The organism is Vitiosangium sp. GDMCC 1.1324 (genome assembly GCF_003044305.1).
Classification (GTDB): domain Bacteria; phylum Myxococcota; class Myxococcia; order Myxococcales; family Myxococcaceae; genus Archangium.
Map to the genome: position 1 here is coordinate 1 of NZ_PZOX01000030.1, position 57,375 is coordinate 57,375.

General features: G+C 68.7%; 47 protein-coding genes and 1 rRNA gene (1 of these 48 only partly in view). 30 read left to right on the forward strand and 18 right to left on the reverse strand.

The features are described from left to right. The 4 genes from rrf to DAT35_RS50810 form a co-directional block, all read left to right on the forward strand. A 5S ribosomal RNA gene (rrf, locus tag DAT35_RS50795) occupies window positions 1-99 on the forward strand; the annotation flags it as partial. A gap of 349 nt (window positions 100-448) precedes the next feature. Then, window positions 449-3,259: a serine/threonine-protein kinase gene (locus DAT35_RS50800; protein WP_108076717.1), complete on the forward strand. Its 2,811-nt coding sequence runs from the start codon at window positions 449-451 to the stop codon at window positions 3,257-3,259. A 96-nt stretch (window positions 3,260-3,355) separates the two neighbouring features. Next, complete coding sequence (locus DAT35_RS50805) at window positions 3,356-4,729, forward strand: KamA family radical SAM protein (protein WP_108076718.1); 1,374 nt, start codon at window positions 3,356-3,358, stop codon at window positions 4,727-4,729. Then, entirely contained in the window at window positions 4,729-5,940 is a 1,212-nt protein-coding gene (locus DAT35_RS50810; protein WP_108076719.1) for a KamA family radical SAM protein, read from the forward strand. Before DAT35_RS50805 ends, DAT35_RS50810 begins: the two co-directional genes overlap by 1 nt. Window positions 5,941-5,950: 10 nt before the next feature. On the opposite strand, the gene DAT35_RS50815 is transcribed toward DAT35_RS50810, so the two are convergent. The 3 genes from DAT35_RS50815 to DAT35_RS50825 are packed head-to-tail and all read right to left on the reverse strand — an operon-like array spanning window position 5,951 to window position 7,423. Then, window positions 5,951-6,454, reverse strand: coding sequence for a hypothetical protein (locus DAT35_RS50815; protein ID WP_108076720.1), 504 nt, complete (start codon window positions 6,452-6,454; stop codon window positions 5,951-5,953). Window positions 6,455-6,514: 60 nt separating this feature from the next. Then, entirely contained in the window at window positions 6,515-6,838 is a 324-nt protein-coding gene (locus tag DAT35_RS50820; protein WP_108076721.1) for a hypothetical protein, read from the reverse strand. A 42-nt stretch (window positions 6,839-6,880) separates the two neighbouring features. Then, a complete protein-coding gene (locus tag DAT35_RS50825; protein ID WP_233262194.1) occupies window positions 6,881-7,423 on the reverse strand; it encodes a hypothetical protein in 543 nt (180 codons plus the stop codon). Window positions 7,424-7,494: 71 nt separating this feature from the next. Here DAT35_RS50825 and DAT35_RS50830 point away from each other — a divergent pair, with 71 nt between their 5' ends. The 6 genes from DAT35_RS50830 (at window position 7,495) to secF (ending at window position 14,516) form a co-directional block, all read left to right on the forward strand. Next, window positions 7,495-8,601: a SpoIID/LytB domain-containing protein gene (locus tag DAT35_RS50830; RefSeq protein WP_108076723.1), complete on the forward strand. Its 1,107-nt coding sequence runs from the start codon at window positions 7,495-7,497 to the stop codon at window positions 8,599-8,601. 49 nt (window positions 8,602-8,650) lie between these two features. Next, window positions 8,651-9,736, forward strand: a complete 1,086-nt coding sequence (gene queA, locus DAT35_RS50835; RefSeq protein ID WP_108076724.1) for a tRNA preQ1(34) S-adenosylmethionine ribosyltransferase-isomerase QueA — start codon at window positions 8,651-8,653, stop codon at window positions 9,734-9,736. Window positions 9,737-9,749: 13 nt separating this feature from the next. After that, entirely contained in the window at window positions 9,750-10,934 is a 1,185-nt protein-coding gene (gene tgt / locus DAT35_RS50840; RefSeq protein WP_108076725.1) for a tRNA guanosine(34) transglycosylase Tgt, read from the forward strand. Between the two features lie 272 nt (window positions 10,935-11,206). Next, the gene (gene yajC / locus DAT35_RS50845; protein ID WP_199243251.1) at window positions 11,207-11,560 is read left to right on the forward strand and encodes a preprotein translocase subunit YajC; all 354 of its coding nucleotides are present in this window, start codon (window positions 11,207-11,209) and stop codon (window positions 11,558-11,560) included. Beyond that, window positions 11,560-13,329, forward strand: a complete 1,770-nt coding sequence (gene secD / locus DAT35_RS50850) for a protein translocase subunit SecD (RefSeq protein ID WP_108076727.1) — start codon at window positions 11,560-11,562, stop codon at window positions 13,327-13,329. Before yajC ends, secD begins: the two co-directional genes overlap by 1 nt. 20 nt (window positions 13,330-13,349) lie before the next feature. Beyond that, on the forward strand, window positions 13,350-14,516 hold the full coding sequence (gene secF, locus DAT35_RS50855) for a protein translocase subunit SecF (protein WP_108076728.1): 1,167 nt from the start codon (window positions 13,350-13,352) through the stop codon (window positions 14,514-14,516). 87 nt (window positions 14,517-14,603) lie between these two features. On the opposite strand, the gene DAT35_RS50860 is transcribed toward secF, so the two are convergent. Next, window positions 14,604-15,191 (reverse strand): acyloxyacyl hydrolase, encoded by a 588-nt coding sequence (locus tag DAT35_RS50860; RefSeq protein ID WP_108076729.1) that lies wholly within the window; start codon window positions 15,189-15,191, stop codon window positions 14,604-14,606. Between the two features lie 219 nt (window positions 15,192-15,410). Here DAT35_RS50860 and recJ point away from each other — a divergent pair, with 219 nt between their 5' ends. Next, window positions 15,411-17,126 carry a single-stranded-DNA-specific exonuclease RecJ gene (gene recJ / locus DAT35_RS50865; protein WP_108076830.1) on the forward strand — a complete coding sequence of 572 codons (1,716 nt, stop codon included), beginning with the start codon at window positions 15,411-15,413 and terminating at the stop codon, window positions 17,124-17,126. Window positions 17,127-17,132: 6 nt separating this feature from the next. Here the strand turns inward: recJ and DAT35_RS50870 are convergent, their stop codons facing one another. Then, window positions 17,133-17,354, reverse strand: a complete 222-nt coding sequence (locus DAT35_RS50870; protein WP_108076730.1) for a YHS domain-containing protein — start codon at window positions 17,352-17,354, stop codon at window positions 17,133-17,135. A gap of 275 nt (window positions 17,355-17,629) precedes the next feature. Between DAT35_RS50870 and DAT35_RS50875 the strand changes: the two genes are divergently transcribed. Further along, on the forward strand, window positions 17,630-18,955 hold the full coding sequence (locus tag DAT35_RS50875) for an MFS transporter (RefSeq protein WP_233262195.1): 1,326 nt from the start codon (window positions 17,630-17,632) through the stop codon (window positions 18,953-18,955). A 128-nt stretch (window positions 18,956-19,083) separates the two neighbouring features. Here DAT35_RS50875 and DAT35_RS50880 read toward each other — a convergent pair whose 3' ends face one another. Continuing rightward, entirely contained in the window at window positions 19,084-20,712 is a 1,629-nt protein-coding gene (locus DAT35_RS50880) for a peptide-N4-asparagine amidase (RefSeq protein ID WP_108076731.1), read from the reverse strand. 378 nt (window positions 20,713-21,090) lie between these two features. Here DAT35_RS50880 and DAT35_RS50885 point away from each other — a divergent pair, with 378 nt between their 5' ends. Then, complete coding sequence (locus DAT35_RS50885) at window positions 21,091-22,416, forward strand: hypothetical protein (RefSeq protein ID WP_108076732.1); 1,326 nt, start codon at window positions 21,091-21,093, stop codon at window positions 22,414-22,416. A gap of 69 nt (window positions 22,417-22,485) precedes the next feature. Here DAT35_RS50885 and DAT35_RS50890 read toward each other — a convergent pair whose 3' ends face one another. From DAT35_RS50890 to DAT35_RS50900, 3 genes are read right to left on the reverse strand one after another with little or no spacing between them, the layout of a single operon-like run. After that, on the reverse strand, window positions 22,486-23,325 hold the full coding sequence (locus DAT35_RS50890; RefSeq protein ID WP_199243252.1) for a hypothetical protein: 840 nt from the start codon (window positions 23,323-23,325) through the stop codon (window positions 22,486-22,488). Window positions 23,326-23,336: 11 nt separating this feature from the next. Beyond that, a complete protein-coding gene (locus tag DAT35_RS50895; RefSeq protein WP_108076734.1) occupies window positions 23,337-24,611 on the reverse strand; it encodes a hypothetical protein in 1,275 nt (424 codons plus the stop codon). A 43-nt stretch (window positions 24,612-24,654) separates the two neighbouring features. Further along, a complete protein-coding gene (locus tag DAT35_RS50900) occupies window positions 24,655-25,710 on the reverse strand; it encodes a hypothetical protein (RefSeq protein WP_108076735.1) in 1,056 nt (351 codons plus the stop codon). 96 nt (window positions 25,711-25,806) lie between these two features. Between DAT35_RS50900 and aspS the strand changes: the two genes are divergently transcribed. Together aspS and DAT35_RS50910 are read left to right on the forward strand one after the other, a co-directional pair. Beyond that, window positions 25,807-27,627: an aspartate--tRNA ligase gene (aspS, locus tag DAT35_RS50905; protein WP_108076736.1), complete on the forward strand. Its 1,821-nt coding sequence runs from the start codon at window positions 25,807-25,809 to the stop codon at window positions 27,625-27,627. A 101-nt stretch (window positions 27,628-27,728) separates the two neighbouring features. After that, complete coding sequence (locus tag DAT35_RS50910; RefSeq protein WP_108076737.1) at window positions 27,729-28,646, forward strand: diacylglycerol kinase family protein; 918 nt, start codon at window positions 27,729-27,731, stop codon at window positions 28,644-28,646. On the opposite strand, the gene DAT35_RS50915 is transcribed toward DAT35_RS50910, so the two are convergent. Then, window positions 28,636-29,352 (reverse strand): DUF2306 domain-containing protein, encoded by a 717-nt coding sequence (locus DAT35_RS50915; RefSeq protein ID WP_108076738.1) that lies wholly within the window; start codon window positions 29,350-29,352, stop codon window positions 28,636-28,638. The genes DAT35_RS50910 and DAT35_RS50915 overlap by 11 nt on opposite strands. 133 nt (window positions 29,353-29,485) lie before the next feature. Here DAT35_RS50915 and DAT35_RS50920 point away from each other — a divergent pair, with 133 nt between their 5' ends. The 6 genes from DAT35_RS50920 to DAT35_RS50945 all read left to right on the forward strand — a co-directional run bounded on the left by DAT35_RS50920 (window position 29,486) and on the right by DAT35_RS50945 (window position 33,537). Continuing rightward, window positions 29,486-30,610, forward strand: coding sequence for a sensor histidine kinase (locus tag DAT35_RS50920; RefSeq protein ID WP_108076739.1), 1,125 nt, complete (start codon window positions 29,486-29,488; stop codon window positions 30,608-30,610). Beyond that, the gene (locus DAT35_RS50925; RefSeq protein ID WP_108076740.1) at window positions 30,607-31,248 is read left to right on the forward strand and encodes a response regulator transcription factor; all 642 of its coding nucleotides are present in this window, start codon (window positions 30,607-30,609) and stop codon (window positions 31,246-31,248) included. Before DAT35_RS50920 ends, DAT35_RS50925 begins: the two co-directional genes overlap by 4 nt. 86 nt (window positions 31,249-31,334) lie before the next feature. Next, window positions 31,335-32,390, forward strand: coding sequence for a DUF72 domain-containing protein (locus DAT35_RS50930; RefSeq protein ID WP_108076741.1), 1,056 nt, complete (start codon window positions 31,335-31,337; stop codon window positions 32,388-32,390). A gap of 86 nt (window positions 32,391-32,476) precedes the next feature. Then, the gene (locus tag DAT35_RS50935) at window positions 32,477-32,728 is read left to right on the forward strand and encodes a hypothetical protein (protein WP_108076742.1); all 252 of its coding nucleotides are present in this window, start codon (window positions 32,477-32,479) and stop codon (window positions 32,726-32,728) included. Then, a complete protein-coding gene (locus tag DAT35_RS50940; protein ID WP_108076743.1) occupies window positions 32,715-33,050 on the forward strand; it encodes a Smr/MutS family protein in 336 nt (111 codons plus the stop codon). Before DAT35_RS50935 ends, DAT35_RS50940 begins: the two co-directional genes overlap by 14 nt. A 10-nt stretch (window positions 33,051-33,060) precedes the next feature. Continuing rightward, window positions 33,061-33,537, forward strand: a complete 477-nt coding sequence (locus DAT35_RS50945; protein WP_108076744.1) for a hypothetical protein — start codon at window positions 33,061-33,063, stop codon at window positions 33,535-33,537. A gap of 64 nt (window positions 33,538-33,601) precedes the next feature. On the opposite strand, the gene DAT35_RS50950 is transcribed toward DAT35_RS50945, so the two are convergent. From DAT35_RS50950 to DAT35_RS50965, 4 genes are all read right to left on the reverse strand, one after another. Further along, the gene (locus tag DAT35_RS50950) at window positions 33,602-36,373 is read right to left on the reverse strand and encodes an SNF2-related protein (protein WP_108076745.1); all 2,772 of its coding nucleotides are present in this window, start codon (window positions 36,371-36,373) and stop codon (window positions 33,602-33,604) included. A 209-nt stretch (window positions 36,374-36,582) separates the two neighbouring features. Beyond that, window positions 36,583-37,908, reverse strand: coding sequence for a DUF58 domain-containing protein (locus DAT35_RS50955; protein WP_108076746.1), 1,326 nt, complete (start codon window positions 37,906-37,908; stop codon window positions 36,583-36,585). Next, the gene (locus tag DAT35_RS50960; protein WP_108076747.1) at window positions 37,905-38,876 is read right to left on the reverse strand and encodes a MoxR family ATPase; all 972 of its coding nucleotides are present in this window, start codon (window positions 38,874-38,876) and stop codon (window positions 37,905-37,907) included. Before DAT35_RS50960 ends, DAT35_RS50955 begins: the two co-directional genes overlap by 4 nt. Next, window positions 38,873-39,919: a hypothetical protein gene (locus DAT35_RS50965; RefSeq protein ID WP_108076748.1), complete on the reverse strand. Its 1,047-nt coding sequence runs from the start codon at window positions 39,917-39,919 to the stop codon at window positions 38,873-38,875. Before DAT35_RS50965 ends, DAT35_RS50960 begins: the two co-directional genes overlap by 4 nt. An 85-nt stretch (window positions 39,920-40,004) precedes the next feature. Between DAT35_RS50965 and DAT35_RS50970 the strand changes: the two genes are divergently transcribed. Then, on the forward strand, window positions 40,005-42,056 hold the full coding sequence (locus DAT35_RS50970) for a peptidylprolyl isomerase (protein WP_108076749.1): 2,052 nt from the start codon (window positions 40,005-40,007) through the stop codon (window positions 42,054-42,056). On the opposite strand, the gene DAT35_RS58550 is transcribed toward DAT35_RS50970, so the two are convergent. Further along, complete coding sequence (locus DAT35_RS58550; protein ID WP_146210216.1) at window positions 41,963-42,562, reverse strand: hypothetical protein; 600 nt, start codon at window positions 42,560-42,562, stop codon at window positions 41,963-41,965. The two genes, DAT35_RS50970 and DAT35_RS58550, sit on opposite strands and share 94 nt — an antisense overlap. A 487-nt stretch (window positions 42,563-43,049) precedes the next feature. On the opposite strand from DAT35_RS58550, the gene DAT35_RS50980 reads away from it, so the two are divergent. Further along, window positions 43,050-44,381: a tetratricopeptide repeat protein gene (locus DAT35_RS50980; protein ID WP_108076751.1), complete on the forward strand. Its 1,332-nt coding sequence runs from the start codon at window positions 43,050-43,052 to the stop codon at window positions 44,379-44,381. Between the two features lie 9 nt (window positions 44,382-44,390). On the opposite strand, the gene DAT35_RS50985 is transcribed toward DAT35_RS50980, so the two are convergent. Beyond that, on the reverse strand, window positions 44,391-45,497 hold the full coding sequence (locus DAT35_RS50985) for an HD domain-containing phosphohydrolase (protein WP_108076752.1): 1,107 nt from the start codon (window positions 45,495-45,497) through the stop codon (window positions 44,391-44,393). 258 nt (window positions 45,498-45,755) lie between these two features. On the opposite strand from DAT35_RS50985, the gene DAT35_RS50990 reads away from it, so the two are divergent. The 7 genes from DAT35_RS50990 (at window position 45,756) to DAT35_RS51015 (ending at window position 56,154) form a co-directional block, all read left to right on the forward strand. Continuing rightward, window positions 45,756-46,757, forward strand: coding sequence for a dihydrodipicolinate reductase (locus tag DAT35_RS50990; protein WP_108076753.1), 1,002 nt, complete (start codon window positions 45,756-45,758; stop codon window positions 46,755-46,757). 15 nt (window positions 46,758-46,772) lie between these two features. After that, window positions 46,773-47,222 (forward strand): MaoC family dehydratase N-terminal domain-containing protein, encoded by a 450-nt coding sequence (locus tag DAT35_RS50995; RefSeq protein WP_108076754.1) that lies wholly within the window; start codon window positions 46,773-46,775, stop codon window positions 47,220-47,222. Further along, window positions 47,222-47,869 (forward strand): MaoC family dehydratase, encoded by a 648-nt coding sequence (locus DAT35_RS51000; protein WP_108076755.1) that lies wholly within the window; start codon window positions 47,222-47,224, stop codon window positions 47,867-47,869. The genes DAT35_RS50995 and DAT35_RS51000 overlap by 1 nt, the downstream gene beginning before the upstream one ends. 170 nt (window positions 47,870-48,039) lie before the next feature. Next, window positions 48,040-49,878, forward strand: coding sequence for an acyl-CoA dehydrogenase (locus tag DAT35_RS51005; RefSeq protein ID WP_108076756.1), 1,839 nt, complete (start codon window positions 48,040-48,042; stop codon window positions 49,876-49,878). A gap of 359 nt (window positions 49,879-50,237) precedes the next feature. Beyond that, a complete protein-coding gene (locus DAT35_RS51010) occupies window positions 50,238-55,511 on the forward strand; it encodes an AAA family ATPase (protein WP_108076757.1) in 5,274 nt (1,757 codons plus the stop codon). Window positions 55,512-55,552: 41 nt separating this feature from the next. Further along, window positions 55,553-55,699, forward strand: a complete 147-nt coding sequence (locus DAT35_RS59555) for a hypothetical protein (RefSeq protein ID WP_158502224.1) — start codon at window positions 55,553-55,555, stop codon at window positions 55,697-55,699. Window positions 55,700-55,773: 74 nt separating this feature from the next. Continuing rightward, window positions 55,774-56,154 (forward strand): hypothetical protein, encoded by a 381-nt coding sequence (locus tag DAT35_RS51015; RefSeq protein ID WP_108076758.1) that lies wholly within the window; start codon window positions 55,774-55,776, stop codon window positions 56,152-56,154. Between the two features lie 39 nt (window positions 56,155-56,193). On the opposite strand, the gene DAT35_RS51020 is transcribed toward DAT35_RS51015, so the two are convergent. Beyond that, on the reverse strand, window positions 56,194-56,649 hold the full coding sequence (locus DAT35_RS51020; RefSeq protein WP_108076759.1) for a biopolymer transporter ExbD: 456 nt from the start codon (window positions 56,647-56,649) through the stop codon (window positions 56,194-56,196). Window positions 56,650-56,660: 11 nt separating this feature from the next. Continuing rightward, window positions 56,661-57,375, reverse strand: partial view of a MotA/TolQ/ExbB proton channel family protein gene (locus DAT35_RS51025; protein ID WP_233262196.1) — the 3' portion only. It continues 2 nt past the right edge of the window; the window shows 715 of its 717 coding nt (coding positions 3-717); only part of the start codon is in view: it crosses the right edge, with 1 base visible at window position 57,375; it ends in the stop codon at window positions 56,661-56,663.

Here is a 57,375-nt window from a genome sequence, read left to right on the forward strand (position 1 = left end):
GGGGTCCCACCCGTTCCCATCCCGAACACGGAAGTTAAGCCCTCCAGAGCCGATGGTACTCCGCGGGAAACCGCGCGGGAGAGTAGGTCGCTGCCGGATTTTTTTTGAAGGCCCCGAGTCCTCACACGCAAGTGTGGACTCGGGGCCTTCGCCTTTGCGGGCTCCGGGCACCAGATGGTCCCACGAGGCTTGGACCTCGAGCTTATGGGGCTCGCCGGACCTGGCTTGAGCGGGCTCGGGCCTCGAGGGGGCGTCTCATGATCGCGGGGCCGGTTTCCAGAAGCGGATTGCATGGCCCAAGTGGCTGGAACTCTTGGGGAATCCGCCACCTGAGGTGGTTTGACTCCCCGTCCGTGCTCCGTCTAAAGTCCCGGGTCCGTCCGGTTTTCCACCCACCGTTCCACACCGAGCGGCGCTGTGGCCTTCCCGGGGCGGGCGGATCCACGCAATGAAGAAGCCGACTTTATTTGGCAAGTACCTCCTCCTCGAGCGCATCAACGTTGGCGGCATGGCGGAGGTCTTCACGGCCAAGGCCTTCGGCGTCGAAGGGTTCGAACGGATCCTCGCCATCAAGAAGATCCTCCCGACGATGGCGGAGGACGAAGAGTTCATCACGATGTTCATCGACGAGGCGCGGATCAGCGTTCAGCTGAACCACGCCAACATCGTGCACATCCACGAGCTCGGGAAGCACGAGGACACCTACTTCATCGCCATGGAGTACGTGTCCGGGCGAGATCTGCGCACGCTCCTGGAGCGCTACCGGCGGCGCAAGGAGATCATGCCCACGGCTCAGGCCGTCTTCGTCGCCTCGAAGATCTGCGAGGGCCTCGACTACGCACACCGGAAGAAGGACGCGCGCGGGCAGGACCTGAACATCATCCACCGCGACATCTCTCCGCAGAACATCCTCATCTCGTACGAAGGCGAGGTGAAGCTCATCGACTTCGGTATCGCCAAGGCGGCGAACCGCTCGCAGAAGACCCAGGCCGGTATCCTCAAGGGCAAGTTCGGTTACATGAGCCCGGAGCAGGTCCGCGGCCTGCCCATCGACCGCCGCAGCGACGTCTTCGCCGTGGGCGTCATCCTCTACGAGATGTTGACGGGTGAGCGGCTCTTCGTCGGCGAGTCGGACTTCTCCACCCTCGAGAAGGTCCGCAGCGCGGACGTGCCCATGCCTCGGCAGTTCAATCCGAACATTCCGGCGGGGCTCGAGAAGGTGTTGATGAAGGCCCTCGCCCGCGATGCGGAGGACCGCTATCAGTGGGGCTCTGATCTCCAGGAGGACCTCATGCGGTTCCTCCTGGCCGGCGACGCCATCTACTCGTCCAAGCATCTCTCGGGCTTCATGAAGGAGGCCTTCGCGGAGGACATCGTCCGCGAGGCCGAGAAGATGGAGCGCTACGCCTCCGTCGAGCGCCCGGAGCAGATCGAGACCTCGGGCGTCACGGGAGACATCTCCCGCGCGCCTCGCCGGCAACAGGCCGTCCCCTCGACCCCCGTCGCCAGTCGCTCCCCCACCTCCGCCCAGCCCGCCGTGAGCAGCGGCTACATCCCGCCTCCCACTGAGGATGAGTTGGCCGAGCTCGATGGGGCGGGAGACAAGACGCAGATCGTCGATTCGTCCATTGCCCTGTCAGGTGCCTCCAGTCAGGGGCCCTCGGCCAGTGTGCTGGTCGACGACAGCCTCACCGGAGAGACGAGCTACCCTCCCGAGACGGACGAGACCCTTCCTCCTACTCCCCGCGACAGGTTCCGCGGCGGCGGCAAGCCGCAGGTGGTCATCGGAGAAGGTGAGGGGTACTCGGGCGCCACCGTCATCGGTCCCGCTCCCACGGCTCGCCCGTCTCAGGAGGAGCCGGCGGACGCCAATGCCACCCGCGTCGGTCAGATCGAATCGGGTAGCACCATGCTCAGCCCGATGCCCACGGGCCAGCGGATGCGTCTGCAGATGGATGAGGAGCAGGACTCCTCTCCGCCTCACGAGGACGAGCAGGACGAACAGCAGCTGTCCGAGGATGAGTCTCAAGACGAGTACGGCGATCCTGGTGCGGATCAGCAGGAGGATCCCCAGGAAGAGGAGACGACCGGACCCGTCGACGTCCCGTCCGCGGCGGCCCAGAAGCCCACTCCCGAGAAGTCGAAGCCCACCAAGGCGCCGCGCGCCGTTGGGGCCGCCAAGAAGCTGCCTCCGAAGGCCATCATCGGGATTGCCGCGGGCGCCGCGCTGCTCGTGATCGTGGTCCTGGCCGCCGTGATCTTCTCCGGGCCTCGCACCGGCAGTTTGATGATCTCCGTCCAGCCCGCCGAGGGCTCAGAGGTCCGGATCGACGGGAAGATCGTCGCGCAGAACCAGGTCATCCAGCTCCCCGAGGGCGCTCACAAGCTGACCGCCACCGCCCCGGGTCATCTGCCCGCGGAGCAGTCGGTCACCGTCACCAAGGGACAGCGTCCCCAGGTGGTGTCCATCGCGCTGGATGCAGAACCGCCGCCCGACAAGCCCGCGGCGACCGACACCCATGTCGCCAGCGCCACTGGGACGGGCACGGGTACGGCGACTGGTACAGGTACCGGTACCGGCGATGCTCCCCCGAATGGCACCCAGCCCACGGAGACCCCTCCCAAGCAGGAGCCCGCGTCGCAGACCGCCTCGGCGACGGGGACGGGGACGGGGACTGGTACGGACACTCCGCCCGCGGCCGTGGAGCCCCCCAAGCCGACCACGTTCGCGGCGGTGTTCGTGGGCGATTCCGGCGCGGAGGTCGAGGTGGCCGGCAAGCGCGTGGGCCGGACGCCCGACGCGAAGCTCGCCAATCTCACCATCGGCAAGAGCTACTCCTTCACGGTCTCTCGCGCTGGCTACAAGAGCTACTCCGGGAAGTTCCGCTCCGATGGGGAGACCGAGGTGCAGGTGCCCTTCGAACTCGAAAAGGAGGAGCCGCCTCCCACCCCCGAGCGCCAGGCCACCAAGCCGCCTTCCACGCCAAAGAACTCCGGCAGTAGCAAGGCCCCCGCTCCTCCCCCCGCTCGTGCGGCCAAGGGCAAGCTCGCCTGCAGCTCTCGTCCCGCCGGTGCGCAGATCTGGGTTGATGGCAAGAACACCGGCCGTGAAACGCCCGTGGCGCTCGGCAACCCGCTGATCCTCCCAGTGGGGAGCCGCACCGTCGTCTTCAAGCTCGGCGGCAAGCAGAGCAAGCCCCAGAAGGTGAACATCACCGAGGGGGATGTAGCCAAGCTCATCAACATCCCGGTCGAGTAGTCACGCATTCGTTGCCCTCTTTCCAATGTTGGGTAAAGAGGGAGCTCTCCCTGGGGCTCCTGTTCCCGGGCCCTGGTTTCATTAAGGTTGATCGCCATGACGACGACACCCCTCCGCGGCAAGGCCTCCTCGGCCGGCCCCGCGCAGCAGCCTTTCTCCTACCCGCTCCGCCGTGAGTTCGTGGAGCCCGATTGGAGACGCCTGCCCGGCTACAAGGACGTGACCCAGGCCGAGTGGGAAAGCTCCGTCTGGCAGCGCAAGCACACCGTCAAGAACCTCAAGGAGCTCCAGGCCGTCCTCGGCCACCTCCTGCCGGCGGATCTCCTCGCCAGCATGGAGCGGGACCAGCGCGAGCGGGCGACCATGTCCATCCTCGTCCCGCCCCAGATGCTCAACACCATGGACGAGACGGACCTGTGGAACGACCCCGTCCGCCGTTACATGCTGCCCGCCTTCGACGACCGGCACCCCGAGTGGCCCAACCACCCCAAGGCCAGCCGCGACAGTCTCCACGAGGCGGAGATGTGGGCCGTGGAAGGTCTCACCCACCGTTACCCCACCAAGGTCCTGGCGGAGATGCTCCCCACCTGTCCCCAGTACTGCGGCCACTGCACCCGCATGGACCTGGTGGGCAACGACGTCCCCCAGGTCCAGAAGCACCGCTTCAACATCCCCCAGAAGGAGCGCTACGAGCAGATGCTCGACTACCTGCGCCGGACGCCCACCGTCCGCGACGTGGTGGTCAGCGGCGGTGACATCGCCAACCTGCCCATCCAGTCGCTCGAGCCCTTCGTCAGCGCACTGCTCGACATCCCCAACATCCGGGACATCCGCCTGGCCTCCAAGGGCCTCATGGCCATCCCCCAGCACTTCCTCCAGGACCAGGTCCTGGCCGGGCTGGATCGTCTGGCCAAGAAGGCCGTCGAGCGCGGCGTGGACCTCGCGCTCCACACCCACGTCAACAACGCCCGTCAGCTCACCCCGCTCGTGGGCAAGGCCGTGCGCAAGCTGCTCGACATGGGCTTCCGCGATGTGCGCAACCAGGGCGTGCTCCTGCGCGGCGTCAACAGCACTCCCAAGGATCTGCTCGAGCTGTGCTTCACCCTGCTCGATCACGCGAAGATCCTCCCGTACTACTTCTACATGTGCGACATGATCCCCAACTCGGAGCACTGGCGGCTGAGCGTGGCCGAGGCCCAGCAGCTCCAGCACGACATCATGGGGTACATGCCCGGCTTCGCCACCCCGCGCATCGTCTGTGACGTGCCCTTCGTGGGGAAGCGGTGGATCCACCAGGTCTCCGAGTACAACCACGAGCGCGGCATCTCGTACTGGACCAAGAACTACCGCACCGGCATCGAGGGCAACGACCCCGACGCCCTCACGCGCAAGTACGAGTACTTCGACCCCATCTACACGCTGCCCGAGTCCGGTCAGCAGTGGTGGCGTGAGCAGGCCAAGGCGGCGTGATGTCCCCCTCAGTGCCGCCCTCCAAGGGCGCTCCCGTGCGTCCGGCTTCCGAAGCCGGGCGCCGGGTGCTCTTCCCCGAGGCCACTGACGCCGAGTGGTCCGACTGGCGCTGGCACCAGCGCCATGCCGTGCGCAACCTCGCGCAGCTGGAGAAGTACGTCCCGCTCTCTCCCGACGAGCGCGCCGGCGTGCAGGAGACCTCCTCGCTCTTCCGCATCGGCATCAGCCCGTACTACCTGTCGCTCATCGACAGGGACCACCCGCTCTGCCCCATCCGGATGCAGTCCATCCCCGTGCGCGCCGAGGCCCGCATCCGTCCCGGTGAGCTCGCGGACCCGCTCGGCGAGGACAAGACCCGGCCCGAGGAGGCCATCGTCCACAAGTACCCGGATCGCGTGCTCTTCCTCGCGCTCGATACGTGCTCCGTCTACTGCCGCCACTGCACCCGCCGCCGCATCACCAAGGGCGGTGAGGCCGAGCTCACCAAGGAGCAGATGCGCCGCGGCATCGAGTACATCCGCCGCCACCCCGAGGTGCGCGATGTGCTCATCTCCGGGGGAGATCCGTTCCTCCTCACCGAGGAGCGGCTGGAGGAACTGCTCGCCCCCCTGCACGAGATTCCCCACGTGGAGATGGTGCGCATCGGCACGCGCGTGCCCGTGTGTCTGCCCATGCGCGTCACCGACTCGCTGGCCCGGCTCCTGCGCCGCTACGCCCCCGTCTACGTCGTCACCCACTTCAACCATCCGAAGGAGGTGACCCCCGAGGCCCGTGAGGCCTGCGAGCGGCTCGTGGACCATGGCGTCCCCGTGGAGAACCAGGCCGTGCTCATGCGCCGGCTCAACTCGGACGCACGCATCATCCAGGAGCTCTCCCACGCGCTCCTGCGCATCCGCGTCCGCCCGTATTACCTCCACCAGATGGATGTGGCCGAGGGCTGCGAGCACCTGCGCACCCCCATCTCCAAGGGCGTGGAGATCCTCCAGCAGCTCCGTGGATACACCACCGGGCTCGCCGTGCCCCACCTCGCCGTGGACCTGCCCGGCGGTGGGGGCAAGGTGACCCTCCAGCCCGATTACGTGCTCGAGCGCGGTGCGCAGCAGACCGTGTTCCGCAACTACAAGGGCGAGCGCTACGTCTACCCCGAGCCCGAGGAGACCGACTGCTCCTGCCCCTACGACGCCGTGTGGCGGGAGAAGCGCTGGGGGTAGGGGAGGGGGCCTACTCGCTCTCGGGCAGGCCTTCCTCGCCGGCAGGGATGCCGTGCTCCACAACGGGCAGGCCGTTCTCCTGCCCCTCCACCGTCACCGGGTTCTCGTCGTTGAACCCGTTCTGGACCTGGATCTCCCCGGCGCCCTGCTCCTGGGACTTCGCGGCCTGCGCCGCCTTCTCCTTCGCCTCCAGGGCCTTGTCCGCGGCCTCGACCTGCGCGTTCTGCTCCGGTCCCATCCGGGCCGTCTGCCGCGCGTAGTCCTTCCGCGACACGCCGTTCTTGTCCATCACCTCCTGGATGGCTTCCTGCTGCTCCCGGATCATCTGCCGCCGCTCGGCCGCGCTCAGCTCGGAGGACTTCTTGTTGCCGTGCGCCGCGTTCACCTTCTCCGCCGCGGCCTTCTCCTCGCGCCGGATTCGGGCAATCTGCTCGGGCGTGAGATCCCCCGCGAGCACGAGGCCCGGCAGGGTGAGACAGCTCGAGAGCAGCAGGGCGGACAGACGGCGGGACATGGGCGCTCCTGGGTGGGTCTCCCATCGTAAGGGAGGTCGGGCAGCGGTGGGTAGGCGTTGTCAGCGCGTCTCGCAGCGCGTGCAGCGCTCCGTCGTCTCCGCACAGGACTCCCGCGCTCGTGCACACCGCGGCGGCAGGTCCGTCCGCTCCGGATGCCGGGCCACCACGCCGCACAGGTCCTCCGACACGGCGCACGTCTGGGTGGACAGGGTGCACCGGTCCGAACAGGACAGGTTGCCGGCCTCGCCTCGGGACCGCAGCTCCTCCAGCCGCGCCTCATAGGTGGTGAGCTGGTCGTCGTCCGACCCCGCCACCCGGGTCTCCATCTGCTTGGGACATCCCACGAGGGCCAGGGTGAGCAGGGCTAGGCTCGCAGCGCGCATGCGTCTCCACTTATGCGCCGCCGCCTGCTCCGTCCAGGGGCCTCAGCGCTCGATGGACCGCGGTTGGACAGGCCGCTGCTCCCGGGGTTCCTCGGGGCGGTTGCAGTATAGGTACGCCGTCAGCCCCAGCAGGGCCAGCACCGCCAGCTTCCTCAGCCACTCCTCCCGCTGCCGCTTCGGAGAGTCTTCCTCCTCACGCTCGGCGGCTTCGAGCGCCGCCGCCACCTCCGCGCCCAGCGCTCGCAGCCTCCGGCACAGAGCCACCGTCTCCGCCAGCGCCGGGGGGACCGTCACCGTCTCGCGCTCCAGCGCCTCGGTGAGGGCCCTCGCCCAGACATCCTCCTCTACGTCGCTCTCCGGAGAGCGGCAGGGCAGGCCCACGGCGTTCGTCAGCTCCAGTCCCGCCCTCAGCAGGTGCACCGAGAAGGCTTCCCGGGAGATTCCATAGAAGGCCGCGCAGTCCTCCAGGGAGTGGCCCTGGACCAGCCTCCTCACGAGGAGGGCGGTCTGACGGTACGGCAGCGCTCGCAGCGCCGCGCAAAGCTCGGGAGTCGTGAGTCGGGAGACGTCGAGGGCAGGGGACACGCGGGGCGCATTCTCCGTCATCCGCCGGCCGATTTCTTGAGCCTCGTGCACCACCCCCTACACTGGCCCCCATGTTGCGTCCTGTTGCACTGCTGCTGCTCCTGCTCGCGCCCCTTCCCGCGCTCGCCGTGGAGACCATGCGCATCGCCATGGGCGACTCCCAGGGCGAGGTGCGCGTGAGCGGCAAGGCGCTCTCCTTCGGCTCCGACACCGAGGACGCCCGATTCTCCCCGCTCGCCCAGGACAGTGTCGTCGTGCGGCGCCGGGGCTCGCGCCTGGAGCTCAACGGCGCCCCCGTCATCGGCAGCGCCGTGCGCTTCCGGGCCGGTGTGGACTCGGAGGACGCGGGCGTGCCCGGCTCCTCGCCCCTGCGCGCCGGCGACATGGAGGTGCGCGGCGATGTCGTCGTCCGCCTCTACAAGGACGGGCTTCAGCTCGTCAACGTCATCCCGCTCGAGGACTACCTCGCCGCCGTGCTCGGCAGCGAGATGCCCGTCTCCTTCCCCCTCGAGGCCCTCAAGGCCCAGGCCGTGGCGGCCCGCACCTACGCCCTCCAGAAGAAGCTCGAGACCTACGGCGCTCCCTTCCACATGGGCAGCAGCGTGCTCCACCAGGTCTACGGCGGCCTCAATCGCGAGGACGAGCGCACCCGCTCCGCCGTGGAGGCCACCCGCGGCGAGGTGCTCACCTACGAGCTCGCCCCCATCGAGGCCTACTTCCACTCCTCCTGCGGCGGCCGCACCGAGTCCGGTCAGGACGCCCTCCAGCGCTCGCTCCCCTATCTGCAGCCCGTGGATTGCCCGTGTGGCCGGCTGCCCGCCAGCCGCTGGAGCGCCACCGTCTCCGATTCCGAGCTGCGCTCCGCCCTCGGCCAGTCCACCGAGGGCTTCCGCGTCACCTCCCGCACCGACACCCACCGGGTGAACCGGGTCGCCGCCTCGGGCGGCCTGTCGCTCGATGGGGCGACGCTCCGGCGGAAGCTCGGCTACACGAAGCTCAAGAGCCTGGACTTCGACGTCGAGCGCACCTCCAGCGGCTGGCACTTCACCGGCCGCGGCTATGGCCACGGAGCCGGCTTGTGCCAGTGGGGCGCCAAGGCGCTCGCCGACGCGGGCCGCTCCTACCGCGACATCCTCCTGCACTACTACCCGGGGACCGAGCTCCAGCATCTCTACTGATACATCCCGTTTCGTCGGGGCGCCGGGGCTGTTAGAAGCCCCTCCTCCCGTGTCGTCACTGCTCTCCGATTACGACTTCGAGCTCCCCGAGGCGCAGATCGCCCAGGCCCCCCTCGCGGCCCGCGATGCCTCCCGCCTCATGGTGGTGCGCCGTTCCTCGGGCGCGTGGGCCCATCGCCACTTCTCCGAGCTGCCCGAGTTGCTGCGCGACGGCGACCTGCTCGTCGTCAACGACGCCCGCGTCATCCCCGCCCGGCTCCTTGGCTCCAAGGCTGGCACCGGCGGCCGGGTGGAGCTGCTCGTCGTCCGCCCGGCGGCCTCCACGCTCACCTCCCAGGCGCTTGGTGGCGCGGCCGAGGCGCTCGAGTGGATCTGCCTCGGCCAGGCTTCCAAGGGGCTCAAGCCCGGGGCGCGCATCTCCTTCCCCGAGGGGTTGGAGGCCGAGGTGCTGGAGGCGCTCGGGGGAGGCGAGTACCGGGTGCGCTTCCACGCCTCGTCCGGCACGTCGCTCGCCGCGGCACTGGAGAAGGCCGGCCGCCTGCCACTGCCGCCCTACATCACCCGTGCCCCCGAGGCCTCGGACGCCGAGCGCTACCAAACGGTGTACGCGCGGGCCTCGGGCGCGGTGGCGGCTCCCACGGCGGGGCTGCACTTCACCGACGCCACCTTCGCGGCGCTCGCGGCCCGGGGCATCCACCGCGTCGAGGTGACGCTCGACGTGGGGCCCGGCACCTTCCTCCCCGTCCGGGAGGAGAACCTCGAGAAACACCACATGCACCCGGAGCGTTACTTCGTCCCCGAGGCCACCGCCCGGGCGGTGAACGCCGCCAGGGCCGAGGGCCGCCGGGTGGTGGCGGTGGGCACCACGGTGGTGCGCACCCTGGAATCGGCCACGGACCCGGACTCGGGCGCCCTGCGCGCCGGGCCGGGCGAGACGACGATGTTCATCCGCCCCGGTTTCACCTTCCGGCAGGTGGACGTGCTGCTCACCAACTTCCACCTTCCGCGCTCCACGCTGGTGGTTCTGGTGAGCGCGCTGCTCGGCCGCGAGCGCACCCTGGCGGCCTACCGGGAGGCGGTCGCCGCCGGCTACCGGTTCTTCTCGTACGGCGACGCGATGTTGGTGACGGAGTAGGAGACACGACGCAATGGGAGAGCCGCGCAAGGAGAAGGGTGACACCCGGGTTCCACCGAGCCTGGTGCGCTACGAGCTGCTGCACGAGGACGCCTCGGGCACGCGCGCACGCCGGGGCCGGCTGCACACCCCCCACGGCCAGATCGAGACGCCCATCTTCATGCCCGTGGGCACCGTGGGCAGCGTCAAGGGCGTGGGCCCGGACGAACTGCTGACGATCGACGCGCAGATCATCCTCGGCAACACCTACCACCTCATGCTCCGGCCCGGAGATGACCTGGTGGGAGAGATGGGCGGCCTGCACCGCTTCATCTCCTGGAATCGGCCCATGCTCACCGACAGCGGGGGCTTCCAGGTCTTCAGCCTCGCCGAGAAGCGCAAGATCACCGAGGAGGGGGCCGCCTTCCAGTCGCACCTGGACGGGCGCCACATCCTGCTCACGCCCGAGCGCTCCATCGAGATTCAGGAGACGCTCGGCGCGGACATCATCATGGCCTTCGACGAGTGCCCGCCCTCCACCGAGGACCGGGCCTACATGGAGAAGTCCCTGGCGCGCACCACGCGCTGGCTGCACCGGTGCGTGAAGGCCTGGAGCCGCGAGCGCTCCTCGCTCTTCGGCATCGTCCAGGGCGGCCTGAACAAGGACCTGCGCAAGGCCCACGCCGAGGAGGTGTGCGCGGTGGACCTGCCCGGGTTCGCGCTCGGGGGCTACTCGGTGGGAGAGACCCCGGAGGCCATGCACGAGGGCGTGGCCTTCTCCGCTCCGCTGCTCCCCCGGGACAAGCCGCGCTACCTCATGGGCGTGGGCACGCCCGTGGACCTGGTCACCTGCGTGGAGCACGGGGTGGACATGTTCGACTGCGTGCTGCCCACCCGTTGTGCGCGCAACGGCCTGCTCTTCACCTCCGAGGGCAAGGTCACCATCCGCAACGCGACATACGCCAAGGATCCGCGGCCCGCGGACCCAGCCTGCTCCTGCTACACCTGCCGCAACTTCAGCCGCTCCTACCTGCGGCACCTCTTCGTGGCGGGGGAGATCCTGGCCATGCGGCTCAACACCCTCCACAACCTCCACTACTTCCTGGACCTCATGAAGCAGGTGCGTCAGGCCATCGCCGAGGACCGGTACGCCACCTTCGCCCGCGACTTCCGGGAGAAGGCCCGGGCCCAGGAGGCCGAGCGCACCCGGCCGAAGTGAGCCCCCGGCGGCCCTCCAGCCAGCCGGTTCCCGGGACCCGCTGGCGCCTCGCTGGAGTGGCGGCCGGAGCCTTCGCCGGCGCCTCCTGGGGCACCTGATGGCCAGAAGGGGAGCGGCCGGGCATGACGCAGCACGGAAAGGCCGGGGCCGCCTCGCCGTTCACTTGCCCGGGGTGTGCGCCTGCTGCTAAGAGGCCCCCCTTTCCGGATAATCCGTTGTCTACTGGTGGACGGCGGTTGGGACGGAACCCTTTCTAAGCGGCGAGGCGGTTTGTGGCAGACAGTTATCTGATCCTGGCTCAGGCAGCGGGTGGACCCGGCGGGATGATGAACATCGTCTTCATCATCGGCCTGTTCGCGATCATGTACTTCGTCATGATCCGCCCGCAGCAGAAGCAGCTCAAGGCGCACCGCGAGCTGGTCTCCGGACTCAAGAAGGGTGATGAGGTCCTCACCCAGGGCGGCATCATCGGGCGCATCCAGACGGTGGCGGATCGCGAGGTGACGCTCGAGATCGCCAACGGAGTGCGCATCCGCGTGATCAAGACTTCCGTGGCTGGCAAGTACGCCGCTCCCGGCGAGACGCCGCCGGCCACCAAGACCGACGAGAAGAAGGAGGAGAAGTAATGGACCGCGGCTGGTACTGGAGGCTGGGCCTGGTCATCGGCGTGACGCTGCTGACCATCTGGTGCCTCATTCCCTCCTATTACTCCCTGTTCGTGCTCGAAAAGAGCCAGCGCAACAACCTGACGGTGCTCCAGGAGCGGCTGCCCAAGTGGGCTCCCCCGGCGAAGTACCGCATCAACCTGGGGCTGGACCTGCAGGGCGGCATCCACATGGTGATGCGGGTGGACACCAAGACGGCGCTCCAGAAGCGGACCGAGCGCCGGGGTGATCAGATCGCCCGCTACATCAACGACAAGCAGCTGGGCGAGGTCTCCGTGGACACGGACCCCGAGCACCTGCTGCTCACGTTGACCGCCAAGGATCCGGCCACCATGGACGCGATCGAGAAGGAGGTGCTCGCCACCTTCACCGACTTCGTCAAGGTGTCGCGCGATGGCGCCAAGCTGTCGCTGGCGCCGGACGAGGGCCAGGTGAACCGCTTCCGCGAGGAGGCGGTGGACCAGGCGATGCTCGTCATCCGCCGCCGCATCGACAAGTGGGGCGTGGCCGAGGTGGACGTGCGCAAGCTGGGCACCGACGCCATCCAGATCTCCCTGCCGGGCCGCAATGATCCCGAGCAGGCCAAGGAGCTGGTGGGCACCACCGCGCAGCTCGAGTTCCGCATGGTGGACGACTCCACCGACTTCTTCGGGCAGACCTACAAGCAGACCCCGCCGCCGCCCGACAGCAACATCACGCTGACCAACACCGAGGGCTTCCCGCAGCTGCAGGGCCCCAACCGCGAGGCGCTGCTGGCGTACCTGAAGGACAAGACGCCGCACGATCGCGAGGTGCTGACGGAGTGCGTGGCCAGCGCGACGAAGAAGGGCGTGTGCGACAGCTACCGCACCTTCCTGGTGGAGAAGGACGTGCCGCTGACGGGCGAGAGCCTGACGGGCGCGGACGCCTCGCTCAGCCAGCTCAACGAGCCGGAGGTGAACGTCAGCTTCGACGCCGCTGGCGCGCGTGAGTTCGAGCAGCTCACCGAGAAGGGCACGGGCCGCCGGATGGCCATCGTGCTGGACGACTACGTGCAGTCCGCGCCGCGCATCAACGAGCGCATCGGCGGTGGCCGGGCGCGCATCACCATGGGCCGCGCGGGTGGCCGTCCCATCCAGGAGTGGCTGTCCGACGCGCAGACGCTGGCGCTGGCCCTCAAGGCGGGCGCGCTGCCGGCCCCGGTGACCGTCGGTGAGATCCGCCAGGTGGGCGCCTCGCTGGGCGACGAGCTCATCCGCAAGGGCGGCCTCGCCGCGGGTGTGGGCGTGCTGCTCGTCGTCGCCTTCATGGCCCTGTACTACAAGTCCGCGGGCCTCATCGCGGACGTGGCGCTGCTGCTCAACGGCCTGCTCATCCTGGGAGGCCTCGCGCTCTTCAACGCCACGCTCACGCTGCCGGGCATCGCAGGCTTCGTGCTGACGCTGGGTATCGCGGTGGATGCCAACGTGCTCATCAACGAGCGCATCCGCGAGGAGATCAGCCATGGCAAGTCGGCGCGCGCCGCGGTGGACCAGGGCTACGACCGCGCCTTCTGGACCATCTTCGACGCCCACGTCACCGCGCTCATCGCCGGCTTCATCCTCTTCTTCACGGGGACGGGCCCGGTGCGCGGCTTCGCCACCACCCTCATCATCGGCCTGCTGGCCTCGCTCTTCACGTCCATCCTCGTGACGCGCGTGATGATGACCTACTTCGTCCACGGCCGTAACGCGCAGACGGTGTCCGTCTAGCCAGCCCCAGGGGAAGAGCGATGCAGATCCTCAAGCACAAGACGAACATCGACTTCATCGGCAAGCGCAAGCTGGCCATCTTCATCTCCACGGCGGTCAACCTGCTCATCCTGGTGGGCATCGCCGTCTTCGGGTTCAACTTCGGCGTGGACTTCGCCGGCGGCACGGTGGTGGAGGTGAAGTTCCACCAGCCCATCTCCGCGGCGGACGTGCGCAAGCGCGTCGAGTCCGGTGGGCTGCACGACGTGTCCGTGCAGAGCATCGGCTCGTCGGATGAGAACTCGTTCCTGGTGCGCCTGGGCGGCGTCACCCAGCTCACCGAGCAGACCGCGGCCCACGCCAAGGAGGCCATCCAGGCGCTGGGGCCGATCAAGACCGTGTTTCCGGACCTGGCCAACGGCATCATCAACTTCCGCTCCGAGCAGCCCCTCTCCACCGAGCAGATCCGCAAGGCGGTGGAGGGCACCGGCACGGGTGTGGAAGAGGTGCGCGAGCTGGGCCAGGCGCAGTCCGGTGGCTTCGACTACCAGGTCGTCGCCAGCGGCATGGCGGACCGCATCCGCAGCGCGCTGATGTCGGGCCATGACCAGCCGGACTTCGAGATGCGCCGCACCGAGTACGTGGGTCCGCAGGTCGGCAAGCAGCTGCGCAACCGCGGCATCATGGCGCTGCTGTACTCCATGGTGGCCATCCTCATCTACGTGGCGTTCCGGTTCGACTTCAAGTTCGGCCCGGGCGCGCTCGTGTCCATGCTCCATGACGTGGTGATGGTGGCCGGCTTCTACCTGGTGACTCGCGCCGAGTTCAGCCTCACCGCCATCGCGGCGCTGCTCACCATCGTGGGCTACTCGGTCAACGACACCATCGTCATCTACGACCGCATCCGCGAGGACATGGCCAAGTACAAGGGCAAGCCGCTGGCCGAGGTCATCAACATCGCCGTCAACGACACCCTGGCGCGCACCATCCTCACCTCGGGCGTCACGGCGCTCTCCCTCGTCGGTCTGATCATCTTCGGCGTCGGGGAGATCCGCGACTTCGCCCTGGCGATGCTCGTGGGCATCGTCGTCGGCACGTACTCGTCCGTGTACATCGCCAGCCCCCTCACCATCTGGCTGGATGAGCGCGCCGCCGCTCGCGAGGCTCGCCACAAGAAGGGCGGCGTGCAGCAGCCCTCCGAGGCCTGAGCCCACTCCAGGCCGGGTGTACCCAGGGCCCTCGTGCTCCGCGCAGCCGCGGAGACGGGGGCCCTCGGTGTTTTCAGGGGTCCGGCTTCAGAAACGGCCGCCCACCGTCAGGTTGGCGTCCAGGATGCCGCCGCTCGCGTCCCCCGCCACCGCCGCGTCCGCGAAGTTGTCGTCCACCAGCACCCGGTAGGTGCCCCGGATGCCCGCCGTCAGCGCCCCCGCGTTGAACTCGAGGCCCGCCGCCAGGGGCAGTTCCTCCATCACGTCCGAGCTGTACAGGGCCGTCTCCGGACCCCGCACGTACACGTAGGACACACCCAGCCCCGCTCCCACGAAGGGACGCACCCGCTCTATCGGCGGCGACAGCTTCACCAGGGTGGTGGCGCCATGGCGGATGAGCGAGGGCGTTGCGTCGGCCCGGAAGCGAGCGTCCGTCACGTCGTTCTTGGAGCCGTCGTAGCCCACCTCGAAGCCCAGCATCGTGTAGGGCTGGAGGTTGAGGGTGGCACCCCAGGTGGGCCCCGTCGCTGACAGGCCTCCGAGATCGCCCGTGTACCCGCCGATGCCGCCGCCCAGGAAGACGTTCACATCTCCTTGCTTCCCTTGTGCCATCGCGGTACCCGCCACCCCCAACCCGAACGCCAGGGCCGCCATCCGGATGCCCCTGAGTGTCATGCCGACCTCCTTGTTCTCTGGTTTGCAGTTCAAGCTGTGCATCCCTGGCAACGTGTGTGTAGAGCAGGCATCCAACGAGCGCTCGGCTGGCCGTCTCCTCGGTGGACGGCGGAGCGAGCCCCAGGTCGGGTTCCCTCGGAGAGACTTCCGAGGTAGACTGGGGGTGTTTTCTCGTTGTCCCGGGAGCCCACGGTGGGTCTCCGAGGAGGGGAGGCGAACGTGCGTTGGTTGATGCCGGAGGTGCCCCAGGAGCAGGCAGCGTCGCTGGCCGCTGAGCTCGGGCTGCATCCGCTCTCCGCGCGTGTGCTCGTGCACCGGGGGTTGAGCAATCCCGAGGCCGCCTCGGCCTTCCTGTCGGACCGGCTGGCCGATCTGCCCGATCCCTTCCGGATGAAGGGCATGGCCGCCGCCGTGGAGCGGCTGTTCCGCGCCATCCGCCAGAAGGAGCCCATCACCCTCTACGGCGACTACGACGTGGACGGCGTGTGCTCCACCTCGCTGCTGTGCCTGTTCCTCCGGGAGCTGGGCGCCCGGCCCGCCACGTACATCCCCCACCGGTTGGACGAGGGCTATGGCCTCAACGTCCAGGCCGTGGAGAAGATCGCCGCGGATGGAACCCGGGTCCTGGTGACGCTCGACTGCGGCGTCACCTCCGTGGCGGAGATCTCCCGGGCGAAGGAGCTGGGCCTGGACGTGGTGGTGGTGGATCACCACACGGTGCCGCCCACGCTGCCTCCGGCCGTGGCGGTGCTCAACCCGCACCAGCCCGGGTGCGAGTACCCCACCAAGCACCTGTGCGCCGCTGGCGTGGCCTTCAACCTCTGCATGGGGCTGCGCAAGAAGCTGCGCGAGGATGGCTGGTTCGCCACCCGCAAGGAGCCCAACCTCAAGGCGCTGATGGACCTGGTGGCCATGGCCACCGTGGCGGACGTGGTGCCGCTCACCGGCGCCAACCGCATCCTCGTGCACCACGGGCTTCAGGAGCTGAGCGCGGGCCGCCGCTACGGGGTGCGCGCGCTCAAGGAGGTCGCCGGCCTCGATGCGGACAGTCCCGTCACCGCCGGCCAGGTGGGCTTCCGCCTGGGGCCTCGCATCAACGCCGCCGGCCGCCTGCATGACGCCTCGCTGGGGTTGCAGCTGCTGTGCTCCGAGACGCTCGACGCGGCGCGCTCGCTGGCGCAGGTGCTGGACAGGGCCAACGCCGAGCGGCAGGGCATCGAGAGCAGCATTCTCACCGAGGCCCTTGCCCAGGCGCAGGAGCGGGCCGAGCACGTCCGCGGTTTCGTCCTCTACTCCGAGGGCTGGCACCCGGGCGTCATTGGAATCGTGGCCTCGCGCGTGGTGGAGCGCTTCCATCGGCCCACCGTCATGGTGGGCGTGAAGGATGGAGTGGGGAAGGGCTCGGCGCGCAGCATCGAGGGCTTCCACCTCTACGACGCGCTCAGCGGCTGCGCGGACCTGCTCGCCCGCTTCGGTGGGCACAAGCACGCCGCCGGCCTCACCATCGAGGCGAAGAACCTGCCCGCCCTGCGCGAGTCCTTCGAGCGCATCGCCAAGCAGCGGCTGACGCCAGAGGACCTGGTCCCCCGCTGCAAGGTGGACGCGGTGGTGGGCGTGAGCGAGCTGGATGAGCGCGCGGTGGAGGCACTGCAGCGGCTCGGGCCCTTCGGACAGGGCAACCCCGAGCCCGTGCTGGTGCTGCGCCACCAGGTGGCCCGCCCGCGCGTGCTGGCGTCCAAGTCCGGAGGCGGCGCTGGCCACCTCAAGCTGGCCCTGGTGGACGCGCCGGCCGTGGACGCCATCGGTTTTGGCATGGCGGATCGGCTGGCGCTCACCGAGGGCCCGGTGGACCTGGCCTTCCAGGCCAGCTTCGACACCTTCCGCGGTCAGCGGCGGCTGTCCCTCAAGCTCAAGGACCTGCGCGCCGCGGCCTGAGCCCGCTCAGGCGATGCCCCAGCGCACCCGTCCCGGCGTCAGCAGCGCCCCCGCGCGTGCCAGGTCGTTCATCCGGAAACGCTCGGCCTGACGCTCGAAGGCCGTGCGGCACCGCTCCGAGCAGAAGAAATACTTTCGCTTCTTGTACTCCGTGGACGGACGGCCATCGGGCGCCTCCAACTGCTTGCCGCAGACCGGGTCCAGGTGTCGCTTTGGTACGTCCTTCATTCCCCGCCTCCCCACCAGACTCACCCTTCACGGGCGGTTAAAGCAGCAGGCGTGCCAGCGGCGAACCCCGTGGATTCGCGAGGTTCTGTGCCGGGGCCGCCTGGAGGAGAGGTAACCGGCGGCCCGCGAGGGGAAAACTTTTCCCTGCCCGCGGGTGCTGGGGTGCCCTCCAGTACGAGGCTCGGGGCGCCTGGGACGCTGGCGTGGGGCGCTCCTGGCGAGGGTTGAACAGCTCGCCCTTGCTCGACCCGGGTCTCTCACGCTCTGCTCTCCTCGTGACGATCCCTTCCATCTCCGAACCCCAGTCGCCTTCCGCTCAGCGCCCGCTCACCGCACAGGATGCCAGGACGCTCGCACTGGCGGCGCTGGGTGGCGCGCTGGAGTTCTACGACTTCATCATCTTCGTGTTCTTCACCACGGCGATCGGGCAGCTGTTCTTCCCGCCTGACACACCGGACTGGCTGCGCCAGTTGCAGGCCTTTGGACTGTTCGCCGCCGGCTATCTCGCGCGCCCCCTGGGCGGCATCATCATGGCGCACTTCGGTGACCGCAGCGGGCGCAAGCAGATGTTCGCGCTGAGCGTGTTCTTGATGGCCGTGCCGACGTTGTTGATCGGCATGCTGCCCACCTACGCCACGGCGGGCTACGCGGCGCCGCTGGCCCTGCTGGCGCTGCGCATGTTGCAGGGCGCGGCGGTGGGCGGCGAGGTGCCCGGGGCCTGGGTCTTCGTCTCCGAGCACGTGCCGGATCGCCGCGTCGGCTTCGCCTGCGGCACGCTCACGTCGGGTCTCACGCTCGGCATCCTGCTGGGCTCGTTGGTGGCGACCGCCGTCAACAAGGTCTATTCCCCGGCCGAGGTGCTCGCCTTCGGTTGGCGCCTGCCCTTCCTGGTGGGTGGCGTGTTCGGCTTCTTCGCCGTGTTCCTGCGCCGCTGGCTGGCCGAGACTCCGGTGTTCGAGGAGATGCGCAAGCGCCACTCGCTGGTGAAGGAGCTGCCGCTCAAGGCCGTGTTGCGCGGCCATGTCCCCGCCGTGGTGGTGTCGATGCTGCTCACCTGGGTGCTCACCGCCGGCATCGTGGTGATGATCCTGATGACGCCCACGCTCATCCAGAAGCTCTATGGCATCGCGCCCGCCCAGGCCCTGGAGGCCAACAGCGTGGCCACGCTGAGCCTGACCCTGGGATGCATCTGCTTCGGCCTGCTCGCGGATCGCATCGGCGCCGGTCGGGCACTGGGCCTCGGTTGCGGGGCACTGCTCGTGGCGACGTACGTGCTCTATCGCGGCCTGGGCGCGGCTCCGGAGCACCTCGTTCCGCTGTATGCGCTGACGGGGTTCTGCGTGGGCGTGGTCGGCGTGGTCCCCACCGTGATGGTGCGCGCCTTCCCCCCGGCGGTGCGCTTCTCGGGGATCTCGTTCTCGTACAACGTGGCCTACGCCATCTTCGGCGGACTGACGCCGCTGGTGGTCACCCTGATGATGAAGGACCATCCGCTCGCGCCCGCGCATTACGTGGCGGCGCTGTGTGTCGTGGGGCTCGCCGTGGCGGCCTACCTGCTGAGCCTGGGCCGCTCGCGCTTCGCCGCGGTGAGTACCTTGTGAGCAGCACATCCCCGTGCAGGGCACTCACCCCCTCGCATGTTCGCGGGTGAGTGGCTGGTGCTCCGGCGCGGGGATGGGGCAGAAGCCCGCGATACGTCTCTCGGGCTCTCCGCTCGAGGGGTTTTCCCTCAGTCGCAGTGCTGGATGTCCTCGGTGACGAAGCCATTCCGCGTGGAGATGCTGCGGTCGTAGCAGGCCCCGTGGTCCCCGGTCAGCCGGTAGCGATGGGTGGAGGTCCCCACCGCGTTCCGCTGCGCGCGCGGTACGCCCAGCGTGAAGGCGGCCTCGCCGGTGTAGAGGTCGCTGAACTCCCGGTGCTCCAGCGTGTGCAGGCCCCGGGTGGTGTGCTCGTCCGCCGCGTCGTTGAGGGTGATGGTCGTGGTGAGCCGGTTCTGCGGCGTTATGCTGATGAGCCCGTCGAGCGTGAAGTGCTTGTCGGAGCGGCTCACCGTCGGGAAGAGGCCGCGGCCTAAGACCGTGACGGTGCTGGTGTCGTTCCAGGTCGCGGTGAGCCCGTCCGGGTTCTCCTCGTCCCCCTGCCAGCGGTGCATGCTCGAGTTGGACACCGACTGCTCGACCGTCGTCACCACCCAACCGTGTGAGGTCAGCAGGTAGCCGGACACCCGCAGCTGATGACTGCCCTGCGTGTCCACCTGGTTCCAGCCGTCCACCAGCGCGTGCGTCGAGTCATTGGTCAGCGGCTCGAGCCGATGCTCGAACAGACCCCCGATGACTTGCGAGCTGCGCGGGTCGCGCCAAGCGAGCACGTGGGTCGGCAGATCCCATCCGGGGCGGCCCTCGGGGACACCCAGCACCCGCACCTTGAGCTGGTGCGGCTTGCCGTCGGTCAGCTGGCCGATGAACGGGGTGAGCTCATAGCGGATGGGGCGGATGTCGAAGGCGCGCGGCGCCGGCAGCACGTACCACAGGAACGGGTTGGACCAGCCGCCCGTGTAGACATGCGGGAAGGGCATGGCGATACCAGCCACCTTGCCGTCCACTTCGATCTGCACCTCGCGGTAGGGGCCCGCATCGGCGGGGCAGGAGTACGGCACCGTGGCCGGGACGGTGAAGTACCAGAACTCCTCGCAGCCTCCGCCCGAGCCGGTCGCATACACCTCGGCGACGAGCCGCTCGGTATTCCGGGGCACCGTCACTTCCCCCAGCAGTGCACTGCCCTCGCGGCGCGGGTTGCTCAGCGGGAGCACGTCGCTCGCCGTGTCGGCTGGCTTGTACCGGCCCTCGGCCGGGTAGAAGGTCAGGTAGACCTGCACATCCAGCACGCCGGTGTAGGTGTCGTTGACCACGTTGCCAATCAGCATCCAGACGGGCTGGGGCCGGGCCAGCAGCGGCGCGTAGTCCGTGACGTCCTTCTCCACCGACCATGCGATGCCTTCACGGGAGGGCTCGGGTGTGGACGTCTTGAAGATCGTGACACCGCCCACCTCCAGGTGACCGAGCCGGTCGTACTGGACGCCCTGGACCTTGCCCTCCATGCGCAGCACCACCTTGTGCCAGGGGCCGGGGCAGTCCGCGGGCGGGGTGAAGGTGCCGGTGTAGGGCGTGAAGTCGTCGAACTTCTCGTCGACGATCTTCACGGTGCACGAGGCCGTCGCGGGCCTTTCCACCGCGGGGAGCGCGGTGCGGGGGTCGTCCCAATCGGTGCCGAACTCAGGTGGCGGCTCGGCGGCCAACACAGGGGTCATCACGCCGAGCGCGAGGCTCGCCGCGGCGAAGACGGCAGAGAGGCGTTCCACGGTTTTCTCCGGATAGACGAGGAAAGCGCGGAGCTAAGCCCCTGGACGGGGACGTTGTCCACAACCAGCACGGCCCACGCGTCTCCCCTTCGTGGCCGCTCGTTGCTCCCGATGCTGGGACACCCTCCACCGTGTTCGACGTGCGCCCCGCGCTGCTGTCCAACACGCTCCAGACTGGCAATCGTCCGATGCTCGACTCCGTCGGCGGACGAATCGCCCTCAGCGCGTTACCGGCGGTAACAGAGGTTACGAAATCACACTGGACGCGGTGCGGCAGTGCGCGGAGGTCCCGAGGGGGGAACACGTCTGCGGTATATGGCACGGGCGTTGCGAGTGTGGCGTCAGTCGCCCGCTGTCCTCACCACCCCAGGAGATGCCATGAGGAATGCTCGAGTCGCCGCGCTGCTCGTCTCGGGGGGAATCTGCTCGGCCACCCAGGCGCTGGCCCAGACCCCCAGCCCCAGTGAAGCTGCCACCCAGCCCGCTCCGGCCGCTGCCACCCAGCCCGCTCCGGCCGCTGCCACCCAGCCCGCTCCGGCTGCCGCCGAGAACGAAGACAAGCTCTTCCGCTTCTACGGCACGTTCACTCCGCGCCTCGTGATTGCCACGTCGGCGGTGGAGTCCTTCAGCCAGCCCAACGAGGTGGCCATCTCCGCCGCGGGCAACCCCGTCATCGCCCCCTCTCCGGACAAGGACCGTTATTCCTTCCAGGTGGCGCAGACTCGCGTCGGCTTCTGGCTCAACGAGAAGGGGGCGGTGCGAGCGCAGCTCGAAATCGACTTCGTGGACTTCACCAAGGCCACGCCCACCGTCGCGAGCCTGCCTCGCTTGCGCATCGCACGCGTGGACTACTCCTTCAGTCCCGGCCACACGCTCTCCCTGGGGCAGGACTGGGATCTGCACGCCCCCCTCAATCCGCACGGCATCAACTTGGTGGGAGCGCTCTTCCAGGCGGGCAACACCGGCTTCATGCGCCAGCAGTTCAAGTACCTCTACAGCAACTCGAACATGGAACTGGGCGCGGCGGTGGGCTTCCCCGCACCGAACAACACCGCCAAGGACACGCCCCTCGAGATTGGCTCCCTGCCCACCCTGGCGGTGCGCGGCGCCTACAAGTTCGGCAAGAGCCGGGTTGGCGTGACGGCCATCGCCACGCGGCTGCCCTTCAACCTGGGGGCGCCGGACGAGCGCCACGGCAATGCCTACGCCGTCGCGCTCTTCTCCGAGCTCTCTCCCTCCGCGGACACGACCGTGCGGGTGGAGCTCAACTACGGGCAGAACACCGCCAACTTGGGCATGCTGTCGCTGGCGCAGGGCCGTGCCAGCGATGACCTGAGGGATCTGGGAGGCTTCATCTCGGTGCGCCAGGTGGTGACGGGCCCACACGCCGTCTACGGCATGGCGGGCTACCAGAAGGTGACCGAGCCCTCGAAGGTGGTGCCCAGCTACGGTTACGCCTCCCTGCCCACCGACGGCTCTCCGCCCGCGTTCAGCAGCGCCGCTCTCACGGGCACCGGGCCGGGCATCCTGCACAACGGTGCGGTGCGCCTGGGCTACGAGTTCAAACCCACCAAGCTGCTGGCCTTCGTGCTGGAGGGCTTCCTCTACCAGACGCGCTTCCGGCTGCAGGCGGTGGATGAGGGGCGCGCCAACGCCGAGCGCACCTCTCTGGGCCTCGAGACAGGTGCCGTGCTGACCTTCTGAGCGCGGCCGGCGGCCCCCGTCTCTCCTGGCCTGCCCCTCTCCACGGAGAGAGGGGCGGGTGGGGGAGTCCTAGAACGCGGTGCCGATGCTCGCGCCCAGGAAGGTGTCGTCCATGTAGCCGCGCCGGAAGCGCGTCAGCTCCACGCGCCAGGACAGCCGCACGTTCGACTCCGACGACAGCTTCGTCCGGCCGCGCAGGCCCACGCCGTACTGGACGAGCGGCTTGATGCCATCCACCGGCGTCAGCTTGCCTCCCACCTCCAGGGCGGTGTGCTCGTACGCGATGCCTCCGCCCAGCTGCGCGTAGACGCCGTAGTCCGAGCCCTCGCCGAAGGTCAGCTCATACGCCGGAGCAATCGTGGCGTAGTGCAGCCGCGTGTCTCCGACGATGAGCGTCGTGCCCTCGCGTTGCCCGGCGTACATGTAGCGCACGTCGAACCAGAACGATTCGCGCAGCGCCTCCGTGTTGAAGATGCGGCCCATCTCCCAGGTGAAGCGCCCGCCGATGGCTGGCTGGGCATCGCCGAGAAACTGTCCACGCGGGCTGCTCACGAACAGCGCGCCGCCGAGAAACTCGAAGGCGAAGCCCTTGTTCGGATCGTCCATGTTCGAGAGCCGCTCGTAGCCCTTCTCCTCGTCGTCTTCCTCGGCGGCGCGGCGGAACTCCTTCGCCGGGTCCTCGTACTCGGAGCCGCGGCGGCGGCGCGAGCCGACCTCCTTGTCGGGCTTGTCGTCATCCGGGTAGGCGTAGGGCTGGTCCTCGTCCTGGGCGTGGCGCCGGCGCGAGGTGTTCTTGCTCTTGGAGGACTCGTCGTCCGGGTACTCGTAGGGCGCGTCATCGTCCTGGGCGAACGCGGGCGTGGCGAGGGTGAGCCCCCCGAGGATGCAGTACAGGAGCCGGGAATGCATGGTGGCGCTCTTCATGGGTTGATCGACTCGCAGACGCCAGTGACGAGGGTGGTGCTGTCCGGGCAATCGTCCTGACCGCCGGTGAGGTCTTCGACGGGGATCTGCAGCCGGGTAGCGAACTGGCTGCACACGCGCTGCTTCAGATTGAAGTCAGTGATGTGCCGGATGATGGACTTGGCGGCCACGGCCAGCGTGAAGTCCCCCTGGTCGTTGAGCGCCGCACGGGCGAGCTGGTTGAAGCCGGGCTTCGCCGTATTCGTCGTGTCCGAGTAGGCCGCCACCACCGCTCGCGCCAGCACCTGACGATCATTCGCGGTCTGCTCGGCATGGAAGAGCGAGCTCGCGAGGATGGTGCCCACCTTGTACTCGTTGCCGGCGAACACGGTGTTGAAGTTGGCCGTGTTCATCAGGTTGCGCAGCTCCCGGCTCATGCACGTGGTCTTCGACAGGTCGCGGGCATCGTCCTGCGCGCCCTCGAAGGAGGTGTACAGCACGCGCTTGTTGCAGCCGTAGGTCGACTGACACGAGGCCACATAGGCGTGGTAGTCCGCGAGGCCCTCGTCCAGCGACTTGATGACGTTGAGGCCCGGGGTGTCCACGCCGCCCGCTTCCGACCAGGCGTTGATGATGTCCGGGATGGAGCGGCCGTCATACACGCGGCGGTTGAACACCATGTGCGAGTACTCGTGCGTGAGCACGGAGGCGTTGATGGCTAGCGGCGCCTTCTCGATTTTGTCGAAGGGCAGCACCAGGAAGCCCTGCACTGGCGCGAAGAAGACGGCGTTGTCGCGTCCCGGCTCTTCGCTCGAATCGGCGAGGATGAACTCGGGGAAGTAGTAGGCCGTCATCTGCGGCAGCTCGGCCTGCTTCACGTCGACGTACTGGGTGAAGTAGTTCCAGGCGCGCTCGAAGTTGTAATACGTGGTGATGAGGTTCCACGTGTGGAAGTCCGCCGGCCACAGCACGCCCTTCTCGTCGGCGATGTAGCTGGCGGTGACGGAGCGGCCCGGCTCCTTGAGCAGCGCGCGCTGGAAGGCCTCCTCGGTTGTGGCGGCCTGGGCCTCGGGATCGTTCGAGTCCAGCACGATGCGGGCGCCGCCCTGGAGCTTCACCACCTGGCCCTCCAGGGACACGATGTCCGTGACCGTCTGGAGCTCCACCTCCGTGGGCTCGTACTGTCCATTGCTGGAGAGCACGAGCGCGCGCACCTTCATGGGCTTCTGGGTTTCCGGCGCGCACGAGACGGCGAGCATCGCGAGCGCGGCGGTTGTCAGCTTTCGGACCATGCCGGCCTTCTTACTACGGGTCCGGTGGCCATCAGAAGCCACGTCAGAAGGTGAGCTCGGAGCCCAGGGTCGCGAGTCCCGAGCGCAGCGGCGCCTCGCCCTGCACGTGGTCCGACTGGAGGGCCAGCGAGGCCCAGAAGCGGAAGGAGTCCGCCAGCCGGAACGTCCACCGGGTGCCCAGCACATGCGCGTACCCCTGGCCCGGCACGTAGCGGGTGAAGGCATAGGAGAGCTGCCCTCGGATCCAGGTGCTGAAGCGGTACGTCACCGAGGGCTTGACGTCGAAGAGCGCCGGGGCGCTGGGAAAGCCGGTGAGGGCGTTCACTCCGAGCAGCCGGCCGGACAGGTCCACAGCCAGCTCCTTGATGCGACGCTGGGTGAAGGTCTTCACCAGGAGGTTCCCCTCGGCGGCATTGGCCGCATACCGGCGCATCACCTCCTTCAGCTCCGCCTGGGTGAATTGGCCGGAGCTCAGGGGGTCTCCGCTGTAGAGGTAGAGCCCGCCGCGCACGCCCAGCTCCCACTTGTCGACGAGGAGCAGCCGCGCGCCCAGCGAGGGGCGGGCGAGGAAGAGGGGCTCCTCCCGGCGGTAGAGCGTCTCCTGGTGACCCGTCTGGTGGGTGAAGATCTCCCGGTCCAGCCCGTAGAGGGTGAGTCCCAGGCCCGCGTCCAGCCCGTACTCCACGTCCGAGAAGCCGGCCGAGTCATAGGTCGCCGCGAGCTGCAACCCGCCGCTGCGGTAGCCGGTGCGGGCGGACATCGCGGGGAGGTCGAGAAGGGGCCGCTCGGGCGCCAGCGGGGTGGTGCTCTTCTTGGGCAGGCCCACGTTGACGAGGCCGGAGAGGAGCCAGTGTTCGTTGAGGGCGTGGTCCACGCCGGCCGACAGTTGGTGGGAGAGGGCGGTTTCTGACTGGGTGCGCGTGCCGGTGTACCCGAGCGTGAGGAAGGTCTCGTCCTTGCGCAGCTCCACGTCCCCCAGCAGCGTCCAGGTGCGCAGGGAGCCGCCGGCGCTGCCCTCGGCCATCACCGAGCCCGCCCGGGCCTCCGAGGCCCCCAGCAGGGCCAGCGCGCCGGCTCCGGCGAGTGCCGCCCTTCGCACGCCAGTCCACCGGGCGACTTCTCGGATTCCTTGACGCATCGTTTCCACGCTCTCTATGGTGCCGCCCTTTCAACCCCCCTCTGTGCAGGCGGTGTCATGGCGGTCCCGTTCATTACCGAGGTCAAGCGTACTCATACCTGCGGGCAGCTCACCAAGGCCAACATCGGTGAGGAGGTCGTGCTCTTCGGCTGGGTGCAGAACAGGCGAGACCACGGCGGCGCGGTCTTCATTGACTTGCGTGACCGTGAAGGTCTCACGCAGGTCGTCTTCGAGCCGGACATCGCCAAGGATGCCCACGAAGTGGCCGGCCAGCTGCGGCTCGAGTACTGCATCGGCATCAAGGGCAAGGTCGCCTCGCGCGGCACCCAGGTCAATCCCAAGCTCAAGACGGGTGAGATCGAGATCAAGGCCACGGACCTGACCATCTTCAACCGCTCCGAGCCCACGCCGTTCCTCATCGAGGACAACGTCGACACGGCGGAGGACAAGCGCCTGGCGTACCGCTTCCTGGATCTGCGCCGCCGGCCGCTGCAGCAGACGCTGATGACGCGCTCGAAGATGAACGCGCTCACCCGCTCGTACATGGTGGACAACCGCTTCCTGGAGCTGGAGACGCCCTTCATGGGCAAGTACACCCCGGGTGGCGCGCGCAACTTCCTGGTCCCCAGCCGGCTCAACCCGGGCAAGTTCTACGCCATGGCGGAGAGCCCCCAGCTCTACAAGCAGCTCTTCATGGTGGCGGGCTTCGACCGCTACTTCCAGATCGTCAAGTGCTTCCGCGACGAGGACCTGCGCCTGGACCGGCAGCCCGAGTTCACGCAGATCGACGTGGAGATGAGCTTCGTCACCCAGGACGACATCTTCACCATCATCGAGGGGCTCATCAAACGGCTGTGGGGCGAGGTGCTGGGCATCGACGTGCCCACGCCCTTCATGCGGATGGACTTCTACGAGTCCATGGCGAAGTACGGCAACGACAAGCCGGACCTGCGCTTCGGGCTGGAGCACGTCGTGCTCACGGACCTCATCCGCCAGCATGGCGCTGGCGGCGGCGTGCCGATGATGTGGGAGGCGGTGGAGCAGGGCGGCATCGTCAAGGCCATGGTCATCCCCGCGGACAAGCCGATGAGCCGCGCGGAGAGCGACAAGCTGGAGGACTTCGCCAAGCAGAACGGCGCCAAGGGCCTCGCGCGCGCCAAGGTGGGCGAGGGTGGCGAGTGGACGCAGTCTCCGCTGTCCAAGACGATCACCCCGGCGCTGCGCCAGGCCATCAACCAGGCGGTGAACGCGAAGACGGGCGACCTCATCCTGTTCCAGTTCGGCCGCGAGTCGCTGGTGCACACGGTGATGGCGAACCTGCGCGTGCACGTGGCCAAGAAGCTGGGCCTCATCCCCGAGTACGGCAGCGGCGGCGTGTGGAAGTTCCTCTGGGTGGTGAACCCGCCCCTCTTCGAGTACGACGAGGAGACGAAGACGTGGGCTGCGGCGCACCACGCCTTCACGCGCCCGCACGACGAGGACGTGCAGTACCTGCTGACGGATCCGGGCCGGGTGAAGTGCCACCGCTACGACGTGGTGCTCAACGGCTTCGAGATCGGCGGCGGCTCCATCCGTCTGCATGATCCCAAGGTGCAGGCGGAGGTGTTCAAGGCGCTGGGCATCTCGGACGAGGACGCGCGGGCGAAGTTCGGCTTCCTGCTGGACGCGCTGAAGTTCGGCGCGCCGCCGCACGGAGGCATCGCGCTGGGCATGGACCGTCTGGCGATGCTCCTGACGGGCGCCGAGTCGCTGCGTGACGTCATCCCGTTCCCGAAGACGAAGACGGGCACGGACCTGATGACGGGAGCGCCGGGCGACGTGGACGACAAGCAGCTGCGCGAGGTGCACGTGCGCCCCACGCCGCCGCCGCAGAAGTAATACCTCTCCCTCCGGGAGCTGGCTGGGATGGCTCCAAAATGGAGCCGGGCCCCCTGTGCGCATAGAACAGGGGGTTCCCATCCTTGGAGGACAGGGTCCGAATGAAGACGTTCCTCGTGGTGAATCCGCGCAGTGCCGGAGGTCAGACGGGTAAGCGGTGGGCCGAGATCTCGGGCCAGGTGACCCGGGCGATTGGCGACTTCGGCTTCGGGTTCACCGAGAGCGCCATGGACGCGGTGCGTCTGACGCGCCAGGCGCTCCATGACGGCTACGAGTGCATCGCCGCGGTGGGCGGTGACGGGACCATCAACGAGGTGGTCAACGGCTTCTTCGCCGACGGCAAGGCCATCAACCCCAACGCGGCCCTGGGCCTCATTCCGCGGGGCACCGGCGGCGACTTCCGGCGCGCCTTCGGCTGGGACCTGGAGCTGGACTCGGCCCTGGAGCGGTTGCGCACCGACAAGACCGAGCCCTTCGACGTGGGGCTCGCCGAGTACGTCAACTTCGAGGGACAGAAGGAGTCGCGCTACTTCGCCAACATCGCCTCGTTCGGGGTGAGCGCGGCGGTGGCCCACGAGGTGAACACCGGGAGCAAGGTGCTCGGTGGCAGGGTGAGCTTCGCTTGGGGCACGGTGAAGACGATGGCGAAGTACAGGGATCGCCGGGTGCGCCTGCGCGTGGACGGCGGCGAGCCCGAGGAACTGGACATCACCGTGGTCGCCGCCTCCAACGGTCGCTACTTCGGCGGTGGCATGTGCGTGGCCCCGAAGGCCCTCACCCACGATGGTCTCTTCGAGCTGACCATCTGGCACGACTACGGCGTGGCCGACTTCGTCATCAAGTCCAAGGGCGTCTACAACGGCGACCACATCACCTGGGACAAGACGCGCTACTTCCAGTGCCGCACCCTGGAGGCCGAGAGCGACCAGGAGGTGTTCCTGGAGATGGATGGAGAGGTGCCCGGCAGGCTCCCGTGCCGCATCTCCATCCTTCCGGGCGCCATCCGCCTCAAGGTGTAGCGCGCGTCGCGACGGGCCCTCGCGCCGGAGCGGGGCGGGCCTCGAAGCGGCGCTGGTAGTGGCGCACCCACAGCCTCATCCCCACCACGCCCACCACGGTGGGGGTGAGCCACAGCCAGAGCTGGAAGCCGTTGAGCCCCAGGCGATGGGCGTTGACGACGAGGAAGGCCGTCAGGGCGCCGATGCTCGAGCCCACCATGGCGCCCAGGTGCTCGTACCACCAATGCATGCGAGTCGTGGGCGGGCGCAGCCAGTACCGGAGCTGACTGCCGCCGACCAACAGTCCCACAGGTGCGAAGCCCATGAGCAGCGGCGCGCGCAGCACCACCCCGTAGGACAGGATTCCCACCGCGGCCAGGATGAGCACCACCGGAAGCCCCAGGTCATACGGGTGGCGGTGCGCCGCCGTGCGTGACTTCGCTCGCAGCACGCGGACGCCCAGGGACGCCGAGGCCCAGCTCAGCACGCCCACATACCCGAGGAAGAGATAGCTCGGGAGCGACGCCGAGCGGTTCGTGGCGAGCTGCCAGCCACACATCGCGATGCCGGTGACGGCCACCGCCGCCATGGCTCCCACGTAGACCCAACCCACCCGGCGGTGCAGGGGGCCTCCCTTGCGAGCCACCATGGGTAGCCAGAAGACGCTGAGCGCGGTCATCCCCGCGGCCACGTGGATCCAGAGCAGAACGGTTGGAACGAGGGACATGTGCGCCTCCAAAGGATTGAACGAGGCTCAGGGTAGGGAGGCCGTCCTCCGCGCACATGTGCCACCCGTCACACGCGGCCCATGTGACTTCCAGCACATGGCCTGGGGCGGCGCCTGTCCCTAGACTCGGGGCATGGCGCCTTCCCACGTTCATCGGGTGCTGCTGGGCGCGGGGCTCCTCACGTGGGCCCTGGCCGGGCTCCCGCAGGTCTTGTGGCTCGTCGCCGAGCCCGCCCGCATGGGTGAACCGTCCTCCGTCGTGTGGCTCGTGGCGTTCACCGTCTTTGGCGGGGCCTTCCTCCTCAACGCCCGGGACGCCGAGACACACGTGGGGCTGCTCTTGCTCCAGACGGTGGCGGCGCTCGGGGTGCTCGCCACCAGTGGCAGTGGCTTCGAGGGGGCACTGCTCGCCATCAACGCCGGCCAGGTGCCGGCCCTGTTGCCTCCCCGGCGCGCCGTGGCGTGGGTGACGGTCCAGGGGCTGGCCGCGCTGGCCGTGTATCTCGTCATCTACCCGCCCGCTCGCGCGTGGATGACGGCGGCCATCTACGGAGGCTTCCAGGCCTTCGCGCTCGCCGTGGCCTGGCTCGCGGAGCGCGAGGCCCAGGGGCGGCGGGAGCTGGCTCGCCTCCACGCCGAGCTGCGCGCGGCCCAGGTGCTCCTCGCGGAGGGAGAGCGCGAGCGCGAGCGGCTGCGCATCGCCCGGGAGCTGCACGACTCGCTGGGTCACCACCTCACCGCCCTGACGCTGAACCTCGAGGTCGCCGCCCATTCCGCCCAGGGCTCCGCCGTCGAACACGTCCGCCGGGCCCAGGGCGTCGCCCGCGGTCTGCTCTCCGAGGTGCGCACCGTGGTGTCCGCCCTGCGTGACTCGCCTCCCCAGCTCGCCCCCGCCCTGCGAGCGCTCGCCGAGGACGTCCCCGGGCTCGCGGTGCACCTCCAGGTGCCCGAGGCCCTTCCACTCGGCTCGTCCGAGGCCGCCCGTTCGCTCTTCCGGTGCGTCCAGGAGGTCATCACCAACACGCTGCGCCATGCCTCCGCCAGCAACCTGTGGATCGACATCACCGCTACGCCGGATGGAGTGCGGGTGCTCGCCCGGGACGATGGGCGCGGGGCTCCGGCGCTGAAGGCCGGCGCGGGCCTCACGGGGATGCGCGAGCGCTTCGTCGAGCTCGGGGGAAGGGTGGAGGTCCGCTCGCCGCCGGGGCGCGGGCTGGAGCTCGAGGCGTGGCTGCCCGGCAGTGAGGGGGCCGCGTGATTCGCATCCTGCTCGTGGACGACCATGCCGTGGTGCGCCAGGGACTGCGGAGCCTGTTGGATCTCGCTCCGGACTTTCGCGTGGTGGGGGAGGCCTCCGACGGCGAGGAGGGCCTGCGCCTCGTGGCCGAGCTGGATCCGGACGTGACGCTGCTCGACGTGCGGATGCCGCGCATGAGCGGGCTGGATGCGCTCGAGGCCCTGCGCCGCACGGACCCGAACCGGCGTGTGCTGCTCCTCACCACCTTCGACGAGGACGCGGTGGTGCTGCGAGCGCTGCGCTTCGGTGTGCAGGGCTACCTGCTGAAGGACGTGACGTTCGAAGAGCTCTCCGATGCCATCCGCCGGGTGGCGCGTGGCGAGGTGCTTCTGCCTCCCGGCCTCCACGAGCGGGTGGCCCGCGGCCTCGCCGAGATGCCTCGCGACTTCCCCAGCGCGGACCTGCCCGATGGGCTCACGCGCCGTGAGGTGGAGGTGCTGCGACTCATCGCCCGGGGACTGAGCAACCGGGAGATCGCCGACGCCCTGGGCACCGCCGAGGGGACGGTGAAGAACCAGACGTCCAGCATCCTCTCCAAGCTGGGCGTGCGCGACCGGACCCGCGCGGTACTCCGGGCCGTCGAGCTCGGCTACCTGTGAGCCGGGCGACCCTTTTTCCCACGGGTTGACCTTGGAAGTTCGGCCGTTACAGCTTACTCTACGAATAGAGTACGCCGGAGCGCGCCATGCCAGACCGTGACCCCTCCCAGCTCGATCTCTTCACCGGGGCTCCCAGCCCCACGCCCGTCCGTGGGCGCCGTCGCGGCCACGACGAGCCCGTGGGCCCCGCCGAGCAGCCCGAGGAGGTGAGGGCGCTCGGAGAGCAGCTCCCCTCGGGCCTGTACCTGGGGACCTCGTCCTGGACGTTCCCTGGCTGGAAGGGGAGGGGGCTCGTCTACGACCGGGAGGCCACCCCAGCACGGCTCTCCCGCGAGGGGCTCTCCGCATATGCCCAGCACCCCGTGCTGCGCACCGTGGGCGTGGACCGGACCTTCTACGCTCCCATTCCCGCCGCCACCTTCGCCGAGTACGCCGCGCAGGTGCCCCCCGGCTTCCGCTTCCTCGTGAAGGCGCACGAGGCCTGTACCCTCGCTCGCTGGCCCGTGCACCAGCGCTACGGCGACCTGCGAGGTCAGGCCAACGACCGCTTCCTGGATGCGGCCTATGCGCGCGACCTGGTGGTGGCGCCCTTCGTCGAGGGTCTGGGCGAGAAGGCCGGGCCGCTCGTCTTCCAGCTCCCGCCGCAGGATCCGCATGATCTCGGGGGCGTGGGGCCCTTCGTGGAGCGCCTGCACGCCTTCCTCGCCGTGCTGCCCCGGGGCCCCCTCTACGCCGTCGAGCTCCGCAACGAATCGTTGCTGACGGACGCCCTGGCCCAGGCGCTCGCGGATGTCGGCGTGAGCCCCGTGCTCGCCGCCTGGAAGAACATGCCCCCCGTGGAGCGTCAGGCGGTGCGCATGCGCGCCCTGCAGGCCCCGGCGCTCGTGGTGCGCTGGATGTTGCCGCCGCACCTCGACTACGAGGAGGCCCGCAAGCGCTACTTCCCCTTCGACAAGCTGGTGGACGAGGACGTGCGCACCCGCGAGGCCGTGGCCCGCGCTTCCGTCGCCGCGCTGCGTGCCGGCAGGCCCGTCTTCGTTACGCTCAACAACAAAGCGGAAGGAAGTGCACCCCTGTCCGCCGTGCTCCTGGCGCAAAGCGTCATGTCACGTACAAGAAACACCGGGAGTGTGGACTCTTGATCGCTCCAGGTGTGCGTTTAAGGTGTGGGGTGTAGGATCAGTAACTCCCGTTGGACTGAGCACGCAGCTTGCTTGGAGGGGCGGTCATGAGATCGATCCTTGTTGCAGCGCTCGTGGTACGCGTCACGGCGGCCGGAGGGGCGGGCGCTGGCGCAGAGGAAGAAGCTCGGCGCCGGCGGGTCGGTGACACCTGGGAAGACGTGCGTAAACAGTTCTCCGCCCTGCGAAACGAGGTATCCACCCTGCAGGATGAATTTCGTGTCGCCCAGGAACGCCACCGGCTAGAGGCCGAGCGCAAGCAGCAACAGTTGGAGCACGAACGTCGTGGTCAGCCCTGAACAGGACGACCTCGAAGACGCCGATTTCGACCCCGAAGCCCCGGTCGAGCTTCCCCTGGATGGGAACCTGGACCTGCACCTGTTCCGCCCCCGCGACGTGAAGGACGTCGTCACTGAGTACCTCTGGGCCTGCCGTCAGAAGGGTGTACTCGACGTTCGCATCATCCACGGCAAAGGCACTGGCGCGCTGAGGCGTACCGTGCAGTCCCTCCTCCCCAAACTGCCCGAGGTCGAGTCGTTCCGCTCCGCTTCTGAATCGGACGGCGGATGGGGCGCGACGTGGGTGCGGTTGAAGCCCCTCGGGCCCGGGGAGTCGGAATAGTCTCCGGCGCATGTCAGCAGACGTTCAACCGCGGCAGTCGAAGCGCGTCGCGCTCCTCCTGGGCGCGGTCTTCCTCTCGTGCCTCATGACGATGGGGCTCGGCATCCGGTGGGTGCTCTCGACCGCGAAGAGCATGCGGAGCCCGGCCGCCACTACGGCGAAGCAGTTCGTGGAGGCGCTCGCGGCGGGCGACAGGCCGCGGGCACTGCAATCCTGTGATTCGAGCGAGTTGACGGAGGCGAAGGTGCTCGAGCTCGAGCGCCAGAGCGCGGACCTGCTCGTCAATCGCGCCTGGTCGGTCACCTATGCCCAGGAGTTCTCCGATCAGGGTACGGAAGCCTTCGCCGTCTTCCTCGTGCCGAAGCTCCCGGAAGGGCAGAAGGCGAGCCGGGCCTTCATCGTGGACATGGTGAACCAGGGCGGCTGGAAGGTGCGCCGCCTCCACGAGGTCGACCCCGAGGACCACAAGGTCAGCGTCTCGTTCTGACCGTGAGCCCCGGGCGATGGCCGAGCGCCAGCGCCTCGGGGGGCTCTTCGGGAGAACCTGGGCGCTACGACAGCCAGAAGTAGGCGGAGGCGATGAGCGAGCGCTTCTCCGTCACCTTCGACTTGTTGGCCAAGTCCGACACCTGCCGGTCCTTCGCCGCGTAACGCTTCTCCTCCTCGTTGCGCAGCGAGGCCAGCTTCTTGCGGTACTCGCGCTCGAGCCGCTCCGCGTGTGCCCGCACCTTCACGCGCTCGGCGGGGTCTTCCTGCGAGCACACCACCTTGCGCTCCTCCTGCCAGGCCTCGCGCGCCTTCTCCACCGCATCGCGCGACTCCAGCAGGCAGTCCTCGGCGTACCGGTCCGCCCGCTCGCGCGCCAGGTCCAGCTCCAGCGCGTTGCGCCGCTCCGCAGCCCGGAGGAGCTCCTCCTTGGCCGCCATGAGCGCCTGCTCCTGCATCAGCGACACGGACACCGGAGGCGGCTGCCGGCGCCGCTCCTCCTTGGCCGCCAGCTTCACGAAGTGCTCGCCGTCCGCGAGCGGCAGGGCCCGGAAGCTCTTGCCATCCCGGTCCAGCACCAGCACCAGGTGCACCATCTTCTCCTCGGCCTTCAGGCCCGTCGTCTCGAACTTGTAGACGAACCACCAGCCCTCGCTGCCCGCAAGGCGCGCCAGCCTCGCCGGGAGGCCCGCCGCGTTGAGCTGCAGGTAGTTGATGGCGTCGTGCGTCCTGTCCCGGACGGCATAGGCCGCCTTGGCCACCTGGAGGCGGCCCGAGGCGCTGTTGTTGCCCAGCACCGAGCCCGTCAGCGCCCGAGCACCCTGCTGACGCTTCTCCATCGCCTCCTTCGTCACGGCACCGGCCATGCGCAGCCGCCGCCGCACGTCGCCGTCGAAGCGCTCCATCAGCACCGAGCGCGCTTCCGTCATGCGCGCGCTGATGCGCGTCTCCATGTCCGAGCGCAGCTTGTCGAACGCGGCGTTGATGTCGTCCGGGTGGCGGCAGGACTGGTAGATGTCCAGGATGCGCCGCTCGAAGTCCACGCCACTCTCGAGCGCACCGAGGATCTCATCCGACGCGCCGAACACGCCGTCGAAGAGGTTCAGCTTCTTCTCCAGCAGTTCGTACAGCCGCGCGTCCGCGGCGTTCTGCCGATTGAGGAAGTTGATGACGAGCACGTCGCGCTGCTGGCCGTAGCGGTGGCAGCGGCCGATGCGCTGCTCCACGCGCTGCGGGTTCCACGGCAGATCGTAGTTCACCACCAGGTTGCAGAACTGGAGGTTGAGGCCCTCGGCGCCCGCCTCGGTGCAGATGAGGATCTGCGTCTTCTCGCGGAACTCCGTCACCAGCGCGCGGCGCTCCTCGGGGCCACCCGCCGCGTCACCGGAGAGCAGGGAGATCTTCCCCGCGTAGCCGTTGGCCGACAGCAGGTTGAAGAGGTACTGCTGGGTGCGCTTGGACTCGGTGAAGATGAGCGCCTTCTCCGGCCAGCCCTGCCCCTTCATCACCTTGAAGGTCCGGTCCAGGGCGCGCTTGAGGGCCTCGCCCTTGGCGTTCACCTTGATGGAGTCGGCGAGGTCCGCGTACTGCTTCAGCTCCCACTGCTCGTTCTCGAGCGTGCGGATGCTGACGGGCTTGGCCGGGTCGTCGGCCCACTCCTCGCCCTCCTCGACGTACTGCTTCGCCTCTTCGGGCTCGAAGAGGGCGAGGGCGCGCTGGCCCAGCTTCGCCGCCTCCAGGCGCTTGGCGAGGTTGTCCGCGAGCCGCCGCAGGGTGGGGGCGATGGCGTACGTGGAGGAGGCCAGCAGCTTGCGATAGCAGAGCGTGAGCAGCGTCTTCTTGCCCGGCTCGATGGCCGCGACCTCGGAGCGCCGCAGGTACTCGCTCACCTTTTCGTAGAGGTCCTGCTCCTCGGGCGAGGGCGCGAAGTCCTCCACGATGGATCGGCGGTTGGTGTAGCGGACGTACTCGCGCACCTGCCGGCGCAGCGTGCGCTGCACCACCGGGGCCAGCCGCTCCTTGAGCTCGTTGACGGCATCCGTCTGCAGCCCGCCCGTCTCCGCCTCCAGCCGGTAGCGGCTGCGGAAGGCGTGCTCGGGGCCCAGGATCTGCTCGTCCAGGAGCGTCACCAGCCCGAACAGCTCCATCAGATCGTTCTGGAGCGGGGTGGCGGTGAGCAGCAGCTTGGGGCGGCCGCTGAGCCCCGAGCGCAGCGCCTGGCCCGTCTTGTGGCCCGCCTTGTAGGCGTTCCGCAGGCGGTGGGCCTCGTCGATGATGACGACGTCCCAGGGGATTTCCGCCACCAGCTGCGCCTTGTTGGCGGCGAACGGGTGCGAGCAGATGACGGGGAAGGGCTGGTCGAAGCAGTTGCCCGTGGCGCGCACCGTGCGGCCGTCCACCATCACCGACTCCAAGTCGAACTTCTCGCGCAGCTCGCTGTTCCACTGCGCCCGCAGCACGGCCGGGGCGAGGATGAGGATGCGCGTCTTCCCCTCGGCCATGAGCTGGGCGATGACCATGCCCGCCTCGATGGTCTTCCCCAGGCCCACCTCGTCCGCGAGCATGCAGCCGCCGCGCGAGAGCGAGTCCATCGCGAAGCACGCGGCCTCGAGCTGGTGCGGGTTGAGATCCACCCTGGCTTCGGCGAGCGCCCCGGCGAGCCGCTCGCGCGAGTCGGAGCTCTTGATGGTGAGCTCCTCGGCGAGCAGACGCTCGTGGAAAGGCGTCAGCGACTGTGCTTGCTGCTCAGCGTCCGCGCGGACCTCCGTCCCCGACACCGCCGCCGCCGCATCCACCGCCACCCGCAGCTCCCTGAACTCCCTCGCGACCTCCGGCAAGACCCTGTCTCCATCCGTTCAACCGTGCGTCCACACAGGCGTGTAGCACGAAAGGGGAGCCATTTTGTTGACCTCGACGCATGTGTAAAGGGGGTCTTTGCGGAGGCCGACAAATCGGCTCCGGAGCGATTGGCACGCTTTTTCTTCGGGAGCGTCCTCGCGGGAGCGTGTGGGCGGGGGGAGGATCGTGAAGGACTTGACGGAAGTGGCTACAGCATTCCGCGGGCCTTCACGTGCAGATAGGTGTTGACGGCGGCGGCGCCGAAGCCCTTCGCGGGAGCGCGGACCACGAGGGCCCCCGAGTCTCGAAGCGTGAGAGCCGTGCGCTGGTAGTCCTCCTCGAGCCGGGCGGCGGCCTGGCGCGCGTAGGCGTCCTGCACGGAGAGGGGGACGGCGGTGGCGGCGGACTGGAGATCCTCGTCCAGGAGCGAGGCCACCACGGGCAGGTGGCGAGGGCGCAGGGCGAGCGTGCGGGCCAGCAGCGAACCCGAGGCGTCCGGATCCACCAGGTCCGTGAAGAGCACCACCAGCGAGCGGCGCGAGGAGCGGGAGAAGGCGAAGTCGTAGGCGCGGCCGTAGTCGCTCTCCTCGAGGGCGGCCTCGGCGCGGTAGAGGGACTCGGTGAGCAGGCGCAGGTGCTCGTGGCCCTTGCGCGGGGGGAGGTAGGCGCGCACGTCGCTGGCGAAGGCGAGCACGCCCACCATGTCGCCGGCCTCCAGGCTCACCCGGGCCAGGCGCAGCGCCGCGTCCACCGCGTGGTCCAGCTTGCGGCGGCCGTCCACCCGGCCCGCCATGTGGCGCCCGCAGTCGAGCAGCAGCAGTACCGGCTGGTTCCGCTCGGGCTGGTACACGCGCACCATGGTGCGGCCCCGGCGCGCCGAGGCCTTCCAGTCCACCGTGCGGTAGTCGTCGCCGGTGCGGTATTCGCGCAGGGACTCGAATTCGCGGCCCTCGGCGGAGCGGCGCAGGGTGCGCTCGGAGGGGGCGTCCGAGGCCACGGCGAGCGCCAGCGCCTCCTTCGTGAGGGCAGTGAGGTCCGGGTACACCTTCACGTCCCGGGCCGCGGGGAGCCGCACCTGACGTGCGCACAGGCCCAGCGGGCCCAGCAGGCGCAGGTGGATGTCTCCGAGGCGCAGATCTCCGCGGGCGGGTGGGGTGAGGGAGTAGGAGACGGTCGCGTGGGGCGCGTCCGGAGAGAGGGCGAAGGGCTGCTGGTGCCCACGTACGTCCACGCCCGGAGGCACCTCGTCACGCACCTGCCCGCGCACGGGCCGCGGGCCGAGCAGGCTCAACTCCAGGCGCACCGGGTTGGAGATACCCGAGGAGAGGACGGGCTCCACCACGCGTCGCACCTCCACGTCCGAGGCGCGAGGGGCGGAGAGGAAGTCCCAGGCGCATAGCAGCAACACCGCTACGTCCACGGCGACGGCTAGCCAGAGGAAGACGGAGCCGGCCACGGCGAGCGCCGCGGGCACCAGGGCCGCGGCGACGAGCGCCACGGCGAGCCCCGTGGGGACGGGCCGGCCGGAGCTCACCGGGGAACCTGGACGCGCTCCAACGTCTGGCGGAGCACGTCGTCCGCGGTGAGGCCCTCGACCTCCGCCTCGGCCTTGAGCAGCAGGCGGTGGTTGAGGACGCTGGGGCAGACGGCCTTCACGTCGTCCGGGGTGACGAAGTCGCTGCCATTGAGGGCCGCGCGGGCCTTGGCCGCCGCGAGCAGCGCCTGGGCCGAGCGGGGGGAGGCTCCCAGCCGCACGCGCGGGTTGGCGCGCGTCTCGCGGATGAGCCGCACCGCGTAGGAGAGGACGGACTCGTCACAGGCCACGCTCGCGGCGCGGGCCTGCAGCTCCGCGAGCGCCGGGGCATCCAGCACCCGCTCCACCCGGGCGGCGCGGCCCTGGCGCTGGTGGAAGGCGCGCACCATGTCCAGCTCGGACTCGGGTGGCGGGTAGCCCACGCGCACCCGCATCAGGAAGCGGTCGAGCTGCGCCTCGGGCAGCGGATAGGTGCCCTCGAGCTCCAGCGGGTTCTGCGTGGCCACCACGAAGAAGTGAGGCGGCAGCGCGTGCGTGGTGCCATCGATGGTGACCTGCCGCTCCTCCATGGCCTCGAGCAGCGCGGCCTGCGTCTTGGGCGGGGTGCGGTTGATCTCATCGGCCACCAGCACCTCGGTGAAGACGGGGCCTTTCACCAGGTGGAAGGCGTTGTCCTGGGGCCGGAAGACGTTGGTGCCGAGGATGTCGCTCGGCATCAGGTCCGGGGTGAACTGGACGCGGGTGGACTCGAGGCCGAGCGCGGCGGCCATGCTGCGGGCGGTGAGAGTCTTGGCCACGCCGGGGACGCCCTCGAGCAGGACGTGCCCGCGCGCGAGGAAGGCGGTGACGAGGTCCGCCACCAGGTGGGGCTGGCCGAGCACCGTGTTCCCGAGCGCCGCGAGGAGCCGCTGCAGGGCCTCTCCGGAGGACGAGGCGAGCGCGGCGGCCGCGGGGGAGGGGGACGTCATGACGCGGGCTTCTCCCTCAGTCCGAGCAGCGTGCCACCCAGGCTCGTCAGCGCGCCCATCAGGCCGAGGAACACCCCGAAGCTGGGCGACGAGTTCATGATGGTCGCGTTGCCCATGGGGGACGGCACCTCGGTGGCGTCGTAGGAGATCTTCATGAAGATGATGCACCAGAGGATGCAGAAGACGGACAGGCCGAGCTGCGCGAGCCAGGGGATGAGCACGTTGAGGTGGGGCATCAACCGGCGCACGCGCACGGCGATGGAGCCGATGATGCCGATGGCCGCCATCACGGCGAGGAGCCCCAGGCTCATCAGGCCGAGGATGTCTCCCTCGGCGGCGGTCTCCTTCCAGGGGAGGAAGGCCGAGACGAGGATGGCGATGCCACCTCCGAAGGCGATCTTGTCGGAGCGGCCCAGCACTCCGAAGAAGTCGCGGAAGTCCTCGATGACCTGCTCGGGAGCGACGATCTGACCGGTGCCGGTGTTGGAGCCGGAGACATCGCGGGTGGGGACGTAGTTGACGTCGGACGGGTCGAGCTCGGCCTCCGCCGGAGCACGCCGAGGAGCGGGGGCCGCCGCCGGACGAGAGCCCGAGCCACCGGAGCGCGCGGCGGGACGGGAGCCCGTGGTGGAGGCACGAGCGCCCGTGGAGCGCTGAGGCGCGTTGCGGACGATCTCGTCCATGGACTTGATGTTGGTGGCGTCCTCATCGGCGACCGCCGGGGCCGGAGCGGCGGGGCGGGCCTGGGAGGAGGCTGTCCGGGGACGCGAGCCGGTACCAGAGGCGGTCCGGACGGCGGGACGCGAGCCGGTGCCAGCACGAGCACCCGGGTTGTTGCGCACCGGGCGGGACGGCGAGGCCTGCTTGCGAGGCGGAGGCGAGCCGGCATCCGACTCATCGTCCGGAGGGGCGTCCGTCGAGATGAACGAGGCGTCGATGATGTAGTCGCACGAAGGGCAGATGGCGGTGCCATCCGCGACCTTGGTGCCACAGCCAGGGCAGTTCAGGACCGGCGCTCCTTGAGTCTGGGAAGCGCCGCGCATCTTCCGGTGCCCGATGGTTCAAGTCAAACGACATACGCGGGCTAACCCCTGGATTTTCGCGGAGAATTGGCCTAGGCGGGGCCGCATGGATTGTCTGCGCGCCGCCGTGCCCGCCTGCCTGCTGTGGGGGCTCGTGCTTTCGGGTTGTGTCCGCTCCGTGCCGTCTCCGGCGGAGGCGGGTGGGGAGATCTCCGTGTGGGAGGATCGCCGCTCGTTGGCGGATGGGCGGCTCGTGGACCTGGCGGTTCGGGGCTCCGAGCCGGAGCGTGTGAGGGCCCTGCGCGCGCTCGCCCGTATCCAGGAGCCCTCCACGCTGGATGCCGTGCTGGCCGGGCTTGGTGCCGCCGAGGCGCCCGTGCGTGACGAGGCCGCGTTCGCAGTGGGCGTGCTGGCGCTCTCGTGGGAGCCGCTCACGGACGCGGAGAAGGCGCGGATGACGGAGGCGCTGCTCGCCGCCGAGGCCGCGGAGAAGAACGAGGCCGTACGGCGCACCCTGCTCGAGTCCCTGGGCAAGCTGGCCACGCCGGGCGCGGTGAAGCGGCTCACGGAGCGGCTCTCGGATGGACATTCGGGAGTTCCGGGCCAGGCGGCCGTGGCCCTTGGAGTGGCGGCGCGCCGGGGTGCATCGCTGGCGGAGGTGCCGCTGGAGCGGGCGGCGGAGTTGCTTCAGTCCCATCAGCCCGAGGCGTTCCGTTATGGCGGTGCCTACCTGCTGGCGAGCGCGAAGCGTCCCGAGGCGCTGGGGCTTCTGCGGCGCTGCCTCGGGGACGAGGCCCCGGATGTGCGAGCCCAGTGCGCGAAGGGAATCGGGGACGTGGGAGGCCCGGAGGACGCGGCCGTGGTGGGCCGGCTGCTGGGAGACAAAGTGCCGCGCGTCTCGGCGGAGGCGGCGCGGTCGCTCGCGAAGCTGGCGGCGCGTTGCAGCGGGGACTGCACTCCCCTGGACGAACTCCTGGCGCTCTCGCCTCGGGCCGGGAGCGTGGCGAAGGGAGACTCCGCGGCGGGTCACGCCCTGCTCGCGCTGGCACAGCAGGGCCTCCCCGAGGCGGGAAGTGGGGTGCTGGTGGCGCTGAGGCGTGCGCTCCAGGAGGCGGTGCCGGTCGCGGCGTCCGAGGTGGCGAAGGGAGACCTGATGAACCTCGACTGCCGGTTGGCGGCGGCGCTCGATCGGCAGATGGGGGCACTCGACGAGGTGCTGCGCTGTGGCGGAGGGCAGGTACCGGAGGTGCGGCGGCTGGCGCTGGGCCTGCGCGAGGTGGCGCAGTCGCGTGGCAAGGGGGGCGCGAGCGGCGCGGTGCAGTACCTGTCGCACCCGGATGCACGGGTGCGGCTGGCTGCGCTCGAGGCGGTGGCGGCCCGTCCCGTGCCCGAGGCCGCCGCGCCGGTGCGGGCGCTCCTCGGCGGGGACGACCTGGTGGTGGCCGCCTCGGCGGCGAGCACGGCGGGGAAGCTGAAGGACGCGGAGGCGCTGCCAGGAGTGCGAGCGCTCGCGGAGCGCGTGCCGGAAGAGCCAGACATGGCTGCGCCGGTGGGGGAGGGGCTGGTGGCGCTCGCGGGGAAGGACGCGGAGCCGGTGCTGAGGACGTGGCTGACGCATCCGCACGCCAACGTGCGCCGAGTGGCGGCCGAGTCCCTCACGGAGCTCACGGGCCAGCCCGTGCGGGCTCCCCATGTGGAACTGCCAGAGAACGCGCGCCGCTCCGAGCCGGCGCCGGCGGGGAGCACACTCACCTTCCGCACGAGCAAGGGAGACTTCACCGTCGCACTGGACGCGGAGGCGCCGCTGACCTCGGGCAACCTGGTGACGCTCGCGCGCAAGGGCTACTTCCGTGGCATCACCTTCCACCGCGTGGTGCCGGACTTCGTCGCACAGGGGGGAGACCCGCGCGGAGACGGGGAGGGGGGCCCGGGCTACTCCATCCGGTGTGAGATGACCCGCCGGCCCTACCGCCGAGGCGTGCTGGGGATGGCGCTGTCGGGCAAGGACACGGGCGGCAGCCAGTTCTTCTTCACCCACTCGCCGCAGCCGTACCTGGATGGTCGCTACACGGCCTTCGGCGAGGTGACGCGCGGCATGGACGTGGTGGACCGGCTTCTGGAGGGCGACACCATCCTCGACGTGGAGGTGTCGCCCTGAGGCAGGGCTTCACTTGAGGGACCTGCTACGGGGCGGAAGCCTGTTTGGGCACGTAGGTCTGAAAGGTCCTTCAGCATCCCCTGTCGAAGGTTGCTGTCGCGAGGAAGACGGCGCACGCTCTGTTCGGTCTCATCAAGCAGTCGCCGGGCTTCATGGCTATCGTGCTGCGGGTGTCGCTGGCACCACTGCGCATACAGGCATGCGACGTGGTAGCGGCGCTCGATGTTCGAGTATCCCAGCCGTTGGATACGTCGCAGGGTGGGCTCGAAAACTGGCCACGGACAATTGCGTCCGTACGCTTCGGTGAAGAGCGTTTCGGCGATCCGCCGCCGTACCTCCTTGCGTTCGTATTTCGTCTTCACCACCGAGCGCAGGAGTTTGCGCTGCAGCGCCTTGAGCTCGGGTTCCAACGCTTCGAAGGAATCACGAAAGCTCTTCACGAGCAGTTGGTCCACCGCTCGAGCCACTTCCAGGAAGCGGAGCTCTGAGCTTTCGGACAGCTTCACCGGCAGGGCCTCCCATCCCGAAGCCTATCGGGCCATGCGCCGTTATTCTGCATGCAGACGTCCTGGCATACATGGCACAAGCTATGTCCATGGGTTCCACTTCGGATGCTTTGGATGGGGGAGTTCAGGCATTCGTTGAACGCCTCGTTACACCGATTTCGGATTTCTTCGTAGGGCAAGCACTGCTCAACGCTTCTCCCTGCTCCCGCGGGAGGCTCGCTTCCCTCGGTGCATCGTGTCGTCAGTACCAGGGCTGTGGCGGCGAGCACGATTGAGCGCAGATGCACATGCTGTCGGGTGCTCATCGGATGGCTCATGTCGTCCGCCCTGTGGAGAGAGGCCCATCGCGGTGTGTGGGGCGACAAGTCTCGAACAGACCGCGCATCCGCTTCAATCAAGGGGAGCTTGTGCCGGCTACCCTGCGTGTGGTGGCCGATAGCTGCTCACGTGTTGCTCCAACGTGGCTCCTGACGAAAGCGGAGCGAGGATGACGCGAAGAAAGCTCCTCTGGTGCCTGGGTCTCACGACACCGCTGGTTACTCTCGCGGGGAGCTTCGCATTCTGGAGGGCCCGGTTGGCGCATCGGCCACTGGCTCTGGCGGTGTCTACTGTCGACGCTGTGCCTCGCACCCGGCTCGCCGCATGGGCCGCTGCCGAAGGAGAGTTGGTACGCGCGCGCGAAGAGGTGACAGCGGTCCTGTTGGGAGCGCCCGATCACCTTCCCGCACTCCTGGTCCTGGCGTGCATCGCGCTGGAGATGGGGGAACTCCGCGATGCGCAGGAGGTCATCGTCCGGTTGCGAGCCATGGCGCCAGAGCAACCGGAACCGCGGCTCCTGGAGAAGCTCCTGTCGGAGCGCCAACGTCCGGTCCCGGTGGGCTGGGGGCAGGCATTTCTCGAGGCCTGGACGCAACTGGGACGCCCCGATCTTCAGCGCAGCCTCCTGTTGCCGGATTCCACGTCCGTGGGCCTCGATGCGCCAGCGCTTGAGCGCGCCTGGAACCGGACCTCCTCTTCACGGGCCCGGCTCACCCTGGCCTTACTGTTCCCGGCTCCTTCCGAGGTGCACGCACGCTGGATCCTCCAGCAGGTGCCGGAGCTCGATGATTCCGCGCTGCTCGTCGCGGTATCCGACCTGCTGACCGATAACAGGCTTGTGGCGTCGTTGCGTCAGGAGGCCGCTTCTGTGCTGCGCCAGCGGCTCGCCCGGCTGGCCGAGACCTGCCCTCGAACCATGCAGCTTCGCTTGGTCCAACTCATGGCTGGAACCGAACGGGATGTGCCACTCGGTCCCCAGGAAATGGACGTGCTCGAAGCCATCTCGGTGCTCCCCGCCTGGAAGGAAGACTCCTTCACACGGTCGTTCCTGGAGGCACGCCGATGCTTGACGGAGATGGCGGTGCCTGATGCCAGTGGGGCCGCCTTCGCGGTGGCCGAGCGGACCCTGGGTCATCGCTTCGTACTCCGGTTGCTCTGGCGTGCCGCGGCCACCCGGGAGCAACTCATAGAAGACGAGCGGCGCAGGGTGGGGCGCATGCTCTGGCGCATCGGGAGCCGCCTCGCCGAGCAGTCCTCGCTCCTGGAGCGCTCGGTGGGGACTTCGCTCATGAGCTCAGGGGCCACCAGCATGCGCCACGGGGGCGATCAGCGAGCGGCCTTCGCGCATGAGGACGACATGCACCTGGCCGTCATGACCTCGCTCCGAGCTGCGCTCGACCGATGGCCGTTGCGCTCACTCACGGAGCAACTGTTGGAGTCACGGGCGCGCAGCGAGGTGACCTGGCTGCGCGCCTTCGTGGGGAAGGCCGCGCTCCCGTGAGGAGCGCGCTCAGCTCGCGACGCGGTTGGGCACCTTGCCCGGCGTGAAGCCGGCCCAGAGTGCGTTCTCCGCGTTCTCCATGTCCTCGACCTTCTTGCGGATGCGCTGCCACTCCGCATCCGGAATGCGCAGGAAGGCCTCGGCCAGCTCGGGGTCGAACTGCGTGCTCGAGCAGCGCTTGATTTCATCGCGCGCCACGGACATGGGCCGGCCCTTGCGGTACGGGCGGTCCGAGGTGATGGCGTCCACCGTGTCCGCGATGGCGAAGATGCGCGCCCCGATGACGATGTCCTTGCCCTTGAGCCCCTGCGGGTAGCCCTTGCCGTCCCACCGCTCCTGGTGGTGCAGCACGATGAGCGAGGCCTCGTGCAGGTAGGGCATCTTCGCGAGGATCTTGTAGCCGTACTCGGGATGCTTGCGCATCTCGACCCACTCCTCGGGCGAGAGCGGACCGGGCTTGAGCAGGATGGTGTCGCTCACGCCGATCTTCCCGATGTCGTGCAGCAGCGCTCCCTGCTCCACCACCTCGAGCTGCGTGGGCGTCAGGCCGATCTCCTCGCCGATGCGGCGCGAGTACAGCGACACCCGGCGCGAGTGCCATTGCGTCTCGGTGTCGCGGTAGTCGAGCGCGCTGATGAGCCCATCCAGCAGGCCGTTGGTGCGCTCCACCACCATGCGTTCCAGATCGCGGTTGATCGTCGTCAATTCCGCGTTCTTTTCGGCGACCTCTCGCGTGAGCCTCTCGTTGGCCTCCACCAGCCGGAAGTGCTCGAAGGCCTGGCGCACGGCGCTGGTCAACTCGCTGAGCGACCAGGGCTTGCCCAGCAGGCGGAACACCTCGCCGCGGTTGACCGCTTCCGATGCCGTGCGGAAGTCCGCCGCCGCCGTGAGCATGAGGCGCACCGCGCGTGGATTCTTCTCACGCAACGTGCGCAACAGCTCCACGCCGTTGAGCAACGGCATCATGAAGTCCGTCAGTACCACCTGGAAGCCCTCTTCCTTGGCGGCCTGGGCGGGATCCGTGTGGGTGACGACCTCGTAGCCCTCCGATTGGAGGATCCGCGACAGCGCGGCCAGAATGAGAGGATCGTCATCCACTACGAGGATGCGGTCCATGAACACTGCCTCCCAACCCCTAAGGGACGGACGTTGAAGAACCGGGCCGTTATACACGGCTTTTCGTTGAAAGGTCACACCCGCCAGGTGTGGGCTCGCGCTCCTGCTCGCTTTACAACCCCTCGAAACCTCTCCCGTTTCCGTGAGGGAAGCGCCGACCTGTCCCACGAGCCGCTTGCCTGTCCGGCTGGGGGTGGTCTATGGTGCGCGGGATTGCTGCATTGTGGTGTAACTCCTTGATTTCTGGAGAGTTCTCCGATGCCTAGAGCCTCCGCAGGGCCGGTCCCGGTGGTGGTCATGGGGTTGGGAGTCATCGGGCAGGAGATCGCCAAGGCGGCCCAGCTCTCACCCGAGGTGGAGTTGATTGGCGCGGTGGACGCCAACCCCCTTCTGGTGGGGCGCCCCTTGTCGGACGTGCTCGGGGCTCCCGGGGTGAAGTTCAAGGTGGCCGGCACGCTCGAGGCCGCGGTGGGACGGCACAAGGGCGCCGTGCTGCTGCATGCCACGGGCTCGCGGCTCGAGCAGGTGATGGACCAGCTGCTCGAGGCGTTGAAGCTCGGGCTGCCGGTGGTCTCCACCTGTGAGGAGCTGGCCTTCCCCTTCCTCAAATATCCCGAGCTGGCCGAGAAGCTGGAGCGCGCGGCGCAGAAGGCCGGCGTGGCGGTGCTCGGCACCGGCGTCAACCCGGGCTTCGCCATGGACAGGCTGGTGGCCACGGCGGGCCAGGCGTGCGGCCCGGTGCGCCATGCCACGGTGACGCGCGTGGTGGATGCGCGCACCCGCCGGGAAGCGCTGCAGCGCAAGGTGGGCGCGGGCCTGTCCGAGGACGAGTTCTTCGCCCTGGTGGACAAGGAGCAGCTGGGCCACGTGGGGCTGGTGGAGAGCGCGGCCCTGTGCGCGCTGGGGCTCGGCATGGACTGCGACGACTTCGAGGAGGAGATCGTCCCCGTCTTCGCCGAGGAGGACATCTCCGGCGGCGCCTTCCCGGTGAAGAAGGGGCGGGTGGCGGGCATCTTCCAGTCCGCGGTGGGCCTGGAGGAGGGGCAGGAACGGGTGAGGTTGGAGCTCACCATCGCGGTGGGGGCTGACAATCCGGGGGACCGCATCGAGATTGAGTCGGACCCGAGGATCGTCGTGGAGATTCCGGGGGGGGTGCCCGGTGATCGGGCCACCGCGAACGCGGTGGTGAACGCCGCCCCGCGGGTGTCGGCCGCGGAGGCCGGGCTTTTGACCGTGCTCGAGCTGCCAGCCGGTCGTTGAAAAAGGGAGAGGGACATGCTGGACAAGAACGCCATCGGCCGTGCCTCACCGCCGTTCCTGAACGAGGTGGAGAAGGGCGCCATCCGGCGCTTCGCCGAGTCCCTCGGCGACTACAACCCCATCTACTACGACGAGGAGTACGCGCGGGCGTCGGGCTACCCCACCGTGGTGGCGCCGCCCACGTTCCCCGCGTCCTTCAGCTCGGCCGCGGACTTGCGCGAACTGCTGGGCGTGGGCATCAAGAGTCTCCTGCACGCCGAGCAGTCCTTCGAGTACGAGCGGCCCATCTTCGCCGGGGACCGCATCTTCGTCGCCACGCGGGTGGCGGACGTGCTCGAGCGCACCGGCCCGGCTGGGAAGATGGATGTCGCCGTCATCGAGGACGAGGGCCGGGACGAGGAGGGCAACCTCGTGTTCCGCGCCCGCCGCACGCTCATCGTCCGCGCCTCCAAGGAGAATCCGTGATGCCCGCGCGCAAGCTCTATTTCGAAGGCATCCGCGTCGGAGATGAACTGCCGGCGCTGGCCAAGGCCCCCATCGACCGGGTGCAGCTGTCCCGCTACGCCGGCGCCTCCGGCGACTTCAACCCCGTCCACGTGGACGAGGTGTACGCCAAGAGCGTGGGCATGCCCTCCGTGTATGCCCCGGGCATGCTGGTGATGGGCATGCTGAGTCAGCTCATCAGCGACTGGGCCCGCGGCGGCCAGCTGCGGCGCTACCACGTGCGCTTCATCAAGATGGTGTGGCCGGGCGACACCGTCGTGTGCAAGGGCCGCGTGAGCGACCGGCACGGCGAGGGCGGCCGCTACTTCGTCGACGTGGAGCTGTGGGCGGAGAACCAGCGCGGTGAGCTGGTGATGAAGGGCAACTCCACCATCCAGCTCTTCTACTCGTTGGAGGACGAGAACCGGCAGCGCGCCGGCCAGTCCCCCATCGTCGTGGAGGTGCCGCGCGAGAGCCTCCTCCAGGCCTCCGCCGCCCAGGCTGGCGAGGGCTCCGAGGAGGATGAGGAGCGCAGGGCCGCCGGCATCTCCGGCAAGAAGACGACAGGCTCCAAGCCCGCCGCCAAGACGGCCATCGCCCCTTCCGCCGCGAAGAAGGTCAAGAAGTAGGTCTTTCTCTCCCGATGTCCTCCCAGGCGGCGGGCATCTTGCTCGCCGCCCCAACGCGAGGCGTCATTCGGGATTGACTCCAGAATCAATCGACGTAACCTTTCCGTGTCCCATGAGAGGGGCCGCGGACCGTCGATTTTGCGGCCGTGAGCCCCCAACACGGAGGGGCTATGTCCGCCGGCATCAACACCTACAAGACCGACCTTCGAGAAATCTTCTTCACGCTGTTCGAGCAGTTCGGCTTCGGCCAGGTCGCCGGACAGGCTCCCTATGACGCCTGGGGGCCGGACGAGGCCAAGGCGGTCCTCCAGGAGACCTACCGCTTCGCCAAGGAAGTTCTCGGGCCCCTCAACTCCTCGGGTGATCGCGAGGGCTGTCGGGTGGAGAACGGGCGGGTCATCACCCCGAAGGGCTTCAAGGACGCCTGGAAGAAGCTCTACGAGCAGGGCTTCAAGACGGTGGGCGTGAGCCCGGAGCATGGCGGGCAGGGTGCTCCCATGATGCTGTACGTGCTCCTCGAGGAGATCCTCTCGGGCGCCAACACGGCCTTCAACATGTACCCGGGGCTGGCCTTCGGCGCGGCGGAGCTGATCGCCGAGTGCGGCACGCCGGAGCAGAAGAAGCTCTACGTGGAGCGCATGCTGAATGGCACCTGGGGCGGCACCATGTGCCTCACCGAGCCGCACGCGGGCTCGGACGTAGGCGCGGCCAAGTCGAGCGCGCGTAAGAACGCGGACGGCACCTACAGCATCCGCGGCACGAAGATCTTCATCTCCGGCGGTGACCACGACCTGGCGGACAACGTCGTCCACCTGGTGCTGGCGCGCATTGAGGGCGCGGCGCCGGGCACCAAGGGCCTGTCGCTCTTCATCGTGCCGAGGATCCGCGTGACTGCGGACGGCAGCCTGACGGGCGGCAACGACGTGTCGGTGGGCTCCATCGAGCACAAGATGGGCATCCGGGCGTCGGCCACGTGCGTGCTGAACTTCGGCGAGAACGACGGCTGCGTGGGCGAGCTGGTGGGCGGCATCGAGAACGTCGGCATGAGCCAGATGTTCAAGATGATGAACGGGGCGCGCATCGCGGTGGGCATCCAGGGCCTGGCGCTGGCGAGCACGGCCTACTTCAACGCGCTCGAGTACGCGAAGGACCGCAAGCAGGGCTCGCACGTGAGCAAGTGGAAGGATCCGACGGCGCCGCGCGTGCCCATCATCGAGCACCCGGACGTGCGCCGCATGCTGCTGGAGATCAAGTCGCACGTGGAGGGAATCCGCTCGCTCATCGTCAAGCTGGCCATGCACACGGACAAGGCGCAGCAGCTGGCGGGCAAGGACGACGACAAGGCCGCCTACCACCGCGGGCAGGTGGAGCTGCTCACCCCGCTGGTGAAGGCGTACGGATCTGACCAGTCGTTCCGTCTGTGCGCGCAGGCCATCCAGGTGTACGGCGGCGCCGGCTACTGCCAGGACTACCCGGTGGAGCAGTACACGCGCGATTCGAAGATCTTCTCCATCTACGAGGGCACCAACCACATCCAGGCCATGGACCTGGTGGGCCGCAAGATGGGCCAGGCGGGCGGCGCGAACTTCCAGCAGTTCATGGCGGACGTGGGCGCGTTCATCGAGGCCAACCGCGAGAACAAGGTGTACGGCGAGGCGGTGCGCCAGCTCGCCGCGGCGCAGGAGGGCGTGATGGCGAGCGCCATGGCCGTCCTGGGCTGGTCGCAGGAGCCGGCGAAGATGGGCCTCATCCCGCTGTCGGCCAACCGCTTCCTGAACATGATGTCCGAGCTGGCGGTGGGCTGGCTGCTGCTGGACGCGGCCGTCATCGCCGAGCGCGTGGGTGAGAAGGCCTCGGGCGACGAGAAGGCCTTCTACGAGGGCAAGCGCTGGAGCGCGCTGTGGTATGCGCGCAACGTGCTGCCCAACGTGGAGCAGGCCGCGAAGATGATGGCCACCGAGGACTCCTCGCCGGTGGAGATCTCCAACCTGGCGTTCGGCACCATCTAGCCGTCGGCAGTCGAAGCAGGACCCCCGGCCCTTTCCCTCAGGGACAGGGTCGGGGGATGGGTGCCGGGTTCCCCGAGTTCGAATCCGCGCACGTCGTAGCGCCGCACCGGCCCACGGAGGCCGAGCGGGCGAAGACGTGCTCAGCGGCCAGGTCGTTCCTGTAGCGGTGCCCATGCCGTACCACGGGCCCCGGGAGCCCTGGCGGCATTCCGATGGGAAGGTCCCTTGGACGGCCCCCGGGGGGACGTCGTGAGGGCTTTGTCCCGCTCGGCCTCGGGTCACATCCGGCCGCGTACGATCCGGAGTGCTGGCGAGACACCGTCATGGGGACCGGTTCTCGCCCACAAGGGCACTCATCCATGTTGAACCTCCCGGGGTACAGGGTCCTCGGAACCATTCGGGCAACGGGCTCGAACGTTCTGTTCCAGGCGGTGCGCGAGGCCGATGGCCTTCCCGTCATCCTCAAGACGCCCATGACACCCTCGCCCGGCCCCGGTGAGAGCGAGAGGTACCGGCGGGAGTTCGCGCTCCTGCAGCGGCTGCAGGGCGTGCGCGGGGTGGCCAGGCCCTATGCCTGCGAACGGCTCCACGAACGGCCCGTGCTGTTGCTGGAGCGGGTGCAGGGCGAGCCCCTTTCCGAGTCCACGGGCCAGCCGCTCGAGGTCTCCCGGTTCTTGCGCCTGGCCATCTCGTTGGCCTCCACCCTGGCGGAGGTCCACTGCCGCAACGTCATCCACAAGGACATCAAGCCCTCGAACATCATCCTGGAGCCCTCGGGTGAGGCACGGCTCATCGACTTCGGCGTGGCCACGCTGCAGAAGGTGGAGCACCTGGATGCGGCACCGACGCACCTGATCGAAGGCACGCTGGCGTACATGTCGCCGGAGCAGACGGGACGGATGAACCGCGCGGTGGATTACCGCACGGACTTCTACTCGTTGGGCGTCACCTTCTACGAGCTGCTGACAGGACGGCGGCCGTTCCATGGACGGGATGCGCTCGAGTGGTTCCACGCGCACATGGCGCAGAAGCCGACGCCCCCGCACGAGCTGAACCCTCAGGTGCCGCCGGCCTTGTCGGCCATCGTGCTCAAGCTGTTGGCGAAGGTGGCCGAGGAGCGCTACCAGAGCGCCGAGGGACTGAAGGCGGACATCGAGCGGTGCCACGCGGCACTGAGTCACAGTGCTCAAGAGGTGTTCGCGCTGGGAACGCAGGACACGCCCCAACGGTTCCAACTGCCGCAACGGCTCTACGGGCGCGAAGCGCAGGTGTCCACCCTGCTCGAGGGCTTCGAGCGGGTGGCGCGGACAGGGAGGCCGGAGCTGTTCCTGGTCAGTGGGTACTCGGGAATCGGCAAGTCCTCGGTGGTGCATGAGCTGCACAAGCCAGTGGTGCAGCGGCGTGGCTTCTTCCTGAAGGGCAAGTTCGACCAGTTCCAGCGGGACATTCCGTACGCGACGTTGGCCCAGGCCATCCGCGGGCTGGTGCAGCAGGTGCTGGCGGGGAGCGACGAGGAAATCGCGAGCTGGCGCGAGCGGGTGAATCAAGCCTGGGCGGGCGAGGGCCAGCTGCTCGTGGATCTGGTGCCGCAGCTGGAAGTCCTGGTGGGCCCGCAGCCCGCGCTCCAGGAGTTGTCCCCCAGCGAGGCGCAGCACCGCATCCTCCGGGTGGTCCGCCGGTTCCTCGCGGTCTTCGCCACGCAGGAGCACCCGATGGTGGTGTTCCTGGATGACCTGCAGTGGGCGGACCTGTCCAGCCTGCGGCTGCTCGAGCAACTGTTGTCGCAACCGGAGACCCCCGTGGTGTTGTGGCTCGGTGCCTACCGGGACAACGAGGTGCTCCCCACGCACCCGCTGGTGCCGATGTTGGAGGTGGTGCGCAAGGCGGGGGCGCGGATGACGGACCTCCGGTTGGAGCCCCTGTGCGCGGAGCTGGTGGCGCAACTGGTGGGGGACGCGCTGCCGGGAGCGGGTGCGGAGGTGGTGGCTCCCCTCGCGGCGCTGCTGCACGAGAAGACGGGTGGCAACCCCTTCTTCCTGCTGCAGTTGATGGTGACGCTCCACCAGGATGGGCTGCTGGTGCGTGTGCCCGGGGGCGGGTGGCGGTGGGATGCCGAAGGGGTACGGGCTCGGGGCTATTCGGAGAACATCGTCGACTTCATGGTGGGCAAGCTGCGCCAGTTCCCCACTGGCACGCAGCACCTGCTGCAACTGGCGGCGTGCGTGGGCAATGTCTTCTCGCTCCGGATGTTGGGCATTCTCGCCGGCCTGGAGGAGCTGCGGCAGGTGGAACAGGGGCTCGAGCCCGCGCTCCAGGAAGGCCTGCTGGTGCACGCGGGCCCGGAGCAGTACCGCTTCCTCCATGATCGCATCCAACAGGCGGCCCACTCCCTCATCTCCGAGCAGGAGCGCAAGGCCGTCCACCTGCGCATCGGCCGGTTGCTGCTCGAGAGCCTGTCGCAGGAGGAAGTGCGCGAGACGCTCTTCGACGTGGTGAGCCAGTTCAACGCTGGAGCGGAGCTGATCGATGACCCCGCGGAGCGCCACCAGCTCGCGCGGCTGAACGCCGAGGCGGGTGTGAAGGCCAGGGCCGCGGTAGCGCTCCTGCCCGCCATCACCTACCTCACGACGGCCTTCGAGCTCATTCCTGGAGACCCCTGGGAGACGGACTACGCGCTGACCTTCAAGGTGCGGCTCGCGCGGGCGAAATGCGAGCTCCTGAGCGGTCACGTCTCCGAGGTGCGCCCACTGACGGAGGAGCTTCTCTCCCGGGCGCGGAACCGTGCGGACACCACGGCCGCCTACTGCCTGAAGAATGAGCTCGCTGTCTTCACGGGTGACATCCAGAGGGCCGTCACGTGCATTCTGGAGGGTCTCTCCGTGCTGGGCATGCCGATCTCCCAGCACCCCACCTGGGAGGAGGCGGTGGCTGCCCATGACGAGGTATGGGCGCTGCTGGGGGATCGCTCCATCGAGAGCCTCATCGATTTGCCTCCCATGACCGACCCGGACATGAAGCTGGTGATGAGCCTCCTCTCCGGGCTCTTCACGTCGGCCTACTTCACCGACCTCCACCTGTTCATCATCGACCTGAGCCTGACGGTCTCGCTCACCCTCCGTTACGGGTTCACGGATGCCGCGGTGGGAGGAATTGGCTGGTTCGGGTTGCTGAGCGGCGCTCTCTTCAAACGCTACCGGGAAGGCGAGGCCCTGGGCCTGCTCTCCTGTGGGCTCGTCGAGCGGTACAACCTGACCGACCGCCGGCCGCGGGCGCTCTTCAGTCTTCAGTTCGTCTGCTATTGGACCCGCCCCTTCTCCGCCGTGCTGGAAATTGCCCACAGCGCCTTTCAACACGGGCTCCAGTCAGGGGAGCTCGTGACCGCCAGTTTCATCTGCCACGCGATCATCCAGACCCGCCTCGCCATGGGGCACAACCTGGAGGACATCCACCAGGATCTGGTCACTCGCTGCGAGTTCGTGCGCAAGGCCGGGAGCCAGGAGGCGATGGACGCGCTCGTCATCTACCAGGCCTACGTTCAGCAGATGCGCGGGCTCTCGCGCTCTTTCGGCACCCTGGGCAGGGACGACTTCGATGTGCGGGCCTTCGAGGCCAGGCTGATGTCCGGGAGCGCGGTCTCCATGCGGGGCATCTACTGGCTCATCAAGCTCCAATCATGCTTCATGAGCGGCGCCTACGCGGAGGCTCGGGACGCAGCGGACAAGGCGGCCGGGCTGCTCTGGTCCGTGTGCGGCATGATCTTCACCAGGGAATACCAGTTCTATCGCGCCCTGACCCTGGCCGCGTGCTTCGAGGAGGCAACGGCGGAGGATCAGCGGCAGTGGCTCGAGGCCATCCAGGGTCACCAGCAGCAGCTCGCGGAGTGGGCCGCGCACTGCCCCGAGAACTTCCGCGCGCTCGAACGGATGGTGTCTGGAGAGCTGGCCCGCCTCGCGGGGCGGGTGGAAGAGGCGACGTGCGCCTACGAGGAGGCCATCTGCCTGGCTCGGGAGAACGGCGCCACCCAGTACGTGGGGCTGGCCAGCGAGCTCGCGGCGAACTTCTGGCGCACACGGCAGGCCTCGATTGTCGCCCATTCCTTCGCGCGCGAAGCCCGGGCGGCGTACCTCCAGTGGGGAGCTCTCGGCAAGGTCCAGCACCTGGATTCCCAGTGGCCCCACCTCGCGTCCCAGCCGGAGGCCACCGACGACTCGCTGACCACCAGCGGTACGGCCTCGACGCAGATCGACGCGCTCACGGTCGTCAAGACCCAGCAGGCCATCTCCGGGGAGATCGTGCTGGAGCGGCTGGTGACGACGCTGCTGCAGGCGGCGATCGAGAACGCGGGAGCCCAGAGAGGTGCCCTGCTGCTGCCGGATGGGGACTCGCTCTCGGTGGCGGCCATCTCCGACGCTTCCCCCGAGGAGGCGGCCCACGCGCTTCCGTGGATGCTCCTCGCCTATGTTCGGCGCACGCGAGAGCACATGCTCATCGGCGATGCCTCCAAGCCCCATCCGTTCTCGTCCGATGCGTACTTGTCGCGCAGCGAAGCCCGGTCGGTGTTGTGCCTGCCGCTGTTGAGGCAGGAGCAGTTCTCCGGGGCGCTGTACCTGGAGAACAACCTGGCCCCCGACGCATTCAGCCCGGCGCGGCTGGCGCTCCTGGGGCACATCGCCTCGCAGGCGGCCATCTCCATCGAGAACGCGCGGCTGTATGCGGACGTCCAGCACGCCAAGGTGGAGCTGCGCCAGGCCAATGACGCGCTGGAGCAGCGGGTGGAGGAGCGCACGCGCGAGCTCAAGGCGGCCCAGGCCCGGTTGGTGGACACCGCTCGCGAGGTGGGCATGGCCGAGATCGCCTCCAACGTGTTGCACAACGTGGGCAATGTGCTCACCAGTGCCGTCATCAGCCTCGAGATGATGCGCCAGGCCCTGGGGGCATCGCGCGTGAGCCGGTTGAAGCAGGTCTCGGCCCTGTTGCTGGAGAACCGGGTGGGATTGGCGGACTTCCTGACGACGGACCCGCGAGGCAACCACCTGCCGAACTACCTGTCGGCGCTGGCGGAGGAACTGCTGCGCGAGCAGACGCGCTTGACGGAGGATCTGGATGCGATGGGCCGGCACGTCGAGCACATTCGCGCCATCGTCCAGGTGCAGCAGACGTACGCCAAGACCTCGTTGATGACGGAGGAATGCGACCTGGCCCAACTCATCGACGACGCGTTGCGCATCCAGATGGCGGCGCTGCAACGTCACGGGGTGAGCGTCCGGCGCGAGCTGTCGGCGGTGCCCCGGGTGAAGGTGGACAAACACAAGGTGCTGCAAATCCTCATCAACCTCATCAGCAACGCGAAGAACGCGCTGGATGAGACACCCGAGGGGAATCGCAATATCTGGGTGAGGCTGGTGGCGAAGGGGGACGTGGCACGCATCCAGGTGGTGGATGACGGGATAGGAATCGCGCCGGAAACGAGCGAGAAGCTGTTCTCGCATGGCTTCACCACGCGCAAGGATGGCCATGGTTTCGGTCTGCACTCGAGCGCGCTGGCGGCGCAACTCCTGAACGGGAGCCTCTCCCTGGAGAGTGAGGGACCCGGCAAGGGCGCCGTGGCCACGCTGGAGCTTCCGCTCACCTGAGGCTCGCGGGCTCCCCAACGCGACGCCCTGGCGCGGATCGGGTGGACGAGGTGGCGGTGGACATCTACCTGGGCCGGGCTGCACTGCGCGGCGTCGCACCCGGGACGCCGGGAGCGCTCGGGTGTGGATTCGTTCCCCATGCGACGTCCGTCGCGTTGTTGTGGAAGTTGCTCCTCGAGCCGGATTGAGGAGGGGTAGGGTGGTGCGTAGATTTCCCTCCCACTCCTCACGCCGCCATCTGGACCCTACGATGCGACACGCCATGAAACTCGGGGCCTGGAGCCCGCTGCTGACTCTGTTCGGGGGGACTCCCTCTCGCTCCTATGTCGAAGTGGCGCCTGACTCCGTGACCTTCCGCTTCGGCGCTTTCGTGGCTCGAATCCCGCTCGCGGATGTCAGCGGCGCGTCACGTGCGCACTGGCCGCTCCTCGGTGGCATCGGCTGGCGTATCGGCCCTGGGGCCGTGGGGCTGATCGGCTCGCTCCAGAACGTCGTCGAGGTGACCTTGCGGCAGCCACACCGGGTGCGTGTCATGGGCATTCCCGTGAAGGCTCGCCGCGTGTTCGTTTCCCTTGAGGACCCGGAAGCCTTCCTGGCCGACCTGGCGGCGGCGCGGGGCTCGCCGCAAGAGCTCAGGGCATAGCTGGAAGAGGGCCCCGTGAAGCCCGGCCGGGCGCCGGACCTACTTGGACTCGCGCACGCCGATGGCGAGCTGCCCGAGCCCGACGCTCTTGGCCAGCTCCATCACCTGCACCACCGTGCCGTGGGGGACTCCCTCATCGGCCTGGACGATGACGATCGTGTCCGGGTTCTTCTGCTGGGCCTCGGTGAAGGCACGCTTGAGCTCGTCCTCGCTCACCACGTTGCCGCCCAGCACGTAGCGTCCGTCCGAGAGGATGGCCACGGACAGATCCGTGGCTCGCGCCGTGACGTCCGTGGTGCCTCCCTTGGGGAGGTTCACCTTGAGACCCGCCTGGGCGCCGCCTCCGGGGGCCTGCTGCACGATGACCGAGCTCGTCACCATGAAGATGATGAGGAGCACCAGGAAGATGTCCGTCAGCGGGGTGATGTTGATCTCGGCGAAGCCGACGTCCTCGCCGCTGCCATCTCCGTCCCCCGGTACCTTGCCCATCGCCATGTGAGTGGACCTCAGGCTTCCGGCTGGGGACGCGTTTCCACCGGGGCCGGAGACGTGGCGGTGGAGGCGGTGGTGGAGGGCGGGTTGATGGGGCGCTCGCGCAGCAACTCGACGAACTCGTCACCCAGGAGCCGTAGCTCCACGAGCACGCGGGACAGCCGCGCCTGGAAGTAGTTGTAGAAGGCCATGGCCTGCACCGCGACGAGGATGCCCACCGCCGTGGCCACCAGGGCCTCGGAGATGCCCGTCATCACCGCGCCGGTACCGCCGGTGCCTCCGGCCGACACGTCCAGGCCCAGGTCCTTGAAGGACTTCATGATGCCGGCCACCGTGCCGAACAGGCCCACGAAGGGCGTCAGCGAGCCGATGGTGGCCAGTATCCACAGGTTGCGGCGCAGCCGCAGGCCCACCTGGGCGCGCTCCCGCTCCACCGCCGAGTCCACCCCGTCACATGCTCCACGGGTGCGCTCGAAGCGGTCGAAGCCGGCCAGGAAGATGTCCGCCACCGCGGCGTCCGAGCGCTCGGTGGCCGTGCGGGCGGCGGCGACGTCCCCCCGCAGCAGGTGCTTGTGGACGGTGTCCCCGAGCGCCCGGGAGTGCTCGCTCACCCCCCACAGAGCGATCAACCGCTCGATGGCCACACCCAGTGCCACCACGGAGGCGAGGAGAAGGAAGGCGAGCGTGAAGCCGCCGATACGCAGGTAGTGGAGGATGTCGGAAAGGCTC

Excerpts from the sequence above, each read along its gene's own strand:
- DAT35_RS50800 (WP_108076717.1), top strand. The coding sequence starts at position 449 with ATGAAGAAGCCGACTTTATTTGGCAAGTACCTCCTCCTCGAGCGCATC.
- DAT35_RS50805 (WP_108076718.1), top strand. The coding sequence starts at position 3,356 with ATGACGACGACACCCCTCCGCGGCAAGGCCTCCTCGGCCGGCCCCGCG.
- DAT35_RS50810 (WP_108076719.1), top strand. The coding sequence starts at position 4,729 with ATGTCCCCCTCAGTGCCGCCCTCCAAGGGCGCTCCCGTGCGTCCGGCT.
- DAT35_RS50815 (WP_108076720.1), bottom strand. The coding sequence starts at position 6,454 with ATGTCCCGCCGTCTGTCCGCCCTGCTGCTCTCGAGCTGTCTCACCCTG.
- DAT35_RS50820 (WP_108076721.1), bottom strand. The coding sequence starts at position 6,838 with ATGCGCGCTGCGAGCCTAGCCCTGCTCACCCTGGCCCTCGTGGGATGT.
- DAT35_RS50830 (WP_108076723.1), top strand. The coding sequence starts at position 7,495 with ATGTTGCGTCCTGTTGCACTGCTGCTGCTCCTGCTCGCGCCCCTTCCC.
- tgt (WP_108076725.1), top strand. The coding sequence starts at position 9,750 with ATGGGAGAGCCGCGCAAGGAGAAGGGTGACACCCGGGTTCCACCGAGC.
- secD (WP_108076727.1), top strand. The coding sequence starts at position 11,560 with ATGGACCGCGGCTGGTACTGGAGGCTGGGCCTGGTCATCGGCGTGACG.
- secF (WP_108076728.1), top strand. The coding sequence starts at position 13,350 with ATGCAGATCCTCAAGCACAAGACGAACATCGACTTCATCGGCAAGCGC.
- DAT35_RS50860 (WP_108076729.1), bottom strand. The coding sequence starts at position 15,191 with ATGACACTCAGGGGCATCCGGATGGCGGCCCTGGCGTTCGGGTTGGGG.
- DAT35_RS50870 (WP_108076730.1), bottom strand. The coding sequence starts at position 17,354 with ATGAAGGACGTACCAAAGCGACACCTGGACCCGGTCTGCGGCAAGCAG.
- DAT35_RS50885 (WP_108076732.1), top strand. The coding sequence starts at position 21,091 with ATGAGGAATGCTCGAGTCGCCGCGCTGCTCGTCTCGGGGGGAATCTGC.
- DAT35_RS50890 (WP_199243252.1), bottom strand. The coding sequence starts at position 23,325 with ATGCATTCCCGGCTCCTGTACTGCATCCTCGGGGGGCTCACCCTCGCC.
- DAT35_RS50895 (WP_108076734.1), bottom strand. The coding sequence starts at position 24,611 with ATGGTCCGAAAGCTGACAACCGCCGCGCTCGCGATGCTCGCCGTCTCG.
- aspS (WP_108076736.1), top strand. The coding sequence starts at position 25,807 with ATGGCGGTCCCGTTCATTACCGAGGTCAAGCGTACTCATACCTGCGGG.
- DAT35_RS50910 (WP_108076737.1), top strand. The coding sequence starts at position 27,729 with ATGAAGACGTTCCTCGTGGTGAATCCGCGCAGTGCCGGAGGTCAGACG.
- DAT35_RS50915 (WP_108076738.1), bottom strand. The coding sequence starts at position 29,352 with ATGTCCCTCGTTCCAACCGTTCTGCTCTGGATCCACGTGGCCGCGGGG.
- DAT35_RS50920 (WP_108076739.1), top strand. The coding sequence starts at position 29,486 with ATGGCGCCTTCCCACGTTCATCGGGTGCTGCTGGGCGCGGGGCTCCTC.
- DAT35_RS50930 (WP_108076741.1), top strand. The coding sequence starts at position 31,335 with ATGCCAGACCGTGACCCCTCCCAGCTCGATCTCTTCACCGGGGCTCCC.
- DAT35_RS50935 (WP_108076742.1), top strand. The coding sequence starts at position 32,477 with ATGAGATCGATCCTTGTTGCAGCGCTCGTGGTACGCGTCACGGCGGCC.
- DAT35_RS50945 (WP_108076744.1), top strand. The coding sequence starts at position 33,061 with ATGTCAGCAGACGTTCAACCGCGGCAGTCGAAGCGCGTCGCGCTCCTC.
- DAT35_RS50960 (WP_108076747.1), bottom strand. The coding sequence starts at position 38,876 with ATGACGTCCCCCTCCCCCGCGGCCGCCGCGCTCGCCTCGTCCTCCGGA.
- DAT35_RS50965 (WP_108076748.1), bottom strand. The coding sequence starts at position 39,919 with ATGCGCGGCGCTTCCCAGACTCAAGGAGCGCCGGTCCTGAACTGCCCT.
- DAT35_RS50970 (WP_108076749.1), top strand. The coding sequence starts at position 40,005 with ATGGATTGTCTGCGCGCCGCCGTGCCCGCCTGCCTGCTGTGGGGGCTC.
- DAT35_RS50980 (WP_108076751.1), top strand. The coding sequence starts at position 43,050 with ATGACGCGAAGAAAGCTCCTCTGGTGCCTGGGTCTCACGACACCGCTG.
- DAT35_RS50985 (WP_108076752.1), bottom strand. The coding sequence starts at position 45,497 with ATGGACCGCATCCTCGTAGTGGATGACGATCCTCTCATTCTGGCCGCG.
- DAT35_RS50990 (WP_108076753.1), top strand. The coding sequence starts at position 45,756 with ATGCCTAGAGCCTCCGCAGGGCCGGTCCCGGTGGTGGTCATGGGGTTG.
- DAT35_RS50995 (WP_108076754.1), top strand. The coding sequence starts at position 46,773 with ATGCTGGACAAGAACGCCATCGGCCGTGCCTCACCGCCGTTCCTGAAC.
- DAT35_RS51000 (WP_108076755.1), top strand. The coding sequence starts at position 47,222 with ATGCCCGCGCGCAAGCTCTATTTCGAAGGCATCCGCGTCGGAGATGAA.
- DAT35_RS51005 (WP_108076756.1), top strand. The coding sequence starts at position 48,040 with ATGTCCGCCGGCATCAACACCTACAAGACCGACCTTCGAGAAATCTTC.
- DAT35_RS51010 (WP_108076757.1), top strand. The coding sequence starts at position 50,238 with ATGTTGAACCTCCCGGGGTACAGGGTCCTCGGAACCATTCGGGCAACG.
- DAT35_RS51015 (WP_108076758.1), top strand. The coding sequence starts at position 55,774 with ATGAAACTCGGGGCCTGGAGCCCGCTGCTGACTCTGTTCGGGGGGACT.
- DAT35_RS51020 (WP_108076759.1), bottom strand. The coding sequence starts at position 56,649 with ATGGCGATGGGCAAGGTACCGGGGGACGGAGATGGCAGCGGCGAGGAC.